The 56,993-nt window shown below is 52.1% G+C and carries 53 protein-coding genes and 5 tRNA genes (2 of these 58 running past the window's edge); 27 read left to right on the forward strand and 31 right to left on the reverse strand.

What is annotated here, in order from left to right; all coding sequences use genetic code 11:
• The 9 genes in view from ACGHM3_RS16490 to ACGHM3_RS16530 are tightly spaced (at most 57 nt apart) and all read left to right on the forward strand, a layout consistent with a single transcriptional unit that may run on beyond the window.
• Window positions 1-1,326, forward strand: the 3' portion of a protein-coding gene (locus tag ACGHM3_RS16490) for a PEGA domain-containing protein (protein ID WP_345425189.1). Its footprint begins 783 nt before the window's first position; the window shows 1,326 of its 2,109 coding nt (coding positions 784-2,109); its start codon lies off the left edge, out of view; its stop codon occupies window positions 1,324-1,326.
• Window positions 1,327-1,383: 57 nt separating this feature from the next.
• A complete protein-coding gene (locus tag ACGHM3_RS16495; protein WP_345425192.1) occupies window positions 1,384-1,581 on the forward strand; it encodes a hypothetical protein in 198 nt (65 codons plus the stop codon).
• 46 nt (window positions 1,582-1,627) lie between these two features.
• The gene (locus ACGHM3_RS16500; RefSeq protein WP_345425195.1) at window positions 1,628-2,428 is read left to right on the forward strand and encodes a MotA/TolQ/ExbB proton channel family protein; all 801 of its coding nucleotides are present in this window, start codon (window positions 1,628-1,630) and stop codon (window positions 2,426-2,428) included.
• Window positions 2,429-2,436: 8 nt separating this feature from the next.
• Window positions 2,437-3,780 (forward strand): hypothetical protein, encoded by a 1,344-nt coding sequence (locus tag ACGHM3_RS16505; RefSeq protein ID WP_345425198.1) that lies wholly within the window; start codon window positions 2,437-2,439, stop codon window positions 3,778-3,780.
• Window positions 3,773-4,846, forward strand: coding sequence for a hypothetical protein (locus ACGHM3_RS16510; protein WP_345425201.1), 1,074 nt, complete (start codon window positions 3,773-3,775; stop codon window positions 4,844-4,846). The genes ACGHM3_RS16505 and ACGHM3_RS16510 overlap by 8 nt, the downstream gene beginning before the upstream one ends.
• 2 nt (window positions 4,847-4,848) lie before the next feature.
• On the forward strand, window positions 4,849-5,859 hold the full coding sequence (locus ACGHM3_RS16515; RefSeq protein WP_345425204.1) for a hypothetical protein: 1,011 nt from the start codon (window positions 4,849-4,851) through the stop codon (window positions 5,857-5,859).
• A 5-nt stretch (window positions 5,860-5,864) separates the two neighbouring features.
• A complete protein-coding gene (locus tag ACGHM3_RS16520) occupies window positions 5,865-6,515 on the forward strand; it encodes a hypothetical protein (RefSeq protein WP_345425207.1) in 651 nt (216 codons plus the stop codon).
• Window positions 6,516-6,571: 56 nt separating this feature from the next.
• The gene (locus ACGHM3_RS16525; RefSeq protein ID WP_345425210.1) at window positions 6,572-7,297 is read left to right on the forward strand and encodes a hypothetical protein; all 726 of its coding nucleotides are present in this window, start codon (window positions 6,572-6,574) and stop codon (window positions 7,295-7,297) included.
• A gap of 12 nt (window positions 7,298-7,309) precedes the next feature.
• The gene (locus tag ACGHM3_RS16530; RefSeq protein ID WP_345425213.1) at window positions 7,310-8,845 is read left to right on the forward strand and encodes a M48 family metalloprotease; all 1,536 of its coding nucleotides are present in this window, start codon (window positions 7,310-7,312) and stop codon (window positions 8,843-8,845) included.
• 5 nt (window positions 8,846-8,850) lie between these two features.
• Here ACGHM3_RS16530 and ACGHM3_RS16535 read toward each other — a convergent pair whose 3' ends face one another.
• A complete protein-coding gene (locus ACGHM3_RS16535) occupies window positions 8,851-9,468 on the reverse strand; it encodes a DUF4329 domain-containing protein (protein ID WP_345425216.1) in 618 nt (205 codons plus the stop codon).
• A gap of 232 nt (window positions 9,469-9,700) precedes the next feature.
• Here ACGHM3_RS16535 and ACGHM3_RS16540 point away from each other — a divergent pair, with 232 nt between their 5' ends.
• Both ACGHM3_RS16540 and ACGHM3_RS16545 read left to right on the forward strand, forming a co-directional pair.
• A complete protein-coding gene (locus ACGHM3_RS16540) occupies window positions 9,701-12,190 on the forward strand; it encodes a winged helix-turn-helix domain-containing protein (RefSeq protein WP_345425219.1) in 2,490 nt (829 codons plus the stop codon).
• A 206-nt stretch (window positions 12,191-12,396) separates the two neighbouring features.
• Entirely contained in the window at window positions 12,397-13,023 is a 627-nt protein-coding gene (locus ACGHM3_RS16545; RefSeq protein ID WP_345425222.1) for a TetR/AcrR family transcriptional regulator, read from the forward strand.
• A gap of 42 nt (window positions 13,024-13,065) precedes the next feature.
• Here the strand turns inward: ACGHM3_RS16545 and ACGHM3_RS16550 are convergent, their stop codons facing one another.
• Window positions 13,066-13,683 (reverse strand): TetR/AcrR family transcriptional regulator, encoded by a 618-nt coding sequence (locus ACGHM3_RS16550; RefSeq protein ID WP_345425225.1) that lies wholly within the window; start codon window positions 13,681-13,683, stop codon window positions 13,066-13,068.
• Between the two features lie 436 nt (window positions 13,684-14,119).
• Between ACGHM3_RS16550 and ACGHM3_RS16555 the strand changes: the two genes are divergently transcribed.
• On the forward strand, window positions 14,120-15,271 hold the full coding sequence (locus ACGHM3_RS16555; RefSeq protein ID WP_345425228.1) for a response regulator: 1,152 nt from the start codon (window positions 14,120-14,122) through the stop codon (window positions 15,269-15,271).
• 21 nt (window positions 15,272-15,292) lie between these two features.
• Here the strand turns inward: ACGHM3_RS16555 and ACGHM3_RS16560 are convergent, their stop codons facing one another.
• From ACGHM3_RS16560 to ACGHM3_RS16610, 11 genes are all read right to left on the reverse strand, one after another.
• On the reverse strand, window positions 15,293-15,913 hold the full coding sequence (locus tag ACGHM3_RS16560; protein WP_345425231.1) for a nucleotidyltransferase family protein: 621 nt from the start codon (window positions 15,911-15,913) through the stop codon (window positions 15,293-15,295).
• Window positions 15,903-16,883, reverse strand: a complete 981-nt coding sequence (locus ACGHM3_RS16565; RefSeq protein WP_345425234.1) for an XdhC family protein — start codon at window positions 16,881-16,883, stop codon at window positions 15,903-15,905. The genes ACGHM3_RS16560 and ACGHM3_RS16565 overlap by 11 nt, the downstream gene beginning before the upstream one ends.
• Window positions 16,884-17,088: 205 nt before the next feature.
• The gene (locus ACGHM3_RS16570) at window positions 17,089-19,440 is read right to left on the reverse strand and encodes a response regulator (RefSeq protein WP_345425236.1); all 2,352 of its coding nucleotides are present in this window, start codon (window positions 19,438-19,440) and stop codon (window positions 17,089-17,091) included.
• Window positions 19,437-19,982, reverse strand: coding sequence for a heme NO-binding domain-containing protein (locus ACGHM3_RS16575; protein WP_345425239.1), 546 nt, complete (start codon window positions 19,980-19,982; stop codon window positions 19,437-19,439). The genes ACGHM3_RS16570 and ACGHM3_RS16575 overlap by 4 nt, the downstream gene beginning before the upstream one ends.
• 271 nt (window positions 19,983-20,253) lie before the next feature.
• Window positions 20,254-21,537, reverse strand: a complete 1,284-nt coding sequence (locus ACGHM3_RS16580) for an allantoate amidohydrolase (RefSeq protein WP_345425242.1) — start codon at window positions 21,535-21,537, stop codon at window positions 20,254-20,256.
• A 9-nt stretch (window positions 21,538-21,546) separates the two neighbouring features.
• Window positions 21,547-22,728 (reverse strand): alanine--glyoxylate aminotransferase family protein, encoded by a 1,182-nt coding sequence (locus ACGHM3_RS16585; RefSeq protein WP_345426108.1) that lies wholly within the window; start codon window positions 22,726-22,728, stop codon window positions 21,547-21,549.
• Between the two features lie 273 nt (window positions 22,729-23,001).
• A complete protein-coding gene (locus tag ACGHM3_RS16590; RefSeq protein WP_345425245.1) occupies window positions 23,002-23,838 on the reverse strand; it encodes a sulfite exporter TauE/SafE family protein in 837 nt (278 codons plus the stop codon).
• Window positions 23,839-23,908: 70 nt separating this feature from the next.
• Window positions 23,909-25,474 (reverse strand): gamma-glutamyltransferase, encoded by a 1,566-nt coding sequence (locus ACGHM3_RS16595; protein WP_345425248.1) that lies wholly within the window; start codon window positions 25,472-25,474, stop codon window positions 23,909-23,911.
• Between the two features lie 3 nt (window positions 25,475-25,477).
• Entirely contained in the window at window positions 25,478-26,695 is a 1,218-nt protein-coding gene (locus ACGHM3_RS16600; RefSeq protein WP_345425251.1) for an amidase family protein, read from the reverse strand.
• 151 nt (window positions 26,696-26,846) lie between these two features.
• Entirely contained in the window at window positions 26,847-27,860 is a 1,014-nt protein-coding gene (locus ACGHM3_RS16605) for an adenosine deaminase (RefSeq protein ID WP_345425254.1), read from the reverse strand.
• Entirely contained in the window at window positions 27,853-28,977 is a 1,125-nt protein-coding gene (locus ACGHM3_RS16610; RefSeq protein WP_345425257.1) for a purine nucleoside permease, read from the reverse strand. Before ACGHM3_RS16610 ends, ACGHM3_RS16605 begins: the two co-directional genes overlap by 8 nt.
• Before the next feature lie 227 nt (window positions 28,978-29,204).
• Between ACGHM3_RS16610 and puuE the strand changes: the two genes are divergently transcribed.
• From puuE to ACGHM3_RS16625, 3 genes are all read left to right on the forward strand, one after another.
• Complete coding sequence (gene puuE / locus ACGHM3_RS16615; RefSeq protein WP_345425260.1) at window positions 29,205-30,113, forward strand: allantoinase PuuE; 909 nt, start codon at window positions 29,205-29,207, stop codon at window positions 30,111-30,113.
• Between the two features lie 18 nt (window positions 30,114-30,131).
• A complete protein-coding gene (locus ACGHM3_RS16620) occupies window positions 30,132-30,755 on the forward strand; it encodes a cupin domain-containing protein (protein WP_345425263.1) in 624 nt (207 codons plus the stop codon).
• A 402-nt stretch (window positions 30,756-31,157) separates the two neighbouring features.
• Window positions 31,158-32,567 carry an amidohydrolase gene (locus tag ACGHM3_RS16625; protein WP_345425266.1) on the forward strand — a complete coding sequence of 470 codons (1,410 nt, stop codon included), beginning with the start codon at window positions 31,158-31,160 and terminating at the stop codon, window positions 32,565-32,567.
• A 6-nt stretch (window positions 32,568-32,573) separates the two neighbouring features.
• On the opposite strand, the gene ACGHM3_RS16630 is transcribed toward ACGHM3_RS16625, so the two are convergent.
• Window positions 32,574-32,723 (reverse strand): hypothetical protein, encoded by a 150-nt coding sequence (locus ACGHM3_RS16630; RefSeq protein WP_345425269.1) that lies wholly within the window; start codon window positions 32,721-32,723, stop codon window positions 32,574-32,576.
• 415 nt (window positions 32,724-33,138) lie between these two features.
• On the opposite strand from ACGHM3_RS16630, the gene ACGHM3_RS16635 reads away from it, so the two are divergent.
• The 4 genes from ACGHM3_RS16635 to ACGHM3_RS16650 all read left to right on the forward strand — a co-directional run bounded on the left by ACGHM3_RS16635 (window position 33,139) and on the right by ACGHM3_RS16650 (window position 37,825).
• Complete coding sequence (locus tag ACGHM3_RS16635) at window positions 33,139-34,488, forward strand: radical SAM protein (RefSeq protein WP_345425272.1); 1,350 nt, start codon at window positions 33,139-33,141, stop codon at window positions 34,486-34,488.
• 202 nt (window positions 34,489-34,690) lie between these two features.
• Window positions 34,691-35,431, forward strand: coding sequence for a fumarate/nitrate reduction transcriptional regulator Fnr (gene fnr, locus ACGHM3_RS16640; protein ID WP_345425275.1), 741 nt, complete (start codon window positions 34,691-34,693; stop codon window positions 35,429-35,431).
• A 353-nt stretch (window positions 35,432-35,784) separates the two neighbouring features.
• Window positions 35,785-36,513: a LuxR C-terminal-related transcriptional regulator gene (locus tag ACGHM3_RS16645; protein WP_345425278.1), complete on the forward strand. Its 729-nt coding sequence runs from the start codon at window positions 35,785-35,787 to the stop codon at window positions 36,511-36,513.
• Window positions 36,514-36,889: 376 nt separating this feature from the next.
• Window positions 36,890-37,825: a fasciclin domain-containing protein gene (locus tag ACGHM3_RS16650; RefSeq protein WP_345425281.1), complete on the forward strand. Its 936-nt coding sequence runs from the start codon at window positions 36,890-36,892 to the stop codon at window positions 37,823-37,825.
• A 764-nt stretch (window positions 37,826-38,589) separates the two neighbouring features.
• Here ACGHM3_RS16650 and ACGHM3_RS16655 read toward each other — a convergent pair.
• Window positions 38,590-38,677, reverse strand: a tRNA-Ser gene (locus ACGHM3_RS16655).
• A gap of 355 nt (window positions 38,678-39,032) precedes the next feature.
• Between ACGHM3_RS16655 and ACGHM3_RS16660 the strand changes: the two genes are divergently transcribed.
• The gene (locus ACGHM3_RS16660; RefSeq protein ID WP_345425284.1) at window positions 39,033-39,797 is read left to right on the forward strand and encodes a hypothetical protein; all 765 of its coding nucleotides are present in this window, start codon (window positions 39,033-39,035) and stop codon (window positions 39,795-39,797) included.
• Between the two features lie 240 nt (window positions 39,798-40,037).
• On the forward strand, window positions 40,038-41,411 hold the full coding sequence (locus ACGHM3_RS16665; protein ID WP_345425286.1) for an adenylate/guanylate cyclase domain-containing protein: 1,374 nt from the start codon (window positions 40,038-40,040) through the stop codon (window positions 41,409-41,411).
• Between the two features lie 65 nt (window positions 41,412-41,476).
• Here ACGHM3_RS16665 and queF read toward each other — a convergent pair whose 3' ends face one another.
• From queF to ACGHM3_RS16680, 3 genes are read right to left on the reverse strand one after another with little or no spacing between them, the layout of a single operon-like run.
• A complete protein-coding gene (gene queF / locus ACGHM3_RS16670; protein WP_345425289.1) occupies window positions 41,477-42,322 on the reverse strand; it encodes an NADPH-dependent 7-cyano-7-deazaguanine reductase QueF in 846 nt (281 codons plus the stop codon).
• Between the two features lie 3 nt (window positions 42,323-42,325).
• A complete protein-coding gene (locus tag ACGHM3_RS16675) occupies window positions 42,326-43,099 on the reverse strand; it encodes an ABC transporter permease (RefSeq protein ID WP_345425291.1) in 774 nt (257 codons plus the stop codon).
• Window positions 43,096-44,037, reverse strand: coding sequence for an ABC transporter ATP-binding protein (locus tag ACGHM3_RS16680; protein ID WP_345425294.1), 942 nt, complete (start codon window positions 44,035-44,037; stop codon window positions 43,096-43,098). Before ACGHM3_RS16680 ends, ACGHM3_RS16675 begins: the two co-directional genes overlap by 4 nt.
• 462 nt (window positions 44,038-44,499) lie before the next feature.
• Between ACGHM3_RS16680 and ACGHM3_RS16685 the strand changes: the two genes are divergently transcribed.
• Window positions 44,500-45,366, forward strand: coding sequence for a LysR family transcriptional regulator (locus tag ACGHM3_RS16685; RefSeq protein ID WP_390517276.1), 867 nt, complete (start codon window positions 44,500-44,502; stop codon window positions 45,364-45,366).
• Window positions 45,367-45,839: 473 nt separating this feature from the next.
• Here ACGHM3_RS16685 and ACGHM3_RS16690 read toward each other — a convergent pair.
• The 4 genes from ACGHM3_RS16690 to ACGHM3_RS16705 form a co-directional block, all read right to left on the reverse strand.
• A tRNA-Gly gene (locus ACGHM3_RS16690) sits at window positions 45,840-45,915 on the reverse strand.
• 2 nt (window positions 45,916-45,917) lie between these two features.
• A tRNA-Glu gene (locus tag ACGHM3_RS16695) sits at window positions 45,918-45,993 on the reverse strand.
• Between the two features lie 178 nt (window positions 45,994-46,171).
• Window positions 46,172-46,247: transfer RNA gene (locus ACGHM3_RS16700), tRNA-Gly, on the reverse strand.
• A 1-nt stretch (window position 46,248) separates the two neighbouring features.
• Window positions 46,249-46,324: transfer RNA gene (locus tag ACGHM3_RS16705), tRNA-Glu, on the reverse strand.
• 370 nt (window positions 46,325-46,694) lie between these two features.
• Here ACGHM3_RS16705 and ACGHM3_RS16710 point away from each other — a divergent pair.
• Window positions 46,695-47,468: a hypothetical protein gene (locus ACGHM3_RS16710; protein WP_345425300.1), complete on the forward strand. Its 774-nt coding sequence runs from the start codon at window positions 46,695-46,697 to the stop codon at window positions 47,466-47,468.
• A 62-nt stretch (window positions 47,469-47,530) separates the two neighbouring features.
• Here ACGHM3_RS16710 and ACGHM3_RS16715 read toward each other — a convergent pair whose 3' ends face one another.
• Entirely contained in the window at window positions 47,531-48,208 is a 678-nt protein-coding gene (locus tag ACGHM3_RS16715; protein WP_345425303.1) for a DNA-3-methyladenine glycosylase I, read from the reverse strand.
• On the reverse strand, window positions 48,205-48,645 hold the full coding sequence (gene msrB / locus ACGHM3_RS16720; RefSeq protein ID WP_345425306.1) for a peptide-methionine (R)-S-oxide reductase MsrB: 441 nt from the start codon (window positions 48,643-48,645) through the stop codon (window positions 48,205-48,207). Before msrB ends, ACGHM3_RS16715 begins: the two co-directional genes overlap by 4 nt.
• A gap of 102 nt (window positions 48,646-48,747) precedes the next feature.
• On the opposite strand from msrB, the gene ACGHM3_RS16725 reads away from it, so the two are divergent.
• Both ACGHM3_RS16725 and ACGHM3_RS16730 read left to right on the forward strand, forming a co-directional pair.
• Window positions 48,748-49,962: a pyridoxal phosphate-dependent aminotransferase gene (locus ACGHM3_RS16725; RefSeq protein WP_345425308.1), complete on the forward strand. Its 1,215-nt coding sequence runs from the start codon at window positions 48,748-48,750 to the stop codon at window positions 49,960-49,962.
• 36 nt (window positions 49,963-49,998) lie between these two features.
• Window positions 49,999-50,415 carry a hypothetical protein gene (locus ACGHM3_RS16730; protein WP_345425311.1) on the forward strand — a complete coding sequence of 139 codons (417 nt, stop codon included), beginning with the start codon at window positions 49,999-50,001 and terminating at the stop codon, window positions 50,413-50,415.
• Window positions 50,416-50,417: 2 nt separating this feature from the next.
• Here the strand turns inward: ACGHM3_RS16730 and ACGHM3_RS16735 are convergent, their stop codons facing one another.
• Genes ACGHM3_RS16735 through ACGHM3_RS16755 form a run of 5 tightly spaced genes read right to left on the reverse strand, consistent with a single transcriptional unit; the run spans window position 50,418 to window position 54,482 of the window.
• Window positions 50,418-51,353 (reverse strand): class I SAM-dependent methyltransferase, encoded by a 936-nt coding sequence (locus tag ACGHM3_RS16735; RefSeq protein ID WP_345425314.1) that lies wholly within the window; start codon window positions 51,351-51,353, stop codon window positions 50,418-50,420.
• Between the two features lie 9 nt (window positions 51,354-51,362).
• Complete coding sequence (locus ACGHM3_RS16740) at window positions 51,363-52,490, reverse strand: 4-phosphoerythronate dehydrogenase (protein ID WP_345425317.1); 1,128 nt, start codon at window positions 52,488-52,490, stop codon at window positions 51,363-51,365.
• Window positions 52,487-53,410: a 5'-3' exonuclease H3TH domain-containing protein gene (locus tag ACGHM3_RS16745; RefSeq protein ID WP_345425320.1), complete on the reverse strand. Its 924-nt coding sequence runs from the start codon at window positions 53,408-53,410 to the stop codon at window positions 52,487-52,489. Before ACGHM3_RS16745 ends, ACGHM3_RS16740 begins: the two co-directional genes overlap by 4 nt.
• A gap of 2 nt (window positions 53,411-53,412) precedes the next feature.
• Window positions 53,413-53,976, reverse strand: coding sequence for an elongation factor P hydroxylase (locus ACGHM3_RS16750; protein ID WP_345425323.1), 564 nt, complete (start codon window positions 53,974-53,976; stop codon window positions 53,413-53,415).
• A 26-nt stretch (window positions 53,977-54,002) separates the two neighbouring features.
• The gene (locus tag ACGHM3_RS16755; RefSeq protein ID WP_345425326.1) at window positions 54,003-54,482 is read right to left on the reverse strand and encodes a gamma-glutamylcyclotransferase family protein; all 480 of its coding nucleotides are present in this window, start codon (window positions 54,480-54,482) and stop codon (window positions 54,003-54,005) included.
• Window positions 54,483-54,659: 177 nt separating this feature from the next.
• Between ACGHM3_RS16755 and ACGHM3_RS16760 the strand changes: the two genes are divergently transcribed.
• Window positions 54,660-55,358: a hypothetical protein gene (locus ACGHM3_RS16760; protein WP_345425329.1), complete on the forward strand. Its 699-nt coding sequence runs from the start codon at window positions 54,660-54,662 to the stop codon at window positions 55,356-55,358.
• 67 nt (window positions 55,359-55,425) lie between these two features.
• On the opposite strand, the gene tusA is transcribed toward ACGHM3_RS16760, so the two are convergent.
• Window positions 55,426-55,680: a sulfurtransferase TusA gene (tusA, locus tag ACGHM3_RS16765; RefSeq protein WP_345425331.1), complete on the reverse strand. Its 255-nt coding sequence runs from the start codon at window positions 55,678-55,680 to the stop codon at window positions 55,426-55,428.
• Window positions 55,681-55,979: 299 nt separating this feature from the next.
• On the opposite strand from tusA, the gene ACGHM3_RS16770 reads away from it, so the two are divergent.
• Complete coding sequence (locus ACGHM3_RS16770; RefSeq protein ID WP_345425334.1) at window positions 55,980-56,348, forward strand: hypothetical protein; 369 nt, start codon at window positions 55,980-55,982, stop codon at window positions 56,346-56,348.
• A 75-nt stretch (window positions 56,349-56,423) separates the two neighbouring features.
• Here the strand turns inward: ACGHM3_RS16770 and ACGHM3_RS16775 are convergent, their stop codons facing one another.
• On the reverse strand, window positions 56,424-56,993 hold the 3' portion of the coding sequence (locus ACGHM3_RS16775; RefSeq protein ID WP_345425337.1) for an alpha/beta family hydrolase. The gene runs 75 nt beyond the window's last position; only the last 570 of its 645 coding nucleotides appear in the window; its start codon lies off the right edge, out of view; it ends in the stop codon at window positions 56,424-56,426.

The following is a 56,993-nucleotide window of genomic DNA, read 5'->3' on the forward strand; positions in this document are numbered from 1 at the left end:
AGTATTGAACCCCAAAAGCCTCAAGACCTGGGCGAGCTGACCCTGGAAAAAATCGACGGATTATTGAAAGTTACCTCTACGCCCAGCGCCGCAGGGGTTACCGTGAATGGTCAATACGTTGGCCAAACACCGTTAGAAACCGCCGTCACACCGGGGGATCAGGTATCTATTTCGCTGTTTAAAGACGGTTACCAATCCAGTCAGCAAACCGTTTCGTTGGCCAGCGGCGAAACTCGTGCCCTTCAGCTCAACCTAGCCGCAGAAATTGGCGAAATCAGCATTAAAGCTAAGCCCAACGATGCCCTGTTATACATCGATGGCCGACTCAGTGGCCGGGCTGATCAAATTCTAAAACTGCCTTCCAAGCAACACCGGGTTACCATTCGCAAGGAAGGTTACGCCGATTTCAATACCACCGTGCTACCTCGCCCGGGCTTAACTCTAAGCCTGGCGCCGAGCTTAAAAACCACCGAACAAGCGCTGTGGGAAAACATCAAACCCACCATTACCACCGCGGCCACCGATCAAACGCTGAAATTATTCCGGCCGGAAGTCACTTTTGAAATGGGTTCGTCGCGTCGAGAACAAGGCCGCCGCGCCAACGAAGCCCAGCGCAAAATTGAACTCACACGGGCGTTCTACCTGGCGCCACTGGAAACCACCAACGAGCAGTTCCGGCGCTTTAGACGCAGCCATACCTCCAGCCATGTATCCGGCAACAGTTTGGATAACGACGGCAACCCAGTGGTTAACGTGAGCTGGCAAGATGCGGCACTGTTTTGCAATTGGTTATCGGAACAAGAAAAACTGCCCGCGTTTTACCAAGTGGAAGGCGGCAAGGTCACTGGGTTTAACCCAGAGGCCACCGGTTACCGGCTTCCCACCGAAGCCGAGTGGGCTTGGGTGGCTCGCTACCAAAACGGCAACATGCTGAAGTACAGCTGGGGCCCCACCTTGCCACCACCGGCGAAAAACGAAAATATCGGCGACCGCAGCGCCGCCGCTCTACTGGGCACCATCCAAGCCAGCTACGACGACGGCTTTGCCGTCACCGCTCCAGTGGGCAGTATGAAGCCAAACCACAACGGCCTTTACGATATCAGCGGCAATGTCGCCGAATGGATCAACGATTTTTATATGATTAAAACCGGGCTCACTCAAACTGCAGAAGTGGATCCGCTAGGCCCATTGCAGGGCGACTACCACGTTATCCGTGGTGCGAGCTGGGCCAATGGCGGCATCAGCGATTTGCGATTATCGTTCCGCGATTACGGCCAGGACGCTAAAAACACCCTGGGCTTTCGCATAGCTCGCTATGTGCAATGATCAACGACACGAGGGACTTTAAATGGTTAAAACACCCTATACAGCGTTGGAGTCACTATGCGCCTAAGTAACGTTAGTTTCGTGTTTGTTTTGGTGTCCCTGGCCGCCGGTTGGGCCTTTGCTCAGCAAGAAGAAAGCGATGCCGCCAGCAGCACCCAACAAAGCACTACCGCCGCGGGCAGCAGCGATCAAGAATTTACTCCCACCGAAGAAATCTCAGAAGATTTATCGGTGTCGTTTCCCATTGATATTTAACCCAACCGGTGCGCTGCTAGGCAGGCACGGTTAGAAAGGAAAAGCTATGAAGCGCAACGGCTCCGCCGAATTTTTGTACCAATTGTTTGCTCTGATTATTGCGGCGATTTTAGTGCACGGTGTCTATGTCACCGTCATTCGGCCTCAGGCCAACGCCTTAGTGCAACAGCAATTAGAGCAACAAGCCGAGGGCGGCGTCTATGTACAGCAGCGCTCGTTATTTGTGGTATTAAAAGACTACGAACAAGAAGCGTGTTTTATTTTGCTGTTTTGGGCCCTGGCCATCATGGGCTACAAAGCACGTGAGATCTTGCTGGAGCGCAAGTCATTACAAGGATCGTTACTGAATCTGCGCGACGGAACCAGCATCCTACCGGAGGACGCCAGAGACCTTTCTCGCCCCCTGCAAGCTTTGCCAGAAAGCCAGCAAAGTTTGTTATTACCGCGTTCGCTGATTAAAGCACTGCAACGCTTTGATAGCTCCAAAAGCGTTACCGATGCCGCCAATGCCGTGCGCGAAACCTGCGCCACGGAATCCGATCGTCTAGACAGCGAATTAGCCATGGTGCGCTACATCGCCTGGGCCATTCCCTCCATTGGGTTTATTGGTACCGTACGCGGTATCGGAGAGGCTTTGGGCCAAGCCCATAAAGCAGTGGAAGGCGATATCGCCGGCGTTACCGTTAGCCTGGGCGTGGCATTTAACTCTACTTTTATCGCCTTGGTGATCAGTATAGTGGTGATGTTTTTTTCCCACCAACTGCAACTGATGCAAGAGCGACTAGTGCTGGATACCGAAAACTATTGCGACCGTAATTTGCTGCGCTTTCTAACCGTACGAGACTAACCCCAAGCATGACTGACCTGCCAACCATTTTAGAAATCAACGACTGTGCGGTACGCCTGACCCAGGCCGAGCAGGTGCTCGCAAGCCCCGGCTTTGCCTTGTTTGAAGACAATTGGGTGGCCACCGGTGATGAAGCTCAAACCCGGTATCGACTGCGGCCTCTCAATGGCAACAATAATTTTTGGCAGCAACTCAATTTAGATCCACTGGGCAACGCCAGCGGTTTGATTCAACACAGCGGCGATTTGGTCTATCACCACCTCAGCCAATTACTGGCAGATGCCGGCGAAAACGGCAGTGATGTTCGGCCACTGTTGATCGCCTATCCCGGCTTTTACAGCGACGAGCAGTTATCGCTTTTACTGGGAATTTGCCAAAGCCTTAACCGCCCGGTAGCGGGCTTAGTGAACAGCGCCTTGCTATTCGCCGCCAACCAACCGCCCGGAAACTACCTTGTTATTGATCAATACCTGCACCATACCTTGATTAGCCAAGTTGCTATTAGCGCGCAACAGGTGAGCATTGAAGCCAGCCAGCTGTTATCCAATACCGGCTGGGTATCCCTAAGTGACGCCCTGGCGCGTGCCATCAGCGACGAGTTTATTCGCCATACTCGTTTTAACCCTCGGCACGACGCGGAACACGAACAGACACTGTACAACCAGCTACCTCAGTGGCTGGAGCAAGTCAGCGCCGGCGATTGCAGTGTGCAAGTCGCCGATAAAAGTGTCACCCTGGGTTTCAATGTGCTGGCCGATGCAGGCCGCAATGTATTGCAGCCGATAATGGACGGCGTAGCCGAAATGCAGCAACGCTCGGCGGCTCAGGTATTGCTCTGCCCCAGCGCCGCGGCGTTACCGTACTGGTATCAAGATTTGGCAAAAGCCCAACTAGAACCCCAACACCTAGCCACCCAGGCGCAACGCTTTGCTGCGCGGCTGATAGATACCAGCGAGCAAGAAGGCGTACTGCTCACCGAAGAATTGGCATTGAAGGATGCGGCATCACCTCAGGCTGAGGCCGCCGCAGCATCATCGGCAACGCCGCCGAGCGCTAAAGCCAGCCGAACAATCACCGCGCAACCCACCCATATTTTAACCGGCGCCCACGCCCATGCCATTGCCGGCGAAAATTGGTTGGCGGCAGAAGAACCCGCCCTCTGTGCCACCGAACCCTCAGCCTGCTTTGGCAAACTCAGCCGCACTGCCCAGGGTAAGGTTATCTTTACCCCCACAGCCAGCTGCCTGCTCAACGACCAAACCATCACAGAGCCTACAGAACTGCAAGCGCAAGATGTGTTGGCTAACGACCAGGTTCGCTATCAGCTGATCCAGGTGATAGCGAATGGCTAGAAAACGCCGCTTTAGCACCTTCAGCTTGTCCTTTCTCGACATTATGTCCTGCGGTTTTGGCGCCGTAGCGTTGATATTTTTAATCATTAAACACGATGTCGATAACCAAACCGAAAGTCTGCATCCAGAATTACAGGCAGAGGTTTCTCTACTCGAAGAGGAAATACTCGACGGCGAAGCCAATCTTGTCCGCGCCAAGAATACCGTCTCTGAAGTTGACCAACGCATTGCCGAGGCCCAGGGGTTGGCGCGTATCATCAACGAAGATCTGAATACCGTGCAGGCCGCAATCAAAAATACCGATGATCCCAATTTGGATATCACCGCGCTGAAACAAAAATTGGAAGAGCTGGAATCCGAAAAACAGAAACTGGAGCAAGATAACCAAGAACTGGGCAACAAAGCGCGGCGTTTTGTGGGACAGGGTAACCGCCAGTATTTAACCGGCTTAAACCTGGGTGGCGCCCACGTGTTGATATTGCTGGACAGCTCCGCCAGCATGCTGGACGAAACCATCGTCAATATTGTGCGACGTCGCAATATGGATAAACAGGCCAAAATCGCCAGCCAAAAGTGGCAGCGCGCTCTGGGCACCGTGGAATGGCTAACCGCACAATTACCGGAGGCCGCCAACTACCAAATTTTTAATTTTAACAGCCAGGCCAAGCCCGCTATTAGCGGCAGCGAGCGTACCTGGCTAAAGGTTAGCGACAAAGCCCAACTGGAGCGGGTTGTAGACAACCTACGCCAACTCACCCCGGAGAACGGCACCAACCTGTACCAATCACTTACCGCACTGGCCGGCCTGGATCCAATACCGGACAACATTTTTATCATCACCGATGGCCTGCCGACCCTGGGCCGAAAAGCCCCGAAAAAGAACACCATCACCGGCCCAGACCGACTAAAATTATTCAATGAGGCGGTGGACTTGTTTCCCAAGGGCGTGCCGGTGAACACCATACTGCTGCCGTTAGAGGGCGACGTCATGGCTGCTCCGGCTTATTGGCAATTAGCACAACTCACCCAAGGCGCCTTTTTAACGCCCTCTAAGGATTGGCCCTAGTTATGACCATACGGCGCCGAGAACGACGCAGCAGTGAAGAAGCCAGCATGTCCTTTCTGGACGTGGTGTGCTGTGGTTTTGGCGCTATTGTGCTGTTGTTGATGATCACCAAAAATGTGCAGCCAACCTCGCTGGAACAATCTGAAGTGCAACTGGATGGCCAGGTGGCGGATTTGCAGCAAAAGCTGTTTGCCATCCGAGGTGAGACCCAAGTCTTTAACCGCGCAATGACCGCCAAGCACGAGCAGCTGGACGACATAGAAAAACGAATCGCCATTTTACGGGCGCAGCTGGAAGACGAGCAGCAAAGCTACGCCTTACTGCAGGCGAATGCCAGCTCCAGCAACGACGAACAAGGCCGACTGGAACGAGCGCTGCAAGCCCTTACCGCTGAAATGCAGCGCCTGTTGGGCGAAAACCACACAAGCCAAAACAGTTTGATAGGCGGCATTCCGGTGGACAGCGAATACATCGTTTTTATTATTGATACCTCGGGCAGTATGTACAACTATGCCTGGGGTCGAATGATTAACGAAATGATCAATATTTTGGATATCTACCCCAGCGTAAAGGGCATCCAGGTAATGAACGACATGGGCGACTACATGTTTACCAATTACCGCGGCAAATGGATACCGGATACTCCCGGCCGCCGCGATGTGATTATTAAACGGTTAGCCACTTGGAATCCGTTCAGTAACTCCAGCCCAGTGGAGGGCATTCAAAAAGCCATTCGCACCTATTACGACCCGGATAAAAAAATCAGCTTGTACGTGCTGGGCGACGAATTCACCGGCAAATCCATTGGCGATGTCATCGACACCGTCAATCGTATTAATCGCCAGCGTGACGACGGCGAAAACCTCGTGCGCATCCATGCGGTGGGCTTTCCCGTGCAGTTTTCACGACCCAGTAACTTACAAACCACGGGCATACGATTCGCAGCCCTTATGCGCGAACTCACCCGACAAAACGGCGGTACTTTTGTTGGCCTTAATGACTTTAGGCAATAACCAAAATGAACGTTCTCTTACCGATTATCCAATCCACCAGCGCCACGCTCATAGCCCCACTGCGCCGCGCTTGGCTGTTATTCAGCGCAGTCATTGTGCTGTCTGGTTGCACTAATTCCCTGGTGGTGGTTGGCGACTTCCCCCAGCCCCTGGCCGCCAAAACCGATATCACCATGGCGGTGGTCTACGACAAAGCGCTGACCGAATATGTGTATAAAGAGGAGTCGGAATCCCGCGCCCGCTGGTTGATTGACGTGGGCAATATTCACAAGAAATTCTTCGGCCAAGTTTTCCAGCCCCTGTTCGCTCAAAGCCAAGCGCTTAAATCTCTGCAAGCGGCCGAGGGTAACAGCGAAATCGACTTGATTCTGGTGCCTAAAATAAATGAATTTCAGTACTCTTCGCCCAAAGAAACCCGCATCAATGTTTATGAAGTTTGGATTAAATACAACATGCAGGTGTACAACACCGACGGAGAACTCATCGCCGATTGGATAATGAGTGCCTATGGCAAGACGCCCACGGCGTTTTTAAAGTCGAAAGAAGAAGCAATGAACCAAGCGGTAATTGTGGCTCTGAGAGATCTGGGCGCGAGTCTGACCTCGGGCTTTACCAAAGTGCCAGAGATTCGCGCTTTTCTTGAAGGCGGCAATTAAGTCCGCAGACCACACGTTCACTCGGTTAAACCAAAACCCACTAGAGGTTAATTAACATGGGCAAGCTCAATCACCACACCACTCAACCGGATAGCCTCCACCTGGCGCACCACTGGCGCAGTGTTGCAGTGGGGCTACTGGCGCTGCTGGCCAGTGCATGCACTACTGTGACTATCGATGAACACAGAACTTCCAGCCAGCGGGCGGAGATCGGCGCAGAGCAATCAGTGGTGGTATTGGGTCGGCGCCACTCCAGCGACTATGAAACCGAACCCAACCTCGTGGACTGCGTGGGCAATGTGTTGCAAAGCGGCAGTGATGGTTTAAACGTTATTGCGGAGCGCGCTTTTTTAGATGCGCTCTACCCCTGGTTCGAACCGCGCACGGCACCCATGCATGTGCGCGATTTGGACCGCTACCTAAAGCACCCTGAAATTGCAGCCGCCATGAATGACTACCAGGTGCGTTATATCATTTGGATTGACGGCAACACCGAGAAAACCGACAGCGCGGGCTCCATTGGCTGCTCCATCAGCGTTGGCGGTGCCGGCTGTTTTGGTTTTGGCACCTGGGAAAACCAATCCGACTACGAAGCCAGCGTTTGGGATTATGAAAAGCTCGAAACCCAGGGGCAAATCAGTGCCGATGCCAGCGGCACCTCCTACATGCCGGCGGTGGTGATTCCGATTCCCATTATTGCCCGTGTGCAAAACAGTGCCTGCAAGGGCATGGGTGAGCAACTCAAGCAGTTTTTTTCCAGCCAACCTCAACCACAACAATAAAGGCCCATGGTGATGTTTAACTTTGGCGTGCTACCAAACTCTACTGTAACCGCACTGTTGTTAAGTGCCGCCTTGGCCTTGCCAGGCTGCGCGATTAACCCGGCCACCGGCAAACTCGACACAGTTACCATGAGTGAGTCCCGTGAGATCTCCATGGGCAAAGAGCTGCACGAAGAAATGATCAAGACTGTGCCGCTGTACGAAGACGAGGCCATTAACGAATACGTGCGGGCAGTGGGCAAAAAAGTGGCGGCCGCCAGCGATCGACCAGACATCGAATACCACTTTTTTATCATCGACAGCCCCGACATTAACGCCTTCGCCCTACCCGGCGGCTATATCTACGTAAACCGAGGTCTGCTCAATTATTTACAGAACGAAGCGCAACTGGCCGCGGTGTTGGGCCACGAAATCGCCCACGTTACGGCGCGCCACCATGTGCGTCAAAAATCGGCCAGCACCGGGCGCAACGTGGGTGCCGTGTTCGCCGGTATCCTCACCGGCAGCTACACCGTGGCCTCTGCGGCGGCAGAATGGGGCAGTGCCGCAGCCGCCGGCTACGGCCGAGAAATGGAACTGGAAGCCGACGGCTTTGGTGCCCAGTATATGAAAGACGCGGGTTACTCACCCGATGCCATGATCGATGTTCTAGCTATCCTCAAGGCACATGAACGGTTTAGCAAACAACAGGCGCGGGATGCCGGCCGCAAAGTGCCTTCCTACCACGGTGTCTTCACCAGCCACCCCAGTAGCGACCAGCGCTTGCTACAAGCGGTGGCCGATGCCAAAGAAGGTGAAAGCCAAAGTACCGGAGCCAAGGGCGAGCTCAAAGCCGAGGAATTTAGAGACAACACCGACGGCATCATTTGGGGCGACAACCACGACCGCATCGCCCAGGCCGCCGAAGCCGCAGCCAAAGCCTCGGAAGAAAAACAAGACAAAGAGAACCGCTATATTCACAACCGGCTGGGCTTTACCATTGTCTTCCCACAGCAGTGGCAGGTGGCCAACCAGGGCGCGGTGTTAACCAGCGCACCAGACGATAACAGTGCCGAAATGCAACTGCGTTTGGCTCGGGTGGACCCCAAAACCGATTTTGAAACCGTTCTGCGCGATCAATTCGACGTTAAACTGCTGAAGCAATCCGAGCCGTTAAGCCAATTTGGCCTGCGCGGCCACACCGGCATCAAACCCGGCAAAGCCCGAGACGGCAGCGAGGATCAACGAGTCGCCATTTTGGTCCACGGCAACCGAGCCTACCTACTGGAGGGCTCGGTCAATAAACCAGAACCCGGCGTCGACTACGACCAACTGTTTCTCGCCAGCATCCGCACCTTACAGCCGGTGGCACCACGGGCGCCCAGCAGGCTCACTACCAAACACTCCAAAACCATCAAATACGTGGTGGCCAACGACAACACCACATTTGCGCGGCTGGCCAATGAGCTGAAAATAGGGAACTATGGCGAAGAGTACCTACGCTTGATCAACGGCTATTACCCCCGTGGCGAACCCTACCCCGGCGAAATCATCAAAATCATCCAGTAGCCCTGTTAGTGGTTCAACGCCACGGCCTGTTGACCGTGGCTGTGGGTGGCTACAGCTAGAGTCTCACCCGCTTGGTCGGTAACTAAACTGCCGCGAGCGTATTGGTTAGAACTGCCCAAGCCCAACCGACGAGCCTCGGAGTAGGTCATGGTACGATCGCCGGGCTCAAATACCCTCAGGCTACCGGTGTAGTCCGCCATATAAAACGGTAAACCCACCTGCTCAACCAGGCGGGTGTCGATATCAGAGAAATACTTGTGGCTGCGGTGCTCAGCGCCGTGGGTGTGCCAAAGGGCGACGGTTTTGCACCCCTGTGGCGTTCTCAACGTCACGGTGACATTACCTGCCCCCACCTTACCCGCCCCCACACTGTATCGGTGGCCTTCTTCACACTGATAAACTGCACCCATATATTCTTTATCTTGGGCAATAGACTGGGGGTTGTAGCGATTGGCGGCCGCGGTTACCGCTGCGGTTTCTGACACAAACACTTCATTAGCCAGCTCGGCTACAGTGGCCGCTTGGCCTGCCGAGGCGAAGGACAACCCGATGGTCAACGCCACCAGGGCTTTACCCAAAGTGCGCTTAAATTCTGAGTTTACAAACGTTGCCAGAGGTCTCATTGCGGTGCTCCTGAAGGTGCATGGGAATGAGTCCTAGCTTGGCGACTGAGCCGTTTGTAAACCTTTTGGCTTTATAAAGTATCCGAATGCAAAGCGAAAAAATGCTAAAAAAACCTTCGGAAAACCTTCGGATCGTCTTTTCTAAGGTAATATCACCGAATTTACTGCGTTCAGCAGCTTAAAATGCACCAAAAAGGGTCGCATTTGAAATATAGGGCAACGGGAGGATGGAGTGGCCATCGCAGACGTCAGCGAGCTAAAACAAGGTTTTCAATTGGGGGAATGGTTGATCGACCCAGCCCACGGTTGTTTTGAAACCAAGGGCCACCGCATCCATATTGAACCCAAGGTAATGGATGTGCTGCTGTGCTTGGCACAAAACCATGGCGAAGTGGTGTCGCGTGGCGATCTGCTAGACGCGGTGTGGCAGGACGTTGTCGTCAGCGAGGAGGTGTTAACCCGGTGCATTTCAGAGCTACGTACTGCCCTCAACGACACCCACCGCGAACGTAAATTTATCCGCACAGTGCCCAAACGCGGTTACTGCCTGATCGTTACGCCTATGCCACCAGCCGGTGCCGCAGCCCAGGCCGAACCTGAGCCCAAGGAAGCACAACCCCCTACTGCCGCTGACAGCAGGGTTGATAACGCTAGTGAGAGCACAATAGATAGCCCAATGGATAGCGCCATTGACAAGGCCTATGCCACGCCACCACCACGCCAAGGCAAACAAAAACGCACTTTTTTTAACCGCTGGATCGGCCAGGAAACGCTGTTCGCATTGGCCTTTTTGGCCATTTTTCTGGGCTACAAGTGGGGTGCCGATAAACTGCAATCTGACCAGCCCCCGGGACCACAGGCGTTACTGTCCCAGGAGGTGGTAAGCGCCGGTATCGGCGGCGTAGATCAGACCTCTCAGGCCTTGGATGTTGTGGTGTTGCCGTTTGTAAACATCAGCGCTGAAGACGATTACTTCAGCATCGGTTTGGCCGAAGATATTCGCAATAAACTGATCCGCACCAAAGGCCTGCGGGTTGCAGCACGCACCTCCTCCGAGGTATTTATGGGCCAAGCCCAGGATGTGCGCGACATCGGCAAGGCCCTCAACGCCCGCACCGTGGTTGAGGGCACGGTAAGAATGGACGACTCCCGGATACGCTTGACGGTGCAGTTATCGGAAACGGAAAACGGTCATCCTCTGTGGGCAGAAACCTACGAGCGCAACCGGGTAGACGTATTTGCCCTACAAGAAGAAATCGCCACGGATGTGGTTAAACAGCTGGCCCCGGCGCTATCCGAAACCGAGGAAAACGCGCCTAAATCGGCAGAGCTGACCGACAGCGTACAGGCCTACGATAATTATCTGCTGGGCCGTTTCCACTGGAACAAACGCACGCCGGAGTCTATCCAAAGAGCCCAAAGTTACTTTGAGCGCGCCATTGAATTGGACCCCAATTACGCCGCCGCCTACGCCGGAATGGCCGATAGTATCTTGGTTTTGCCCAAGTACAACAAAGGGGTGCTTCCCGACAACGTCACCACCGAAGTGGAATCGTTGATTAACAAAGCGTTGAGCCTCAATCCATCGGACCCAGACGCCAACGCCTCCAGAGGCCTGTTGGCACAGTTGCAAGAAGACCCAGATACCGCCGAAGCCTATTTCCAACGAGCACTAGAGTTAAACCCGAACAACTCCATGGCACTAATGTGGTACGGAAATCTCAAATCCGCTCAAGGCCTACCCCAGCAGGCCTACGACCTGTTTAAATCGGCACTTAAGAGCGACCCGCTGCACCCATCCATACAGATCAATTACCTCGCCGCGTTGCTGATGCTGGGGGAAAATCAAGAGCTGCTGGCTACTGCGCCCTACTTCCACCGGGTAACGGGTAAACAGTCGGCGTTAAAATTCCAACTGGCGGCACTGATGCAAATGGGCAACTTCGAAGCGGCATTGGAGCTGGTGCAAACAGAGGAATTTAGCGGCCATTTAAAACGGGTGATGCAGCTTGAGGCCGCTTCCGCCCTGATTAATTTAGAGCAGTTTAGCCATGCCAAGCAAATCCTGGATGCTTTACCCAAAGCCGAGCAAACTCAACCGCAGGTTTTGGATCTGAGAGCCAAAATGGCAGCGGCAGCGCAGGATATTGACGGCTTAGTCGCCGTGGGAGAGCAAGCCCGACCACTGTTTAAAGGTCAACCGCCCAGTTGCGACCTGGCCTACTACGACCGCTACATGGGTATAACGGCTTGGCTACAAAATCGAATCCCGGCGGCGCAAAGCGCATTTGAAAGTTCACTGGTGGTGTATCAACAACAGTGCCACGACGCCCTGCCACCGCACGCCGAGACCCATGCCTATCTGATACTCACTGCAAAACGACAGGGCCAGGAGCAGGCAGCCGAACAGCATTATCGAGACGGTTTAGCCGCAGTGGAGGACGCCAAGCGTCGTGGTATTGGCCACGCCAGCATGTGGCTAGCAGAGGTCAAACTGCGCGCCGTATTCGGTGAACTGGATCAAGCCAGAGCGATACTGGCTAGCCAGCGCAGTGTGGGCCATAACCTGTACGGCCCGTTACTTAATGACCCAATGCTAGCACCTTTGCTAAATCAGCTTTACCCAACGGCCACAGGACAAGCTATGCACCCAGATATCGCCGATTACCAACGTCAACAGATAGCCAGCCAAAGCCTAAACATGGCCAAATTAGGGCAGTAGCCCTACGGTTTTTATTAGTAATTGTAATTCCCTGCCATTATTTAGGGACTTTGTCGTCCCCCTGTCTTGCAATTCAACAACCATTTGGTACGATTTTGCACTTGCGAGATCAAAAATCTGACTAATTGTCAATAAATTGAAACCATCGCTCGCGGTACCAGTGTTGGTTTCTAGGGAATTTTACATTAACGCCAGGAAGCCAAGTGATGACAAGCTCCCGCCCTGATACACGCACCCATCTGGTCAACACCGCAACCAGCCTGTTTTTAAACAAGAGTTACGGCACAATCAGTACCAGTAAAATCTGTACCTCAGCAGAGGTTAATAAGGGTACCTTTTACCACTTTTTCCCATCGAAAGCGGCACTGCTAATAGCGGCTTTGGAGAAGTACACAGCCGAGGCCGTTGCCCAGCTGCATCAGATTCAGCACTGCAGTTTATCTCCAGAACAAAAGTTAAAAGCCTTGTTTGATGTGCCAGCCAACACCAACGCGGTTTGGCTAGAAGAAAACGCGCCCTACTACGGCTGCTTAATTAGTAACATCGCGCATGAACTGAGTACCGTAGACGAGCAAATCAGAGTTGCCGCCGCACGCTGTTTGCACGATCTCATCGAAGCCGCCAAACCCGTGGTTAAGGAATATTGCGACAGCAATAACGTCAGCTTAGATGTCGGTACGGCCACCGAGCGCGTTGTGGCGCTGCTGCAAGGCGGGCTGACCATGGCCAAATTATTCAAAGCTAACCAGCATCTGCAGCGGCTAGCTGAGCAAGCCGGGCCAGCTTTGTTGGCGTTGAATAATCAGGAAGATCGGGAAGTGGTGCAAGGTTAGGCCACCGCCGCTGGACGGCAGTGGTAATAAGAAGCAGGCTATTTAGTAACTGGCTGCTGAAGACGTGGCGAGGGTTGCGCTATCGCTATCTACGGAATCCCAAGGCAACCACGGCAGATTACCGCGCAGGTTGGCGATTAGTTCCTCTTGCGAGGTTTGCATCAGACCGTAAACGTATAACCCCATACGCGCCATCATGAGTTGTGTCGCTTTTTCGCGAGCGGCTTGGGCATCAAAGGCTTCGGCCAATACCGATTCATAGACCGCGGTAATTGCCGAAACTTGATCGTTAACCACTTGAGCCAAACGCTCGTTGCCCATGGAATTCAGCTCTAACAAGCTTTTGACCAGCATGCAGCTTTTAAACTCTGGCTCCAAAGATGTCTTGGCCTCAGCCAAAACCATGGTGGCAATGGCTTCCAATTTGTTGCCAACGCCTGCCAGAGAATCCTCGGTCTTTTTTACCGCCTGAGTGCCGTAATAACGCACCGACTCCTCGTACAACCCCTCTTTGTTACCGAAGGCATTATACAAGCTGCCAGGCTGTAGCCCGGTGGCACGAAATACATCTTGCATTGAAGCGCAATTATAACCTTTGCGCCAAAATAGTTCGGTAGCCGCGGCGACCACATCAGACCGATCGAACTTTGCCTTGGCCATAAAAAGTGTTTCCTTGGGGGTTGTTGTAACTAAATAATAGCAAAAATCAAAAATTGTCCTATAAAAACGATATAAGACCAGCGTATTCTAATTTAGGCGCAGGCCACAGCGCAAATATCGTTCATCGAGAGCGTTTAATTTCTCGTTATGTCGTCAAATTCATTACGTTGATTTTGACGACGGTTAATTATAGTTAAGTTGGCGTACAAATCTACTACTTTTGTAAAATGATATACTATTTTTCTATAGATTCCTTAAAAAATTGATAACTAAATGGCACAAAAAAATGGCTTTTGTAGTGCCCGAAAGTTTCTTCTTTATAAGCCCCACCTCGGTAGCGATTGCCTAGGACCGGTCTATACTCATCCTAATAGCTAGACGCAATTGCCATTCTCACGCAGCAAGATCGATTACGAACTACCGGCTGAGGGTTTCTATGCCAGAAACGAAGAACCGCATTTTAGTTGTTGACGACTCCACCTCTGACATTCAATTGATGGTTGAAAACCTCAAACCGTATTTCAATTTGTCAGTGGCTAAATCTGGAGCCAAGGCACTGGAGGTAGCGGCCAGCCCCACGCCACCGGATGTCATCTTGCTGGATGGCTCAATGCCCGATATGGACGGTTACGAAACCTGCCAACAACTCAAGTCCAACGAAGCCACCAAAGACATTGACGTTATCTTTGTCAGCGCTAATGACACCACCGAGGAAAAACTCAGAGGCTATGACGTTGGAGCCTGCGATTACCTGATAAAACCGCTGCAACCAGAAGAGCTCCTACAGAAAGTACGGCTAACACTGAGCAATAGGCAGTACCGCGTTGCCAAGGGCGGCAATCAGCAGATCGCCCTCGATGCCGCCATGGATGCCATACAAGAGGCCAGCGAGCAATCCATCATCATCGACTTTTTACGCCAAAGCTTCGCAGCCGCCGACGTGCTCGAACTGGCAGAACTTATTTGCGAAACCACCCATAGTTTCGGCCTAAACAGCTTGGTGCAGATCCGGTTGGACAGCGAAAATGTCAACGCCTCCAGCACCGGCGATATGACGGAATTGGAAAAAGAGCTGCTCTACAAGCTAAAAGATGGAGGGAGAATTATTCAGCGAGGTAACCGCCTGGTTTTGAATTTCGATAACCTCACGCAAATCATCAAAGATCTACCAGAGGACGAAGAAAAAGCCGGCCGCCTGCGCGACCATCTAATGCTTATATTAGAGAGTGCCGATAATCACTGTAACTCCCTGGCACTGACCACCGATATTCGCCGCCTAATCAGCGAATTTAAAAACTCCCTGATCACAATCACGGAATTACAGCGCACACAGAAGCTGGAAAACATTCAGATTTTGGACAACATGGTGGAAGAAGTTAATGTGGAGTTTTTGTCTTGCGGTCTCACCGACCAGCAGGAATCCGCCATTCTTAGCATCATCAGCCAAGCCGTAGAAGCAGGCCTAGCTAACTTCGAGCGCGGCGTCAAAATGGATGAGGACCTACACCAATTAGCCGAGCAGATTGCCGAGAAAATTTACCAATCGGTGGAAAGCAAAGAGAAGGTTGAAAGCATCGAGCTGTTTTAACCGGGGGCTCTACCTCCACCCTCAGCTATTTTTCGCAACCTGCTTCTCAGCCTGCTGTAGCGCCTCTGGTGTGTCGATATCCCAACACACGGCCGCATCCTCTAGGGCGATCTCCTGCACAGACTGTGGGTTAGCCTGTAAAACTCCAACACCACCCTGATCGCCCTGAAGCTGCCTTAACTGCGGCCAGAATTGCCGGCCAAATAAAACCGGATGCCCTGGCCTACCCTGCCAACTGGGCCGGACGATTTTATCGACTGCGCCTGCCGCCGCCAGCGTCTCTAAAGTCGCCACTTTGATCAATGGCATGTCCGCCAACACCACCGCCAAAAAATCAAAGCTGTCGGCAGCAAAGTGCTGGTGAATATAATCCACAGCTTGTGCAATGTTAGAACCCAGCCCAAGCTGCGGCTGTTGGCAGTAATACACGGACTCTGGGGTGATGTTATCGAGGTCTAACAGGCCGAGGTCGTCACCGGGTTTAGCCGCCAAAAGTGCCTGGCCAAACCCAGCCGCGGCATTGCGCCAGCTACGGGCCAGAAGACTCATCCCGCCTACCTTCGCCATACGCTTGTCTTCGTGGCCAAACCGGCGTGAGGCGCCGGCGGCCATGACCAGGGCTAGGCCGTGCTTACAAGCCATCCCGAGGCCTTCCGCGCAACACCCTCACAACATCAGCCATGACCGCCAGTGCGATTTCCGCCGGGGTTTTGCTGCCCAACGCCAAACCAATAGGCATTTGAATGCGAGCAACTTGCTCATCGTTTAGCCCACCGGAACGGCGCAGGCGCTCGGCACGGTTGGCGGAGGTACGTTGGGACCCCATCACGCCGATATAGAAAGCCGGGGTTCTCACTGCCTCTATCATGGCTAAATCGTCAATGCGCGGGTCGTGGGTTAGTGCCACCACCGCTGTGGCTGTATGGCTGTTGTCCGCCTGGGCAATAAACAAGGAAGGCAAAATCGGCTCAAAGGTTACTTCTGGGTTGACGATACTACCTGCCACCTCAGCTCGAGGATCACATACAATCACCTCAAAGCCTAGGGCCACAGCGAAGTCGGCGCAGGCCACCGCCACCGGCGATACACCGGCGATAATTAAGCGGGCCACCGGGCTGATTTTTATGGCGATGGTGCCATTGTCAGCCTGATATTCAACTTTTGGCCCGGTAGCCCTGCCTGCAATAAATGTGGCATTACCCGTTGCAGTATCCACCCGCCGGGTTTGCGCGGTTTCCCCACGCAGTGCGCGTTGAAATATTTGCAAATGGTCAATGGCCTCGGGTGACGGGGTTAGCTGCTCCACCAACACTTGCAACACGCCATCACAGGGCAATTGCACCCCAGTGCGGGCGTTATCAGCGCCACCGTATTGCAACACAGTACAACGTTGGGAAAACTCACCTTGTTTAATTCGCTCAATAAAATCTTCCTCTACGCAACCGCCGGACAAAGAACCAACCACTTCGCCAGCTTGGTTGGCGACCATCAGTGAGCCCGGCGCACGGGGCGAGGAGCCAAAAGTAGATGCCACGGAGCACAACCAAACGGTTTGCTGTTGATTGAGCCATTTGATGGCCGTTTGTACTACAGAGAGGTCTAGCGGTTGCATGTAGCCTTTATCCAGTGTTGCGTAAGCGGGACGAGAATGGAATTAGATGCATTACTCAAGTGGACGTTCGCCTGCTGAACAAAAAAGGCAATACCTTTTCGCTTTATAGATTTCGCCGTGGTGGTGCCATCTGCGGGTGGCCACCAGTGGAAATTAAACGAATACGCAAGAGAATTGGAGCGCGAATCGCACCAAACGGAGCGGGCTAGGAGTGAGTTTCAATAAATTCACTGATGACGTTTTCTAATTCTTCGTATTCAAAATCAGCAAACAAGGTTTCGACTTGCTGGGCCAATGCATCAAAGTCTGAACCTTTGCACAAACGACAAAAACTTGCCACCAAATTTTCGCTTTCTGTGTAATCCAAATTCAGCTTTTTCTGAATACCAGACAGCATCTCTATGACTTGTTCCGGCTCTACGTTGGCGGCTTTTTCAGCTGCCGGCCGCGCTGGGCTGGTAGTATCGGTTAGATCAAGAATGGCTTTATTCAACTTGGGCAGAGAGTCCAAACAACGACTCATCTGTTGAAGTAATGATGGCAATGAATCATGCTCATCATTCTTTAAGGCTCGCTCCAGGGCACCAGCAGCGGCCGAGATTTCCGTCGCGCCTAAATTACCACCTGCGCCTTTGATCTGGTGCGCCAGTGCCTGCACATCGTTTAAAGCACCGTCGTCGTATTTAGCTTGCAGCGTATCACCGGCAGATTCATACATTTTGCAGAAATTCAGTAGCAGTTTTTTCAGTAGTTGACGATTGCCACTAAGACGTTCCAACGCCTCGATTAGCTTGAAGCCGTCGATGTTTGGCAAGCCGCTCGCCGATGAACCCTCCTGTACCTGGGAATCGGCTGTTTCATAGTGATCAACGTCAAAATAGTGGATCAGTAACTTTTCGATCACCGCCGGGTCCAGTGGTTTGGTAATGTGATCGTTCATGCCCGCCGCCAAACTCTTTACCCGATCCTCTCGAGAGGCGTGAGCAGTCATAGCAATAATGGGCAGATCCTCTAAACTTTTACCGGAAAAACGCAACTCCTTCGCCGCGGTAATGCCGTCTTTAACAGGCATTTGCACGTCTAGAAATACCAGATCGAACTGTGTAGTTTTTATAAAATCAACGGCCTCTTGACCATTTTTCGCCAATTCCACACTTAGTCCGAAATCTTTCAGTAGATTTTCAGCCACCTGCAGGTTGACTAGGTTATCGTCTACTACCAACACTTGCTTATTATTGAAACGGGCCACCTGACGAGAGTCTTGACCGTTGATTTTTAGTAAAAACTGAGGCTGATATACAGCATCGTATATTTCTTGGTTGCGCAACGGTTTAAGCAACTCCAAATGATCATCCACCCCAGCCTCGCCCAGTTGGTCATAATGCAACAAACGCGTGACCCGGGTATTGGGGACGTCCAATGCGGATTCGTCTTTTTTAATTTCTGCCATAACCTTGCCCTGAAAATCCACAAACACTACCTCTGGTGAGCGAACCGCAAAACCCAAGGATTTTAGACTGGCAATGGTTTCAAAAAATTGCATATCAACATTGGACTGGCTTTCAAACAAGCGTTTAAAAACATCAACGGTAAGCGGGTTATCGCTCACCACGGCAATCACCTTTCGAGATTCCTGCTGGCGTATCTCCTGGCTGATGGAAGTTGTATCGACCTCTTTCAACTTAACTAAAAAAGAAAACTCAGACCCCTGCCCGGGCTTGCTATCCAATCGAATTTCACAGCCCATGGCTTTGGCGATACCACTACAAATCGATAACCCCAAACCCGTGCCGCCAAACTTCCGAGTGACCGAGCTATCCGCTTGGTTAAAGGCCGAGAAAATACGCGAGACCTGTTCAGTGGCAATGCCAATGCCGGTATCTTTTACCGTAATCAGCACCCGCTGGGCACCAAGGTAACCGACCTTTACAATAATGCAGCCCGAATCGGTAAACTTAATCGCATTGGAGATAAAATTACTTAAAATTTGCTGTATGCGGAAGCCATCCGCACGGAACAGACGCGGCGTATTAGGATCTATCAACGTGACCAAATCCAGTTGTTTGGATCGAGCACTGACCGAAAAACTGTGGGCTATGGATTCAACGCATTCTCGTAGATCCACATCTATTTGTTCTAATTCCACACCGACCGACTCTATTTTAGAGAATTCTAGAATGTCGTTGATGACGGTTATCAACAACTTACTGGAATCCATTGCTGTTTTTATTATGGCCTTCTGTTGCGTAACGCTGTCGCAATTACGCAATGAATACAGCATGCCAAGCACACCGTTTAAAGGTGTTCTCAACTCATGACTCATATTGGCCAAAAATTCACTCTTGGCCTTGGCATTGGCCAATGCTTGGTCGCGGGCCTGCTGTAGGTCTTCCGTCCGCTGTCGAACTTCATCTTCCAAATTACGTGTCAGCTCTAACAATCTCTGGTTAGTATTGTAGAGCTCGATACTTTTGGTCTCTAGTAACTCCTCCGCTTGCAAGCGCGCCTTACGCTCTCGCTCCAATCGTTTTTTCAGGCGTTCAACTGAATCCGTCATGAAACGATTCGTACGTTAAACTTTTCTTTAAACAAAGGACCACCATCTAGTGATTGGCGATCAATTTCAATATCTTTCTGAAAGTGTTTAGCACTGGCTGATATTAGTCCAACCGCCAAATCCGCCAAGGGGCGTTCCGATTGATAATGAAACACCAAGTGATCGTCGGACAACTGCTCGTACCGAAATTTCGGCAAGCTGGCATCGGGATACAGCTTTAGCACCTCCACATGAATATGCTCATCGACGCTTTTCAAAAAATCAAATAGGTTGTCGTGTTCGTCGAAAAAGGCCGGAAATTTTTTATAAAACACATCCGCCAAATGCCCCCCAAACGCCAGCAGCAAATCGGCTTCGGGCACATCAACTCGGCGGCTCAGCTCGGCAAGCAGTTCAGCCAACTCGGAAAACTCGTAGCTGGCAACACTGCAGTAAGCACCGCCGGAGGCTGGCTCTACAGCATCAATAATATCGTCCATCATATCCGCCCCCCAATTAGCCTCAACCAATTGAGCAAACTCGGTAAAGACAACACCTTTCATTGGCACCCCTTGTTTACTTTTTACGAATAAAAGCCTGAATTAAACAACCCAGGGCGAATAAATAATTTATACGCCAAGTGGTTTATTTAATAAAAAGTATAGAAGAGTTTTTACTACAAGCGCGCAATGCTTTGGTAAAGAGACTTGTTAAGAATTTTAAAGTCTAAACTGGGTGGAATGACGACGATCACAGTAATGATACGATGATCTATGTGCCAACTGTTTTGGTTTGACGCCCTAAAAAAGCCATCGTAACTTTTCAGGAAAACTATTAATGGCCAAGGAACTCAGAAAACTCAGCCGTTGCAGCGTAGGATTCCAACGCCTGCATCATTACTGACAGCGACAAAGACACGTCTTGGGGAATGACGCCCTCGTCAGGGTGATGACTGATACCGCCAGGGCTACGTACAAACAACATCGCCACCGGGCATAGGTCCGCCATGGCCATAGCATCGTGGCCGGCACCCGAGGGCAAGAATTTCGACGCCAACCGTGCGTGGGTTGTGGCAGCAATGGCGTCGGCAAAGATGGCTTGAAACTTACCGTCACATAAAACTGCTGGCGCACTGTGCGTGTGCGCCCAAGAAAACGTTAAGCCACGTAGGGCGACAATGGCTTCTACGGAATCATTAATGGCCAACAAAACTTGATCACGAACAGTGTCATTTTGGCTACGCACATCCAAAGACAAAATAACATCGCCGGCGATCACATTAACCGCGCCAGGGCGGGCGAATACCTGCCCTACAGTTGCGACAACATCACCGCCAAATTTTTTGGCCGTATTTTCTATGGCTAAAATAATGTCAGCGGCACCAGCCAGTGCATCTTTTCTTAAATGCATAGGCGTTGTGCCAGAGTGCCCGGCTTGGCCAGACACTCGAATATTACTGCGCCGAGCACCGGCGATTCCGGTCACCACCCCCAGTGGTAGATCCTCGGCCTCAAGCACTGGCCCCTGCTCAATATGCACTTCCCAATAGCCAATCACTTCATCGCAATGACGTCCGGCAGTGGCACAGCGATTGGGGTCTAAACCAAAATTGTGCAACGCTTTCGCAAGCGTTATGCCATGGTCATCTTCCAATGCTAACCAGTCGTCTTGCCAGTGGCCGGCGACGGATTTCGAGCCAATTAATGTCGAACCAAAGCGCGTGCCTTCTTCATCGCAAAAGCCCACCACCTCAATGGCGAAAGGTAGGTGTCGGCCCTGTTCGTGCAGCATGTGCACCAGCTCAATGGCGTTTAGTACCCCAAGGATGCCGTCATAGCGGCCGGCGTAGGGTACGGTATCCAAATGCGACCCCAGAATTAACGCAGGCGCATTTTCTTTCTTTCCCTCGTAACGGCCCCAGATATTACCAACCGCATCCAGCCAGGTGGACATACCCGCTTCGGTCAGCCACTGGCCAACTTGGGCATTAGCCTGCTTTTGCTCCGGCGTAAGATAGGCTCTCAAAATGCCGTCTGGTAAGGCGCTTAAAGCTGCCAACCGCTCACAGCGCTCTAACACACGACGCGCTGCTTGTTCGTAAATTTCTGCAATAACCAAATGAGTAACCTACGCTCCGTAAACGGTGAGTGCCGCATCCACTGCACGGCCTGGTGAAGTGTTAAATCCGGCCCGGCGCAACACGTTTTCTAGGGCTGCCAGGGTAGTTAATACCGCGTCTTTGCGTGCGTTGTAGCCCATGGTGCCGATGCGCCAAATTTTGCCCTGCAGCGGGCCAAAGGAAGTACCGATTTCAATACAAAAGTCGTGGAGCATGGAGCTGCGAACCGCTTCGCCGGCAACACCGGCAGGAATGACCACGCCCACCACATTGTTCATTCGGTTGCTCTGGTCACCGTAAAGCTCCAATCCCATGCCTGTTAATCCCGCCGCTAACGCCTCGCCATTAAGCTGATGCCGGGCAATGCACTTGTCCAATCCCTCTTGCAGCACAATACGTGCACATTCCCGCGCGCCGTACAGCATGGTGGTGGCTTCGGTGTGATGGTTTAGTCGTTCTTCTCCCCAATAATCTAGGATCATCGGCAAATCAAAATAATTGGAACGAATGATAGCGCCCTGGCTGTCGGTGTGATGCTCCGCCTTGATGCCCGCTTCTACATGGCGGCGATTACGAACGTGCTCAACAAAAGCTGGGCTCAGCGTGATTGGGCCGCTGCCAGACGGGCCACCCAAGCATTTTTGCAAGCCGCAGGATACGGCGTCTAAATGCCAAGCATCGGTGAGTAGTTCATTACCTACGATGGAAGCCGTGGCATCCACATAGAGTAATACTCCGTGCTTTTGGCAGACTTCGCCCAGCTCGGCCAATGGTTGCAGCACCGTGGTGGAGGTATCGCCTTGCACCGTGGCGACCAGTTTCGGTTTCACTTTTACGATGGCGTCTTCCAACTGTTTGGCGGTCACTACCTGGCCCCAGGGTATTTCCAGTGTGTGCACCTCGGCGCCGCAACGCTGGGATATTTCCACCAATAAATGGCCAAAACGACCAAACACTGGCACCAACACTTTATCTCCGGGGCTTAATGCCGAAACCAAACAGGCTTCAATGGCGGCGCGAGAGGTACCATCGATCAGTAGCGTCCATTGATTCTGGGTTTGAAATATCTCTCGATACAAAGCCATGGTCTCGTTCATGTAACCGGTCATGGCGGGGTCGTACTGGCCCACCAACTGCGCCGACATAGCACGCAGTACTCGAGGGTCCGCATTAATAGGTCCCGGCCCCATGAGCAGCCTTGCCGGCGGATTGATTTGGTCGAAGCGATCGATAGACACGGTATTACTCCAAGGACGGAAACAGCCCAAACCATGGCTGGGCGGAGAAAAATTAGAAATCTGACTGCGGTTCAATGATCATCAGTGGCGAAGACCCAATCCTTTAAGAATTAAAAAACCGAAACAAAAAGTCGAAATTAAAACCCATCAAAAGTGCTTTATTTCGCAATGGCGTTCGGCGCTGAATTCTTAGGACACTAGTGCGAGCCGTCTATTGCAAGCCCACTATTGCATGGCCACTTGAATCAACATGCGCACACCGGTAATGCCTAATACCACGGCAAACACTTTTTTCAACATAGCTCCATTAAGCTTTGCGCCCAGGCTTGCACCGATGGGGGCAAAGAAAACGGTCAGCGGCACAATGGCAATTAAACCCGGCAGGTTTACCAAGCCGTAGGTACCCGCCGGCGCATCCGCCGGCGTGGAGCCTTGCAATAACATCATTAGGGCGCCCGGCAGAGCGATCAATAAACCAAAAGCTGCTGCGGTACCCACTGCCTTGTGCGCTGGGTAGTTGCAGGAAGTCAACGTTGGCACGCCCAAGGTACCACCGCCAATACCACACATTACCGAGAAAAACCCAATTAAACTGCCCATAATGCCTTGGCCAAACATTCCCGGCAGGCTTTGCGCTAAAGGAGCGGCGTTGGCTCGCAATAACATATTCAAGGATACTAGTACCGCTAACACCCCAAACAGCAGACTGAAGAAGTTACCGTTAACCACAGTGACTAAGTAACTGCCGATCAACACGCCTAATATCATAAAAACAGCCCACCGTTTTAGCAAAGGCCAATCGACATTGCCTTTGCCGTGATGAGCGCGAATGGACGAAATGGAGGTTGGAATAATAGTGGCCAGAGAAGTACCGGTGGCGACCAACATGGCACTGGCAGCATCCACCCCAAGGCCCTGAAATACAAAATACAGCACCGGCACAATAACAATACCGCCGCCCACGCCTAACAAGCCTGCCAACAGTCCAGCAAACACACCGGTAACAATAAGCGCTACAATCACCGGGATAAATTGGGTTAATTCTTGCGATAATTCGGGCAAGGGTTACTCCTTAGCAAAACACAATAAAACTTTGTTGAAACGTCGTTCTTCCCTTACAGGATTAAACCCATTAGGCCATAAGAGCTGCGCCATCACTTCTCGGGTCGGTGGCAACTTGCACGTCGCCGTTACTGGATACAATAATTCCGCCGGCATGCCCCATGGATTCACTGCCGCTGGGCAGGGCTTCGATATCATGCCCCTGTTTACTCAGCGCCGGGCCAATATCTTCGTATAAAGTCTGTTCCAGTTTTAAATTATTACTGGACTCACCCCAGGTTCGGCCCAACAGCCAACGGTCTTGAGCGATGGCATCGGCCAGCGGTATTTGCTGGTAAATATGCCGGGTAAATAAAGCCGCCTGGGTTTGCGGTTGGCCTTCGCCGCCCATGGTGCCATAACTAAAACGGCGGCCATCGTTTAGCAAAGCCAAAGCCGGGTTTAACGTGTGTAACGGTTTTTTACCAGGGGCCAATGCGTTGTGATGACCGGCCTCCAGAGCAAAACTGATGCCGCGGTTATTCCACACCAACCCCAAATCCGGAATCACCAAGCCACTGCCAAATTCCCAGTAAACACTTTGTATAAACGACACCAATGTGCCGTCTCTATCCAAAGCGCCTAGCCAAACCGTGTCGCCTGGTAAGGCTTGCTTGGGCCAGGGCGCGGCGCGCTGGGCGTCAACTTGCAGCGCCATTTGATCCAATCTGGTGGGCTCTAAGTATTCCTGAGCCGGGGTGGTCATGGCCCGGCGATCGCAGACTTCACGGTCCCGAATTTCAAACGCCAGCTTGGTGCACTCCACCAGATGATGGACTCGCTGGGCCTCGCTCCAATGGCTTTGATAAAGCCGATCGTAAAGCGCTAGAATCATGAGCGAGGCCACGCCCTGGGTGGGCGCAACCATATTAAATAATTGCCCTTTGCTGGTGGTGGCACTCAGAGGCGTTACCATCTCGGCCTGATACTGCTGCAGATCGGCATGGGTTATGGGGCTGTCAGCGGCGCGCAGTCCAGAGGCAATACTGCTGCTGATATCCCCCTGATAAAAGTCTCGTAGGCCAAGATCAGAGCGGTGCAGGTGCTCTAGCATGTCGGCTAAGCCCGGGTTTTTTACCGTATCGCCTACTACCAAGGTTTTGCCCGCGGGCAAAAAAATCGACGCAAAGTGGTTTAACTCTTTGAGTTCAGCAAAGGTCTTTTCACTGGCGCGCTGTAGGCTTTCAGTTGCTTTAATTCCCTGCGCCGCTAGCTCTTGGGCAGGGCCCAACAAGCGCGCTAGGGGAAAGCCGTTCTTTATGCCAGCCCACTCACGAGCCAGCTGCCAACCGGCTACCGTGCCCGCCATGGTAATGCACGCGCGGCCGCCCCGGTTACTCAAGCCTTGTGCCTGGTATTCAGAAATCTTCGCCAAACTGCCGGCGTTGCCACAGGCATCGATGGCAACCGGCGCTTTGCCAGGCTTCTGGATAAGCCAAAAACCATCCCCACCTAAACTGTTCATGTGTGGGTAAACCACGGCGATGGCGGCAGCGGCAGCCACCATGGCGTCCACGGCAGTACCGCCCTCTTTTAATATTTCGAATCCGATTTCTGCCGCTCTACGGTGCGGCGCGGTAAACGCAACTTTTGCCATAAATTAATCGCCTTTTAAACCATCTAACGCCGGCAACAAAGACTGGACTTTTGCTAACAGTGCCTGGTCTCGGCCTTTGCCAGCCATAAAAGACAGGCCCCAGGGAGCTTGCTGATCTTGCAGCAGGGGTAATGAAATTTGCGGCGCACCCAACACTCCGGCCGGTGCGGTTAAACCCATTAACTGATTGCGATAATCAGCCAAGTCGTCGGCCGAACAATCGAGCAAGGGTGCCGCTCCTGGGGTTGTGGGCAAAGCCACCAGGGTATCCCCGGTGATACCACATTGCTGTTGCCAAAATTTGCCAAATTCCTGCACCTCATGCTCAGCCTGTTGCTCGTCAGCTTCGGTGAGGGTGGCGCTCCAAGCAAAGCGACTGGCAATGTCCGGCGCAATGGAGGGCTGACAATCCTTTAGCCACTGGCCGTGTTGCTGTGCAATTTGCCGGCCTTGGAGCACACGAAAAGCCTCGCTCACACCGGCCATGACCGATTGCGGTAAAGCGTGCAGGCAAACATCATTAAAATAGGGTGCTGCCGCTTCCACCAAGCCCTGGGCCACTTGCGACCAACCCGAACCAATGCCCTCTGGGCTGAATACAACCAGTTGTTTGAAGTCGGATTTTTGCCCCGGCGCTAACAACACCTGGGCGACCTTGTGGAGGGTGGCGAAATCTCTGCTCATCCACCCCACGGTGTCGAAGCGAGGCGCCAGAGCAACCAAACCCTCCACAGCCACGGCACCGTGGCTGGGGCGCAAACCAAACAAACCGTTGTAACTGGCCGGCACACGAATAGAGCCACCGGTATCAGTGCCCAAGCCAATCGCCACCGATCCGTTGGCCGCAGCCACGGCGGAACCACTGCTAGAGCCACCGGGCAAACGCTGGGGGGCGGCTGGATTAATCGGCGTTGGGTAATTGTGATTAAGGCCGTTTAAGCTGTAGGCCAGCTCATCGGTTTGCGTCTTTGCCAGTACCTGAGCACCAGCCGCGACTAGGCGCAGTACACATTGCGCAGTGATCGTTGGCTGCTTATGGCTGGCAGCCCAATCCGGGCTGCCTGCGGCGGTGGGCAGGCCTGCGATGTCCAACAAGTCTTTTACGCCAACGCTTAGCCCTTGCAATATTGCAGACTGCTCGAAGCCTTGGGATTCCACAGCCAGAGCACGACGAACTTGGTCATCGACCAGACAGACATATTCCGGTGCTGTAGCACTCATAAGGGGCGGCCTTCGTTAATCGTTGCGGATGGCCTGCACAAACAGCGTGCAGGTTAGGGCTGGGGTTTCCCAAAATTGTCGCGGGGTGCGATCAAAGAATAAACAGGATTCTTTCATATCCTGTCCATATGGTCAACTTTGCAAATAATGTTTACAGCAATGCGTCTATCTCCTGTAAGCGTGCCAGTTTTTCTACCTCCGGCATAAAGCTGGCTGCAAAACTGTTTTTCACCAACTGCACTATCTGTGCCTGATTCGGCGCCAGCGCGTCAATCACGGCATCGTAGTTGGCGCATAGGTAACCCCCAAAATAGGCTGGGTCGTCGCTGTTAATCATGACCTGTAGGCCATCGTCGAGCAGCGACAGCAGAGGGTGATCGGCGAGCTGGTCATAGACGCACAGGCGTACATTGGACAAGGGGCACACCGTTAACGCGATACCCTCAATGGCCACCCTACGCATTAACGTGTCGCTTTCGGTGATGCGCACGCCGTGGTCTATGCGATCCACCGCCAGTAAATCCAGCGCCTGTTCAATGTAGTCGGCTGGCCCCTCTTCGCCGGCGTGGGCCACGCACTTTAAACCGGCGGCGCGAGCCTGGGCGAAGACCCGCTGAAATAGCTCTGGCGGAAAGCCGCTCTCGGAAGAATCTAGGCCCACGCCGTGGATAAGGTGCAACCAAGGTTGCGCCTGTTGCCAGGTTTCCAGGGCAGAGTCTTCCGGCAGGTGACGCAGAAAACACATAATCAACTGGCTGCTAATGGCTAATTCCGATTGCGCCTGTTGTAACGCTCTATCAATGCCTTGCACCACCTCAGCAAATGGAATGCCTCGATCGGTATGGCTTTGTGGGTCGAAGAAGATTTCAACATGCACCACGTTTTCAGCGGCACAGCGTTGCAGGTAGGCCCAGGTTAAATCAAAAAAATCCTCCTCGGTTTGCAGCACATCCGTGGCTTGGTAGTACAAATCTAAAAACGACTGGAGATTTTCAAAATCGTATTTTTGCGCCAGCTCCGCCGCCGAGGCGTAGGGTAAGCTAATGCCATTACGCTCGGCCAAGGCGAACACCATGTCGGGCTCCAAAGAGCCCTCAATGTGTAAATGCAATTCGGTTTTAGGAAGCCTGCGCACCAACTGTTTTAATTCGGCGCTGCTACTCATCACTGCTGCCTTCTGTGCTAGGGATAGCCGTTTTATAGGTGTCCCAATTGCTAGTGATTTCTTCAACCACGGTACTGCCCACCTGGTAGGCCACCTCTAGGGCCAAGCCCAAGCCGGCGTAATCCTCGCCTTCGCCGGTGAGGCTCTCGGCCGCAGTCTGGCCCTCTTCCACCGGCATAGTGAAGTTACTGGCGGTACGCAGCACCATCAATCGGTCGTAGTCGGCAAAACCTGCGCGATCCAGATAAAACAGCGCTTGGGCGGTGCCGGTATCTTCCATGCCGGAGGAGACAAACTCGCCCTCGCCTTCGGACCAATAATCAACCCATTTGTTGGCCCAGTCGTTCATCAACTCACCGTGCCAGAAGGTCATCCCCGCAAGGTTATCCCCTAACATGACAAAGGGCGGCTTTTGCGCGTTGGGAAAAGCACTGTACTCGGAGCGCATTTCGGCAATCTTGTCGTCATCCGGCAGCGGCAAATCTTTGGTCAGATCAAACGCCCACTGCGCCAAATCGCCATTAATATGGAACATTTCGCCCTGATTCATGGGGTTGGGTTTTTGGTAGGGCTCTTTAGTAAAGAGCGGAATAAAACCGGTCTCCCAATCCTCTGGCATTTCCCGGGCATCGATTTCGTGGCCAAAATCACCATCCACCAAATATTCCGCCCAGGCGGCGGAGCCGATTGAGCCATCCGCTGGGTCAAAGCCCGCAATGCCTGCCACCAGCCAGTAGGCGTTGGACAGGTCGAACCGAGGGTCTAGGCCGAGCGCCATAATGGCCGCGGTGGATTTCGCGGTACCCATCCCAGTAACCATGCCCAACACGCCGGTTTCGCTGTTTATATACAAATCGTGGAATGACTGGGGAAAGTCGTAGTGTGTGTTCAGGCCGGCGCGCTCCTTCCAGAGCTGAAACTCGCCGGCGGTATCACCCATGTCTTCACCGATTTCAAACATGGTCACAACAACCACTTTAACCTCTACCGGCGCTTCGGCTGTTACCTCCACCACGGCTGCCGCCTCATTTTCAACGACAGGGTCAGAGGCTTTTTCGCCGCAACCTGCAAGGGTTGCCAGCGCCAAAACACCAAGGCCGGTACGAAACTGTTTCACTGTTTGCTCCTTCACGATACTGTATTAATTTATTGTGCTGGCCCTAAACAAGCAGACACAATGCCAATATTGTCTAGTTGGTCAATTTTTTGAATAACCCCATTCATCGGTGCCGTCTTGCCAACGTTACGCAATAAGACGCACCAAGCTCGGGCAAACGCAAAGGTTATTCACTCTTAAAGCACCATTATTTGCCCGCCCATCATCAGGCAACCTAAGGACCTTCTGTGAGCTTCTACCCCAGAGATTTCATTGGCTACGGCAACCAACCTCCGCAACCCAATTGGCCGGGCAACGCACGCCTAGCATTGCAGTTTGTTATTAACTACGAAGAAGGCGGCGAAAACTGCGTGTTAGACGGTGACCCGGCATCGGAGAAATTTCTGTCCGAGATTGTCGGCGCCGAAGCCTATGCCGGTCAACGTCATATGAGTATGGAGTCCATTTACGAATACGGCAGTAGAGCAGGCTTTTGGCGATTGCACCGATTGTTTACCGAACGCAGACTGCCGGTAACGGTGTTTGGGGTGGCTCAGGCATTGGCTAAAAACCCCGACGCTGTGGACGCTATGCTGGCGGCCGACTGGGAAATTGCCAGCCACGGATTGAAATGGACTCACTATCAGGATATGCCCATAGAGCAAGAGCGTAAGATGATGGCCGATGCCGTGGCCCTGCACACTGACCTAACGGGTAGCCGGCCCCTGGGTTGGTACACCGGCCGAGATAGCCCAAACACACGTCTGCTGGTGGCCGAAGACGGCGGGTTTGAATATCACTCGGACTCCTACGCCGACGACCTACCCTATTGGTGCTACGATTTCGACCAGCCATTACTGACCCTACCCTACACCCTGGACAGCAACGACATGCGCTTTGCTACCCCCCAGGGCTTTAACAGCGGTGAGCAATTTTTTAACTACCTCAAGGACAGTGTTGATTTTTTATACGCCGAAGGTGAGCAGGCACCGAAAATGCTCAACATTGGCTTACACTGCCGCCTGGCCGGGCGCCCCGGCCGAGCCATGGCGTTGCAACGGTTTCTGGATTACATCACGGGCTTTGACGATATCTGGGTGGCCACGCGCCTGGATATCGCCCGCCACTGGCGATCAACCCACCCGCCCCAAAGCTAGCGCGGTAGAGGCCTCTCAATGACACAACTCGTAGCTTTTATAATTAGAGGCGGTAGATACAGGGCCAGCAATTGGCGCCACGCCCTCGCCGTGGCACTGCTGGCCGTTGCGGCCAACCACAGTTTCGGAGATTCCTCGGCAATGCCACACAGCCCCAGCGCAGAACAATTGATTGAAACCTTGGAATTAGAACAACACGTCGAGGGCGGATACTTTAAACGGACCTTTCAAGCCGATCATCGCTCCATGATTAAAACCGAACAGGGTGAACGCTTCACCCTGACCTCGATTTATTATCTGCTAACCGCGCAATCGCCCATTGGCCACTGGCATTTAAACCGCTCGGATATTATCCATTTTTTCCATCTGGGCGATCCCATCGACTATTTTCTCATCGCCCCGGATGGCGCATTAAGCACGGTGACCCTAGGGCCCAATCCCCCGCTCGGCCATCAACTGCAAATGACGGTCACCGGCGGCACTTGGAAAGCCTCAAGATTAACGGGTAGCCGCTACGGATTAATCAGCGAAGCAGTAGCGCCTGGATTCGACTACAAAGATATGGCACTGGGTAAAAGAGATGAACTAACCCGGCAGTTTCCACAACACAAAGCATTGATAGAAACCTTTACCCGAGATTAACGTTAAACGGTTTTCTAAAGGCATACTTAAGCCCCAAATAAAAGGGCCGGATAAATCATCCGGCCCAGCGAGCCAACGGGGTTCAGTGCTCTAAATTTAATGACCTGCTTCACTTACTTCAAACATAGGGCTTAAAAACTAAGACCCAAAAACTAGGAGCTAAAAACTAGGAGCCAAAATCGTATTCAACCGAAAGCCCCATTTGCCGTGACGGGCCGTAGCTGAATAGGCCGATAAAACCGGGCGCGTCGAAAATTGCATCGATTTTTCAATGCCCACAGCCCGGAATTTAAAACTAAAGCCTACACAATGGCTGCCGCTTATTTGGGCTTGGCACCACCGGTTGCGGATTAAACCTATTGGACTCAAAATGGCACCTCGCCTAGAAAGAGAGACTTGCTTGTGAAAACCTACCTCCCCCGCATTGCACTATTGGCCCGTTGTCTACCACTGGTGGCCTTGTGCAGCCTTGGGCTTAGCGCATGCCGGGATGGCGTCGATACAATTGTGGCCGGGGACTACGTGGTAACCATGGACGAATCCTTAGGCGTCATTGAAGACGGCGCGGTGGTAGTAGATAACGGAGAAATCGTTGCCGTTGGCCCGGCCAAGGACATTTATCGAGATTATCAATCTACCCACGTCATTCCCGGTGATGGGCGTGTGGTTATGCCAGGCCTGATTAACGGCCACACCCATACGGCCATGACGCTATTCCGCGGCATTGCCGATGACACCGAATTAATGACGTGGCTGCAGAACACCATCTTCCCGCTGGAAGCTGAATTTGTTACACCAGAATTTATAGCCGTTGGCGCCGAGTTGGCCTGCTATGAAATGATCAGCAGCGGTACAACCACCTTCGTGGATATGTACTTCTACCCTGAAGTTATTGCCCAGGTGGTAGACAGTTGTGGGCTGAGGGCTATTCTGGCCGCACCGATGATCGATTATCCCAGCCCAGGTTTTGAAGGCTGGCAAGATTCCCACGCCGCCGGTGTTGCTTTTGTGCGGCAGTGGCAAGGCAAAAATGACCGGATAACCCCAGCACTAGCGCCCCACGCTCCCTACACCGTGGCCCCTCAACATTTGCAGGAAGTGGGCGACAGCGCACGTGAGCTTAAGGCTCCTATTTCAATCCACTTGGCGGAAACCTATACCGAACTTGAGCAAATTTCCGAGCAAGAAGGCATCCCTCCCATTGCCCACGCGCTGAACAGATTGGGCAATGTGCGGGTGATTGGCGCCCACGCGGTATTTGCCCAGCCCGACGAATTCCCCCTTATGGCCAGCGCGCAATTTGGCGCCATTCACAACCCAACCTCTAATGCCAAGTTGGCCTCCGGCATTGCTCCGGTAACCGACATGCTAGCGGCCGGCGTGGCCGTGGGCTTGGGTACCGATGGCGCGGCCAGCAACAACGACCTCAATATGTTTGAGGAAATAAAACTGGCAGCGCTGATCCACAAACTACGCGATAACAGCCCCACAGCCCTGCCCGCTGCTACGGCGCTGAGTTTGGCTACCCGATCTGGCGCAAAAGCCATTGGCCTAGAAGACCGTATCGGCCAACTGGCGCCGGGTATGGCAGCCGATCTCATTCAGCTGTCCATTAATGAGACGCGGTCTCTACCGGTACACGATATAGAATCGCACTTAGTCTATACCGCCGATGCACGGGACCTAATCAATTCCATGGTAGCCGGCAAACTGGTTTTTCATAACGGCGAGGTATTGACCATTGATGAAAAACAATTGCGCCGGCGAGTGGCCCAAGTGACCGAATCGATCCAACAGGCCTTGGAAGACTAACACGCCTTAGGAATGTTTATGTTCTACCAACTCTTCTGGATGTTTACGGATGTCTTCGCGCATATGGCTGAACATAAACTTCAGCGCGTAAGTCACCACACCAGCAGTTAATAAAACCACAATAATACTGAATAAAATTACGCCATCGAAATACATTTTTCTTTCCTCATTTTTATTTAACAACAGCCTTATTTAACAACGGCATCGTCACTTCATTCACCGGCAGGCCGCCGGGGCTCGGCCCTAGCGGTTATGGACCGCTTAGGCCGTGTATTTAGCCTAGTCCTTTAGGCGTCGTTAACCTTGACGCACATCAAGCTGTGAGAGCGAGGGACAACGGGCCATGATTTCGTTTGATCTAAAGCAGATCGAAGGGCAATTCCCCGCCTCAGCAATTGCCAAATAGCCATTCCACGACCAAGATAACCGAAGGCTTATCCGCAAAACGAAGAGAGTAAAAACACTTGCGGATATCGACGCCAGTAGAAGCAGCCATTCGATAATAAAATCCAGACCAACCCAATCGTTGCGCAATTGGCAATGTTTTCAGGTTAAGAGCAAGGTGAGAAAAATGGCAGGGTCGGCACAGTTGAATTCAAATAAAGACCAAATCGATAGTACGAGTCAGTCTCAGTTATCTAAGAATCCATTGCTTTGGTATGCAGCGTCATTTGATGATATTTCTTCGCGTACTGCAGATATTCAGCATGCCGCTGAAAACTGCCCTGCGCTGGCGCTTTCCATGCATATTCCATTTGCCAGCAATAGCCATTCGTTTTTTAATGCTAATACTGTTGTTACCCGCCAGTACAGTTTGGCATCGCACTTTATCGATAACCTGTGCTGCGAAATAGCCCACTATGGCGAGATGATTTATCGAAGCAGCACCAATGCTGGTAAAAAGCCCGTTGTTGACTCTTTGACTATTACCGGGGGCAACCCAACGTTTTTAATTGCCAGTGATTTAGCTCGCACCCTGGAATGCTTAAACCGCCATTTTCACTTGGCGGAGGCCACGCAAAGAGATTTCTGCATAACCGTAGAAGCCAAAACGTTTGACGACGACCTTGCCAAGCTTGTAAAGCAACTGGGCTTTAACCGTATTCGACTATGCCTGGAGGATTTCAGCCCGGAGGTACAGTTTTCTATTCAACGAAAATACAGCGTTTACCGAATTGAAAGCGCCATTGAGGCCGCCAAAGCCGCCGAAATTCCAGATGTAAGTATCGACCTAATCTACGGTTTGCCCACGCAGAGTGCAGCATCGTTTTTAGCGACACTACAACATTTAATTCGCTTTAAACCAGACGACATTACGCTGCACTTGTTGCAACACCAAAGTGGTAGTTATGGCTTATCTAATACACCAGCCTTGCTGCCAAAACCACAAGCCATAACCGATTTACAGAACATTGCTACCACCTATTTGCTAAACCAAGGCTACTCGGTATCAGGCGCTGGTTGCTTTGCTATTGAGCCAGAGGTCGCCAGGCCTAATCAGCGTGGCGCGTATAACAGCAATCAGCTGGCGCTAGGTTTGGGCACGGCCAGCCTTATAAAACCGTTTGTCTGGCAGAATTGTACCTCACTGCGGGAGTACACCCGTCGAATAAGTCAGCTTGGCCACGCCCGTGACGCGGGGTTAGAGTTGTCATCCGATCAAGCAATACGAGCGGAGGTTGCGGCAGGGCTGTTGGCCACTGGAACCCTGCTTAAAGACGGCTTTGAAGCAAAATGGCAACGCCGATTTGACGACTACTTTGAGCAGGGGCTAGCACTTCTCGCGCCGTTCATAGAACGCCACGAAATTGATAACAATAGTGATTTTCGTTTAACACCGACCGGCCTCTGGCAAGCCGCCGCCGTGGCTAAAGCCATTCTTTGGCCCAATGCATCCCCGCCATGCCCAATAAAAGATTAACCATTATGTGACCGGCCAATCAGAGACAGCCAAACACAAAATTTACCCCTTCTGGCAAACTAGTCAGCAATTCCCCCTTGCCCATTAGAAAAATACGATTTACTCTGATGGCAATACAACCCTACCTTTATTAGAGTCTGCGCCAGCGCGCATCACAATGGGTTTAAAAACACCGCTGAGCCCTACCTGAGGTGAATAGACCATGAGCACCCACAACTTTGTCCGCTGTAGTAATTGCGCTGTGAGCAAGTTTTGCTTACCACACACCTTATCTGGTGAAGATATTGGCCAGCTCGAAGGCATTGTGCAGCAAAAGCGGGTCTTACACCCAGGGGAAGCCTTGTATCAATCCGGTGATCAATTTGAGGGGCTTTACGCCATTAGCTCTGGTAGTTTCAAATCGGTGGTCATTGCCAGCAACGGCGATAGCCAAATCACCCAGTTCGCCTTCCCTGGCGAAATTTTGGGCTTCGACGCCTATCACGGTAAATCTCACAACACCTTTGCCGAGGCGTTAGAAACCAGCAGCGTGTGTTTCTTGCCCCATTCTCAGCTAGAGACTTTGGCGCAAAAGGTACCGGCGCTGCAAAATCAGCTTTACAATCTCTTCTCAGCAGAGATTCAAGAAAACAACGAGTTTCTGCTAATGATGGGCAAACGTTCGGCCGAGGATCGGCTGGCGGCTCTGCTAATGAACGTATCCAGCCGCTACTCTCAACGCGGCTATTCCGCCACGCATTTTCGTTTGTCCATGTCCCGCACCGATATAGCAAACTATCTCGGACTCACCATAGAAACCGTGAGCCGATTGATAAGGCGTTTCCAAAAAGAAGCGCTTATTGAGGTCAATCAGCGAGACATTACCATTACCGATTTAGTGGGTTTGAGTGAATTGGCCGGCACCCACTGCTCACATGTAGAGCAACCCTCCAACGCGGGCTAGCCTCCACCCTAACTCCGGCTCACCCCAGTGAGCCTTCCCTACGCAAACTGCATCGGCGACTTGTGTTCACAGCCCACTTTGCGCATTCGACCTGCCCTAGGTGCAAGCCACCGTTGACTAACGCCGCCCCCTTAGCATTGGCCACCCCTTCCGTTTTTGTTGCCTTATCCGAGTGAAGCCGCACTAAACCGAGTGCTACCTGACCAATCTTTCCCAAGATAGTCGTTACTTATTGGCAAATAGACTACGAAATATCCTAAATACCCTTAAATATCGATAACTCTCGATTACAAAACTACGCGATTTCACTAGATTTTGGTTGGGGACACCAACATCGCTGAGGGGAAGGAACCATGACCATTGATCAATTTATCTTCGAATGTGAAGAAGCGTCAAACGAACAGACACTGTTTAACCTATTGCACAATGAGGTCAAAAGCCTTGGCTTTGACTACTGCGTGTTCAGCTTGCTTACCAATCATCCAGACCTAAACCTACCAACCTCTAGGGGGCTATTTGTTAGCTCTATGTCTAGTTGGGTGCAGGAACTTAACCAAGGACAGTTTGATGACGTGGACCCGTTTCGCAGCCATTGCTTTTACGGCCACGGCGTTCTGACTTTATCTGCCTTGAAAACATCAGACCAGCTCAGCGCAGCTCAGATAAAGTTTATTCAATCCACTGAATCGAGAGGTTTCCACGACCGGGTTACCGTAGCCTTAAAGGGGGCCGCCGGGGCGGTGGCCAGTGTCGACCTGGGCCGAGACTTGAAAGGCCGGCCGCCAACGCGACAGACACTGCACAAGCTTAACGCGCTGTGCCAACACTTTTATCTGGCCTATTGCCAGTTAAAAAGCAGTGCCAAAGCCTTCGCCTATATGACGCTCACAGGCAAGGAGAGAGAGGTATTGGAGTGGTCTGCCAAAGGTTTTACCAAGGCAGAGATTGGCGTACAACTGCACATCTCATCACACACCGTGGACTATCACTCTCGCAAATTGGCGCGCAAGCTTGGCGCAAGAAACATCACCGCAGCGGCGGTGAATGCCCTGAACCGGGGGTTGATTCACGTATCGTATTGACCGAGCCACATTTAGCGTCGGCGGTGGCCTGCTCACCGCTGACTCAGCAACAGGTGCCTGAAGCTCGTAAAACAATGATCTCAAATTAACTTTAGCGAACGAGTTCTGGTATTTATCGAGTCTTAATTTATCTTAAACATTGGCTCCGTGTTAACTTCATTGCCACGGCAAACCAATCTTATACGTTATATAATTGCCTGGCGACTCATTAACTTCTACAGCTTTGCAAAAATTAATGGTATGCAGCAGGCACTTTTTTCAGATTTAAAAAAGCGCAAATAGTTTGACGTTAAAATATAATAAAGTTGGCATTAAAAATTAAACCGTAATTATTTCGCCGTCGTAATTGGCACTACCATAACGGGAGATAATTACCATGAGACAATTAATAAATACTTTTCTGATTGCATTTCTAGCCCTGCTTGTTACCGCCTGCGACGGCGATGATGACAATAATTTACCGGACACCGTAGTAGACGCCGCCGTTGCAGAAGACGATTTAACGACGCTGGTCACTGCCTTAGAAGCAACCGGGCTAGATCAGGTGCTAGCCGATAGCGAATCTGAGTTTACCGTATTTGCCCCTACCGACGGTGCCTTCGCATTGTTAGGAGAGGACACTATAAACGCGCTGTTATCTGATACGGATACGCTGGCGTCCATACTGACTTACCATGTTCTAGGCGAGGAAGTGAGTAGCCAACAAGCCATCGATTCCGCCGGCAGCACAACCGCCACGGTCAATGGTGAGCTTATTGCGCTTTCGCTGGATGGCGACGAGTTGCTGGTGAATACCGCTACGGTCATTCGCACCGATATCCGTGCAAAAAACGGCGTTATTCATGTGCTAGACGCAGTGCTTATCCCACCAGCCCCCGTCAATGCTGAAGAACTGACCATTGTTGAGGTAGCCGCAGACGCGGGCACTTTCAATACGTTAATTGCCGCTGTGCAAGCCGCCGAGTTAGATGCTGCCCTGGCAGACCCAGAGGCTGAATTCACGGTGTTTGCGCCAACCGACGATGCCTTCGCCGCGCTGCCACAAGGTACCGTAGAAGCCCTGTTGTCGGACATCCCTGCACTCACCGCCATCCTGACGCAACACGTCATCAGCGGCCAAGTCGACTCAATAACGGCCTACAGCCTCAATGGCCAGACAGCACCCACTCTGAACGAAGCCGTATCACTGCCGATTGAGATAGATAGCGTTACCGATGAATTGATCGTAGGCGGAGCCGTGGTAACCATGGCAGACATCCAAACTGCCAATGGAATTATCCACGTCATTGATGCTGTAATTGTTGATCCATAAACCCTCATTGATTGGCTTAGCAGTAAAAGATCGATAAAGATCTAGCGCCCAGCATTCGCTGGGCGTTGTTTTGTGGTGGGGATGGGTAAAAGCCGGTCGAAACGCGATTCGAAACGTGTTTCGAAAGGCTTTTACGCTGGGCCAAGGACGGCCCGGCCGGCATCAATCACCAGGGACGGTTGCTTGGCGCAATGTCCGATCGAACAAACGAAATAAGCCCAATCAACCGAACCAACGGGAGGGAGGTACCAGGGCACGTCCGTGTGCCCTGCCCTTCGGGTGCTCTTCGAGCGGTGCAAATCGCTCAAGCCACATGGACGGCTAGGCGCCCCCGAGGCGAATGCCGATTATGCAGGAGCAATAATCGGCCCGGCAATTGCTCGAACCGGCGAGGGTAAAAGCCGGTCGCTACGCGATTCGAAACATGTTTCGAAAGGCTTTTACGCCGGGCCAAGGGCCTGCTCCTTTGCATCCATGCAATCGCGGCATTAGTGCATCCCTGCACGTCATGGCCCGGCCGGAACACATCACCAGGGAAGGTTGCTTGGCACAATTTTCGATCGAACAAACGAAAAAAAGCCCAGCTCTCGCTGGGCTTTGTTTATGGCGGTGAGGGAGGGATTCACCAGGGCACGTCCTTGTGCCCTGCCCTTCGGGCGCTCTTCGAGCGGTGCAAATCGCTCCCGGCGATTTGTCGAACCGGCGAGGGTTCTCACCCGCCCTCATACGCATAAAAAAGCCCAGCATTCGCTGGGCTTTGTTTATGGCGGTGAGGGAGGGATTCGAACCCTCGAAGCCTTTCGACTTACACACTTTCCAGGCGTGCTCCTTCGACCACTCGGACACCTCACCTAATTCTTTCTATTCGTATTCGTCGCAAGTAACGTCCCTGTCACTCACCCAGCTCGGTGTCCTACCTCGCGCTTGCCGGGAAAAAGCAGTGCTTTTTCTATTCCGGCAAGCCCACTCGGACACCTCACCAAATTCTGTCTTTCACCGGTGACTTTTGTCGCCTAACACGCCCTCGCTGCGGGGGTGTGCTCGAAAGAGGCCGGAACTATACGCAAAGACTCCACCAGAATCAACGACTTGGCGGCATGAATATTCATTACGCCTTTTATCGGGAAATCTGGCCCAGGTGCTTATCTAGTTTTTGGCCTTGCCGACATAAGTCATTGTCGATACGGAAATTACCTATGGATTACATATGAATGAACCACTTTGGCCCTTTGTTGTGACCTTCAGCGCAGGATTGCTGACGGTGGCATTGGGTGCATTCTCATCGCTAAGCTGCCAACGGCAGACGAGAATCAAACAACTTATAAAGCAGCGTTTAACGCCAGCCTTTGTGGGCCGCACTAGCGATTGCGCCACCAGTAGCACCAACCCTGGCAGTTCGGCACGGGCGAACTATGCCCAGAACCTGGAAAAACAACTGGAACTGACTGCCACCCTACAGAGGGTGATGGCGAAAACAGCGCACTTCCCGGGTAATGCACCGGCCGCGCGAGGCCAGCTTCAGCGAGCGCTGTTGTTGCGCCAAGCAATCCTCACAGCGGAATTGGCCGCACAGGAAAACCCCAACCTGGCCAATGGCCAACCCGACTGGAAAACGCTGCAAAAAGGCTACAGCCGGATCATATCGCTGCACCAGCAATTACTTGGCGCACAAGACGCTGAGAATGCTAATCAAGAGACCACTGAATCGCTCAAATCACACACGTCAAACACCGAGCCCACTGCAGAAAAGGCCAACAACATCACATCGCTATCGCAGGTAAATCAGAATCTTGAGCACCTTCACGAAGAGCTACAACAGCGCGTGCGGGTGCTTAGCGCCTCTGACAACCGGGTTAAGCTGCTCGAGGCCAAACTCAATCTGGCTCAAAGCCAAATTGCCAGCCTGCAAACAAAGCTCAATCACGGTGCCCCTATCGCCTCAGTTCCCCAGCTGTTGAATCGAGTGAAGTAGCGCACCCCCCTCACCACAGGCGTGGCATTCAGTGCCGCCTGTTGGTGGTATCTCACCACAAACCTTTGTAGAATCGCCGTCTGGTTGCGCCACGCTGTGGCAGTGGCGCCTATTTGAAAACAGAATGTCGTTTTTTTTGTTTGACGTGGTCCCCGTTCATTAACAATTTTAAATAGGGGCTCTGTATGCGAAAACTATTCTACAAACAGCGACAAGATTGCTGTGGATCACTCCCGCTTTATGAGTAAACCTGGTAACACTGACCTTTGGTTTCTGCCCCAACGCCAGTTCTATTTCCGCACGCTGGTTATATTTTCTGCGGCTGGCACATTAGTATCCTACCGCGGTTGGCCGGATATCGACTGGTTAGCCATTGGTTTTGCCATTTTTATGCTGCTCTACTTGGTGGTGTCCGGCTACATGGCGAAAATTCGGTTCCCGGGCCAAGAAGCCGCCCTGGACCGCTACATCGGCTGGGCAGATGCAGCGCTTATCGGCGTTAGCCTATGTTTAGCGGATTTTCAGACGCTGCCCACAGTTCTTTTTGCCATCCTTATTCAATTTAATGCCGCCGTTACTGGTGGTAGCCGCAAATGGCTGGAAGATAACATCTCTTTCATCATAGGCTGCGTTAGCTGTGGTTTGATTGCCCCTCCCGAATGGAAAGCCAGCAGTGAAGTGAACACCTCGGCCACGGCCCTAATCGGCGTTGGGGCTTATGTCACTTTGAGCGGTTTGTTTATGAACAAACGCAATAGAGCGCTGAATACCAAGGTCGGCGAATTAGAAGAAGACCTAGACCGTACGAAATCTCGGGCATTCCGCCTATCTCGCTATTTGTCGCCCACGGTGTGGAATGCCATTACCACCGAAAATGACAAAATGCTGCAAACCGATCGCAAGCGCTTAACGATTTTCTTTTCCGATATTCAGGGCTTTACCGCCCTATCTGAAGAGCTAGAAGCAGAAACCCTGGCCGCACTTTTGAACACCTACCTCACCGAAATGACCAAAATCGTGGCGCACTTTGGCGGCACGGTGGATAAGTTTATGGGCGATGGAATCATGGTGGTGTTTGGCGACGGCAAAACCCGTGGTGCCAAGGAAGATTGCCTGCGCTGTGTATCCATGGCCATAGCCATGCGTAAGCGCATGAAGGTGCTGCAAAACCATTGGTTTCGCCAGGGCATTAAGCGCAAACTCGAGATCCGAATGGGCATCAACACCGGCTTTTGTACGGTGGGTACCTTCGGCGCCAAAGCCCACCATTTGGACTTCACCGTACTGGGTACCCACGTTAACCTAGCCAGCCGCTTGGAATCTGCAGCAGACCCCGGTGAGATATTACTTTCCCACGAGTCCTGGTCACTGATCAAAGACACCATACTTTGCACCAACAAGGGCATGGTAGAGGCCAAAGGCTTCAGCTACCCCATTGAGGTCTATCAGGTGATCGATCTGCGCAAAAACCTCGGCGGCGCACAAACCTATTTAGAAACCAATACCGAAGGATTCACTATGCAATTGGACCTGGATAAAGTGCGTAATTACGAGCGCGATAAGGTGATTGGAGACTTAGAAAAAGCGCTAGATTCACTGCGCGAAAACGATTAGCGATTGTCGAAACGGCTTCCCTGCCATTACACCCTTTAAAACACCCTGCTGCCAAGCCTACCTGGCTACTGACGTACTAGCCGCCAGCTACCGGGCGCGGCGGCACCACTGGTACGGAAAGGGTTAATATCTAAACCGCCACGGCGGGTGTACCGCGCATACACGCTGAGTTGATCTGGCTTAAGCCGAGCTTGGATATCCAGAAAACAACGCTCAACACATTGCTCGTGGAAGTCTTGATGCTCGCGAAAGGACACCACGTAGGCCAAAAGAGAGGCGTGATTGATGGCCGGCCCGGTGTACTCCAGCCAAAGAGTGGCCCAGTCTGGCTGGCCTGTTACCGGGCAATTGGTCTTCAGAAGGTTGCTGTAGAGCTGTTCGCTGACTCGCAAACCCTGCCGGGAATCGTCCAGCTTAAGCAGCTCTGGAGCGGGCTCATAGTGTTCTATGGCCACCTCTATCTCATCTATGCAAAGCCCCGTGGGTGCACACAGTGGCATGCGCTCTTGTGCTTGAGCCAAGGTCATTAAACTCACCACCACCGGTGCTCCGGCAGCCTGGCTCAAATCCGCTTGCATGCGGGTTTCTACCTCTTGCCAGGAGCTAAAGCGGGTTTGATTAAATGAGTTTAGGTACAGCTTAAACGACTTAGATTCAATAATGCTATCACTGATGGCTGGCAGAGCGAACTCCGCCACAGCCACCTGGGGCAGACCATTAGCATTGAGCCAGGATAACTCCCACGCCGTCCAGTAATCCACGCCGTCAAAGGGCAACTTTCCCGCCACGCCCAGGTTATCCCGGGCCACCTTGCGGGCAATGGGGTACAACTGATTGGGGTCGTACTGGCTGATGTAATCCGTGTGTTTACCTAGGCCGCTGCCCTGGGCCGAGTGTTCATCGTGTGCCATGGGTTAACCCCGCAGTCGCTTGCCGGAATTGAGCAGATAAAGCGCGTAGGAAAATAGCGCAACAATAAAAACGCCGATGCCCAGGAAGGCAAACCGGATATCAATGTCGGACACACCCAAAAAGCCGTAGCGGAAGGCATTTACCATATACAGCACAGGGTTCAACAGGCTCACTTTCTGCCAAAACTCAGGCAGTAAGCTAATGGAGTAAAAAACACCCCCAAGATAGGTTAGCGGAGTTAACACAAAGGTAGGCACAATGCTGATATCGTCAAACGAGTTGGCGAACACCGCGTTTACAAAACCCGCCAAGGCAAACAACACCGAGGTTAAAAACACAATGGCCACGGTTACCGGCAGATTGTGGATTTCTAGGTCGGTAAAAAAACTGCTCACCACGGTTACAATAAAACCAATCATCAAACCGCGCACAACCCCGCCCAATACATAGCCCAATAAGAGCACGTAATTGGGCGTTGGAGACACCAGCAATTCTTCCACAAAGTGCTGAAATTTTGCACTAAAAAAGGAGCTCACCACGTTGGAATAGGAGTTGGTGATAACGCTCATCATAATTAGTCCAGGCACCACAAAGGCCATGTAATCAAAGCCTTCCATCTGTCCAATACGCGAGCCAATCAGGGCGCCAAAAATGACAAAGTACAAACTCATGGTAATCACCGGAGGCAATAAGGTTTGTACCCAAATGCGTATAAAACGTCGTATTTCTTTACTTAAAATGGTGCTAAAAGCAATCCACTGTTCTGTCCAATTCATGCGCCGGCCTCCTGCTGACGCGCCTTGGAAGACTCAACCAAATGCACAAACAATTCCTCAAGCCGGTTGGCTTTATTTCTCATACTAGTAACTTCGATGCCCTGGCTAGTCAGCTGGCTAAACACCCCGTTAAGGGAATGTTCTTTATCGATGTCCAACTCAAAACTGTGGTTATCCACGCGGGTGATGTCGTAATTGGGCAGGGTAAAATCGCCGGCCAAATCGTCGCGAGTATCGAACACAAACGTCTCTCGGTTCAATTGCTGCAACAGCGACTTAATACTAGTGTTTTCCACCAAATTACCCTGATCAATAATGGCCACGTTGCGGCAAAGACTCTCGGCCTCTTCCAGATAGTGGGTGGTCAGAATAATGGTGGTACCAGCCTCGTTGATCTCCTGCAAAAACGACCACATGGTGCGTCGCAGTTCAATATCCACACCGGCGGTGGGCTCGTCCAAGATCAACAACTTAGGCTCGTGCACCAGGGCTCGGGCTATCATTAGCCGGCGCTTCATGCCACCGGATAAATTGCGGCTGGCGGTGTCTTTTTTGTCCCACAGGCCCAATTTGACTAGGTATTTCTCAGCGGCTTTCTTTGCATCGTGACGGGGCATACCGTAATAACCCGCTTGATTGACCACGATATCAAACACCTTTTCAAACTGGCTGAAATTAAATTCCTGGGGCACAACGCCCAACATCTTTTTGGCCAGAGCAGGCTGCTGATCGATGTTGTAGTCAAAGATACCAACTCGACCTGCTGTTTTTTTAACCAGCGAGCAAATAATACCAATGGTGGTGGATTTGCCTGCGCCGTTAGGGCCAAGTAGCGCAAAAAAATCGCCTTCGGCAACATCCAAACTTATGCCTTTTAACGCTTCAAACCCGTTGCCATAGGTTTTGCGCAGGCCTTCAATCTTTAATGCAGACGTCATACTTTCTTTCGCTTTCCAAAAACAAGGTTAAGCGGCGCGAGGTAGAAACCCTACGCGTCGGGGTAGAGGATTCGCCGGAGGAACGTGGAGCTAATTGTATGCCACAATATTGCCCGGCCACAGTTAGACGCTGGCGGCCGGCTCGGTGCTGCTGCACAGAGCAGCCGCCATGATACCACGTTTGCTGCCAGATGCTGGCCAACGCGCCGATACCCAAAAGGCAGACATCGCCACGAAAGGTCATGCTTAACTGGGTCTACCGAGTTTATTTGAACAATTTCGTCAATTTTTTATGACAACAATCACAAGCTCTGTCATCCGGCGGCAAATTCTGACCAATGCGTGAGCTCCGACAAATTTCTATACCCCAGTTTGATTTAGTCTTCAGTGCGTAACCCATCACCCCTAATAATGAACAGGCCGCGCCCGCCAATGACGCTAGACTCGCTTGATATTAAACAAATGAAACTGCTACTCACTCTGCTTGAGGAGCGCAGCATCACCCGCGTTGCTACTAAGCTGTCCGTTAGCCAGCAAGCGGTGAGCGAGCAATTAAAGAAACTGCGCCAAGCATTCGATGACAAGCTCTTTGTGCGCGCCAAAAACGGCGTGGTCCCCACACCATTTGCCGATGAGCTGGGCACGGTATTAAAAACCGTTATCACACAGCTGGAAGGCGTGGGCGAACCTGCAGTCTTTAAACCGGAGCTGGCCGAGCGCAGCTACGTCATTGCCGCCAGCGAATACGCCCAGCTGGTTATTTTGTCGGACTTTGCCCAAGCCCTGCACCAACACTGCCCCAGGATGCAGCTGGTCATCAAATCCTTGTGCGAAGATTCCATCGAAAGCGCCCTTACCCAGGGCCAGATTGATCTAGCCATTGGCGAAGACCACCAACTACCGCCAATACTCGCCAAACGCAAATTACTGAGCGACGCCTACGTCTGCGTCGCCCGCAAACGGAAAGATTCGACAGAGGTTCAGCGCCGCCAACACCTGGTGCTCACACGCACACAATCGCATTTAGACCATATGGTAAGCCAGTGGGAAAACAGCCTAGACCTGAACCACTACACAACCCTGTCCGTCCCCTCCTACGCCCTAGCCCCCACCTTTATTAACGCTTACAACGCGGTAGCCTTGATGCCATCGCGCCTACTCGACAATAAAGAATTCGAGATACTACCCACCCGCCAGCAACCGCCCTACTTCGACATAGTTGCCGCCTGGCACAGCCGAGCCACCCAAGACCCACTCCACCGCTGGCTGATCGACAACCTATCCGAAGTCTGCGCCAACAAACGCCATCCCCTACCCCAATCAGCCTAAGGCCACTTAGCAAGCGCCTTGGAACGAGTTTGACCCATGAGGGCGTGAAAAATAACGCCGCTGAAAAAGCGGCTAAACCCGTTGTGGTAATCCTGACAATGGGCAATGAATACAATCCTGAATAACTACAGCCAGCCCGCTGGCCACACAGTCACAACAAAGACATGACGGAAAGCCCCCCCGCAGACGCTGAGACTCTACAAAGGCTTGGCTATTGGGCTGGCTGCTGGCTGCTGGCTGCTGGCTGCTGGCTGCTGGCTGCTCATCATTAGGCTCTTCGTCATTAACGATGGCACAGGAGCGGGACAAATCGGCAGGAAGCCTATTTGCACAGCGAAGCTGCCCGTAGGGCGAGCGCCATGGATGGCGCGAGTGAATCGAGACGTAGTCGAAGTTTCACGCAGCTATGCATCACTAAGACATTATCTTACGCAGTATAGGCCTTAAGAACACCCGGACCTATATTAAGAAACTGGAGCGGGAAACGAGACTCGAACTCGCGACCCCAACCTTGGCAAGGTTGTGCTCTACCAACTGAGCTATTCCCGCAATGGCGTCCCCTAGGGGAGTCGAACCCCTGTTACCGCCGTGAAAGGGCGGTGTCCTAGGCCTCTAGACGAAGGGGACTAAGAGCCACAAGATGTGGTGCGCAGAATTTAACACTCTGCAAGCGAATCACCCGAAGGCGAAGGCGAGATTCCAGATCATCACCAAACGATTTTGACCTAGACGACCGACGAGCACTTGGTGCTAGCAGCCATACTTATATATCCTACATTCCAATACTCTAAATTCCGTTAGAAATTGGAGCGGGAAACGAGACTCGAACTCGCGACCCCAACCTTGGCAAGGTTGTGCTCTACCAACTGAGCTATTCCCGCTTGGCGTCCCCTAGGGGAGTCGAACCCCTGTTACCGCCGTGAAAGGGCGGTGTCCTAGGCCTCTAGACGAAGGGGACTCAGGACACTGATCTAAGCAATTTGATGACTGCCTCGATCAGAAGTGGGGCGCATTCTATGTACCCATCAGGCACCTGTCAACACCTTCAAACCTTTTTATTTTTAATCACTTACAGAATGATCGTATTGGCTAATGGATGATCGACCACTGGTCAGCGTCAGTGCATTTCCATCGCCCTTGGCTCATATAGAAAAGCAATCACAAAGACTGCGTCTATACTGAGGGTAACAAAAAGTGTCTGGCTGGCGCACAGCCAACGACCAAAGGTGCGCGTTCGCTCATATGAAAGCAAGCTAATTAACGCGCCCGTTCTTTACCGGCCATTAGTAAGCGCTTCCAAAGCGAGAGATTCGGGGTACACCAACATTATGACTTCAGTTTATATCATCAGTGCTGTCATCGTATTGCTGATTGCAACCGTGTGTTATGCCTTTTTTGTTCAAACCGTGAACAAAAAACGTGAGCAACAGGAACGCATCGTAAGCAAGCTTGAGCAACGCATTAAGAATTTTCGCTACCTACTGAGTGGTTTCCCTGAGGGATATCTGCCAAAAGACCTATCCCTGCTGGTGCATCGCCAGTTAGTGGACGCCGCCCAACAGTTGAGTTCACTGAAGCCCAAAGAAAAACGCTACATCGACGAGCTGGCCAGTTTTACCCAAGAGTTATCGGAAGTACAACGCAAGCCCCCGCGCGGCAAACCCGTGCGCCTGGAATCGGCCCAGCAGGGCAAAGAAGTAAAGCAATACCTTACCGAGCTCAACCAGTTTATCCAGCGGCTAAACAAGCGCGGTAGAGTCTCCGGCAAGGAGATGGACGCCTACCAAGCCAGTATCCGCAGCTTGGTGTTAGGCATTTCAGTGGACGGTTACGTTGCCCAAGCAAAAGAGGCTGAGCTGGAGAAAAAACCCCGCATGGCCCTACACTATTACACACTGGCTCGCAATTTGATGAGCAAAGAGAAACTTAATGCCGACCACAAAGAGCTGCGCGGCGAACTGGACCGGATGATTATCAAGTACACTGAGTTAGCCTCTGAAGAACATGCACCGGCTGCCAACCCAGAAGCTAATCAAGATGGCACCGACTGGGGCAGCGTACCGGGTGAAGACAGCTGGAAGAAAAAGGCCATATACGACTAACCAGATCCTAAGCCCTGCTACCGACTATGCCCTTGCGTATTACTGGATATGCTTTACTCCCATTAAGGGGTATTCACCGTGTACGACGCAATCCTACTGATGTGACTAAGCGGCAAGCCACTCTGCGCTTGCCATTCATTAAAGACAGCCTGTACCTTGGCCAAATCTCGTTTCGCTGTGGGGGTTTTGTCTACCACCTCTAACGAACGTAACAGCGCCACGATATCCTCTGTGATGAGAAACGTATCTTTGCCGGCCATACGCAGAAATCGCGCGCCAGACATACCTCCCAGTTGATTGCCCCGCTTTTTCAGCCAACCCCACAAATCGACAATATCACTGCCGGGCCACTGTGCTAGAAACCGGCCAAAACTACCGTACTCCCTGGCAACCTCTAAAACCAAATTGGCATTGTGACGGATGGACTTCATTTTACCCAGGTGCCGAATAAGCTTAGTGTTGGCCATGTGGGCATCCATCTCATCATCACTCATCATAGCGTTGGTGTATGGGTCGAAGTTGGCAAAGGCCGCTTCAAAAGCGGGCCAACGGGCATTGATCACACTATGCTTTAGGCCTGCCTGAAAGATACGCCGAGTCATAGTGGACAAATAGAACGCATCCGATTGATCGATCAGCTTTTGATCTGTTTTCACCGCTGGGAGGTGGGCGGCTTGCACAGCCGAGCGGCCTTTAAAACCTATGGCTCGCTGTTTTATTTCTTCAAACGGTACAGTCATTCAGAGCTGCTATCCCTTTGCGGCTCGCCGGCATCCTGCGGCAACAAATTGAGCGATGCCGAGTTAACACAGTAACGCAGGCCAGTGGGCCGAGGACCATCAGGGAAAACGTGGCCTAGGTGGCTGCCACACTTTCGGCAACGAATTTCAGTGCGCACCATGCCGTAGCTTTTATCGACTGTTTCTTCTATAGCGCCCGCAGCAACCGGCTCATAAAAGCTCGGCCAACCGCTACCAGAATCGTATTTGGTAGCGGAATTAAACAGCGGCTCACCACAACACTTGCACTGGTAAACGCCCTGGGTTTTGGTATCCCAATACTCGCCTGAGAACGCGGGCTCCGTGCCGCATTGCCTGCAAACACGGTATTCCTCCGGGCTTAATTTACTGCGCCACTGTTCTTCCTGCGCATCGTCATTGGCTGCTTTCTCTGTCATAATCGCCTCCCTTTTTTGGCGGGCTGATGCTGTAATTTTTGGGCTTTAACCCGGTTTATCTAAACAAGTTACGCACAGCACAGAATTATTGGTTTAGTTGTTATGGTTACTATCGATAAATCACACAAACTCCACGGCGTCTGCTACGACATCCGGGGACCAGTACTGGACCACGCCCTGCGCCTAGAAGACGAAGGCCACCGCATATTGAAACTCAATATCGGTAACCCCGCCCCTTTTGGTTTTGATGCACCGGATGAAATTATTCACGACGTTATAACCAATCTGCGTGAGGCACAAGGCTACACCCAGTCCAAGGGCTTGTTCGCTGCGCGCAAAGCCATTATGCACGAATGCCAAACACTGAAAGTGGCCAACGTCGACACTAACGACATTATTTTGGGTAACGGTGTCAGCGAACTTATCATGATGGCCATGCAGGCGCTGTTGAATAACGGCGATGAAGTACTGATACCGGCGCCGGATTACCCGATTTGGACAGCCGCCACCAGCTTGGCAGGTGGCAACCCAGTGCACTACCGTTGTGACGAGCAGGCCGATTGGTTTCCAGACATTGAAGACATAAAAAGCAAAATCACTGACCGCACCCGGGGCATTGTCATCATCAACCCCAACAACCCTACCGGAGCGGTGTACAGCCAGGATCTTTTGCAACAGATCGTTGACCTAGCCAGCGCCAAAGGTCTGGTCATTTTTGCCGATGAAATTTACAGCAAAATACTCTACGACGACGCCGAATTTATTCCCATGGGCCGCTTGGTGCACGATACCCTGTGCATCAGCTTTAATGGCCTTTCTAAAAGCTATCGTTTGGCAGGGTTTCGCTCCGGCTGGATGGTAGTAAGCGGCAACAAAAAACGCGCTAAAGGCTATATCGAAGGCTTGGAAATGCTGTCTTCCATGCGCCTTTGCGCTAACGTGCCGGCCATGCTTGCCGTTCAAACCGCCCTGGGCGGTTATCAGAGTATCAACGATTTGGTCATCAACGGCGGCCGCTTATACGAGCAGCGCAACGTGGCAGTGGAAGGCATCAGTAACATTCCGGGGTTGTCCTGCGTTAAGCCCAAGGGCGCCATCTACGTGTTTCCCAAGCTCAACCTGGACATGCATAAAATCCAAGACGACGAAAAAATGGTTATGGACTTTCTGCTGGAAGAAAAAATACTGCTAGTGCAAGGCAGCGCTTTTAACTACCCCGAGCCGGATCATTTCCGCATTGTTACCCTGCCCCGCAAAGACGACCTAAAACACGCCATCGACCGTTTAGCTGCGTTTTTAGACCGCTATCAGAAATAACGCGCAGGCCGCTCAATTTGATTTAGGGTTTAGGCCATGGCTGATATTCATATTGCAGATTTTCATCGCGACAGCGCGGCTATTTTGGTCGCTCTGTTTCGCAACTTTCCGCGCAAGGTGCAGTTATTCGTTGACGACATCGCAGGTTCCGCCGAGCCCGATGAGTTCGGCTTACCCAGCCCACGGCATCAAGCCTGCTTTGCCACCATGGTGTGGTTGGCCGAGGCCGGTTACATCAGCTATTTATCGCCCATTCGCCAGGAGGCACTGGACCAAGCCACGCTTTCGCATATGGCGTTTACGCTGCTGTCTTCGCCCAGCCGAATCCCCAACCTAGAACACCCCGGAAAAACCCACATTGCCACCATCCGTGCTGCGTTGAAGTCAGGCTCATCCGATCACGTTCAATCGGCGGTACTGCATTTGTTTGAGCAATCCCAGCGCCTGCGATAACGCTATTGCGCAGCCGATCGGTAAGCACATGTGAACAATTTTAAGCTGCGCTCTGGGTCCACATCGGGGAAATCTGCGTGCGGAGGCAACCGCGTAATCTGGCAGGTGTTGGGCACTTCGGAGGCAAACAAATCTCGAATAAATCCTTCATCCAACTCCGGAGCGTTTAAGCACGCGAGTATTTCGCCGTCGGCGGCACATAATTGCGGGATTCTTCGAATTAATTTGCCGTAATCTCGGCTGGCGACAAAACTGCCTTTTTGAAACGACGGCGGGTCAAAAATAACGATATCAAAGGGGCCACGCTTACGAATTCGCCCCCAGCTCTTTAATATATTCTCTTTTAAATAACTCACATCGGTCTGGGCCAATTGGTTGCCAATATGGTTGCGGCGACCCACATTTAAGGCCGGGCTGCTCATATCCACATTTAACACACTGGCGGCACCGGCCTGGGCCGCTACCACCGAAAAAGCACAGGTGTAGGCAAATAAATTCAATACGCGTTTGCCTTTACAGCGCTGCTCCAGCCATTGCCGGCCGGGCTCCATATCGAGAAAAAAGCCTAAATTTTGCTGCTTAAAGGGCGCCAGCTCAAACGCCAAAGCGCCTCGTTTAGCGAACAGCTGCTCGGGTGCAACACCGTACACCAACTCTGTGGGGCATTCGGTTTGGTATCGATGCTGAACCAAAATCGCTTGCACACCTGGATATTGCTTCCCAACCGGCGCGAGCAAGTCCGACCAGGAATCGACCGCCACGGGCTCATAAACAGTAACAAACACCACCGGAGCAAACCAATCGACGTTAATCTGTTCACAGCCAGCGATGGTTTTGCCGCGCCCGTGCAGCAAACGTTTGCTGTCGTTACTGTGGCTTGCAAACAGGGCCTGCATCGCCTGAACCAGCGGTTCAATTAAACAATTAAAGTGCGTCATTCTATTTCGTTATTTAAACCCAAGTGTTGTCAAAACTTGGCTGAGACCGTCGGCAAGTTTGCCTGCGGGCTGCGTAAAGTGGTGCCATTCTCGTCGCTGTGGATAGTTCTTTCGCAGGGCATCAAATTCTGGGCCCAGGGGCCTACCCTGCTCGGCCGCTTGGCTCAGCGCAGTACGTAGGGTGTGGTCGTCATTTAAAATATTGTAGGCTTGGCCCAACAGCGCTGCCAGCGGGTAGGCATTGGTGGTTTCGATAGCGCACAATTGCACTGTGCTATTGGCCGGCAAAACCTGCTGCGCGGTTATCTGCGGCTCAATGCCCAAATGCGCACACAGGGCCTGGTAAATCATCTCCGTGCCGGCAATCTTGCCGTCGTAGCTGTAACCGGCAATATGTGGTGTGGCGATACTAACTCGCTGCATCAATGCTGTATCGATGTTGGGCTCGTTTTCCCATACATCCAAAACCGCGCTAAATTCTGGCTGGGCGTCCAAGTGTGCCGCCAGTGCAGCGCCGTCGATGACCTCTCCCCGGCCAGCATTGAGTAACACGGCATTTGTCTGCATAGTCGCTAGCTCCGCGGCACCCAATAACCCCAAGGTCGGATGAGGACCGCCCCGGGTGAGTGGTGTGTGCACGCACACAATATCAGCTTTTAGCACTTGCTCTAGGGTAGTGAGATCCGGCACATCATTGGCATTAAGAAAAGGGTCGTACACTCGTACCGTCACACCTAGCTGACGCAGCTTGCGGTAGAGGTGCCCGCCCACATTGCCGCAACCAATGATACCGACACTCAGGTTAAGCCAATTAGGACGGACATGCGCTAACGCGGTAAAAACGTATTCCACCACAGAGTTGGCGTTGCAGCCCTGAGCGGAAGCCCAGCTGATTTGACGTTGATTCAGATAGGGGATGTCCAAATGATCCGTACCAATGGTACAGGTACCGACAAATTTAACGGGGGAATTCGCCAGTAAGCTGGCATCCACCTGGGTTACCGAGCGTACAATTAAGGCATCTATATCGCTTACTTGCTCAGGCGTTAGATTTCTGCCCGGCGCTTGCACCACCTGCCCTAGCTGGCCAAAAAACGTTTCTGAGTGGGGAATATTTTGATCCGCTAAAATTTTCATGCCCGGTTTAAAACCTTCTGCATACGAGTGAACGCTCTAGGAAACCCCATGGTCTGACAAAACCGCTCCAGCGCCTGCCACTGGGGAGCTTGTGGTGTTAACCATTGCCGCGATAATTGCCCGTGAGCACAATTCTCCAGTGGCGCATCGCACACGATGGTGGCTAGCATTTTGGCCAAGGCGATTTGCTCTAGGTGGGTACTCAATTTGCCCGCCAGAGATTTAGCACCACGTATGGGCATGTTGGCCAGTGAATCCAAGTTAGCAAACACCGTTTCAATATCTGGGAATTCAGCCAATAAAGCAGCGGCGGTTTTTGGCCCAACTCCGGGCACCCCTGGAATGTTATCGACACTGTCACCCACCAAGGCAAGGTAATCGGTTAGCTGCTCAGGATTTACGCCGAACTTGTCGAAGATGTCCGGCCGATAGAAACGCGCGTCGGCAGCAAAATCCCACAAGTAGTCTTCTGGGTCGATGATTAACTGGCCTAGGTCTTTATCCCGCGTCACCACCGCCACAGGGCTAGCCCGCAGCAGGCGTTGACCTTTAATCCAAGCCAGCAGGCTGCCGATTAAATCATCGGCCTCGTATTCAGCACTGGCGTAACTGGGAATGCCTATTAAAGAAGACAGCTCACGGCAGGCCTTTAATTGAAAGGCCAAGTCTTGATCGGGCAATTCACGGTTGGCCTTATAGGCAGGATACACCTGATTGCGAAAGCATTGGGTAAGGCTCTCATCGTAACAACAAGCCAGCTGCGACGCGCCGGTTTTTTCCAATAAACTGAGCAGAAATTGGCAATAACCGTAAACCGCACCAGTACCAACCCCGTCTTCGCTGTGCCAGTGGTCAGGCATGGAAAAATAGGCTCTGAAAATATAAATACTGGCATCCACCAGCAACAGGGGCGTGGCCATGGCTAGCGCAGTGCCTCAAGATGGTATTGGTGGCGGCGTCGATAATCACCGCCATAATAATCGGCTAGGCTGTCACAAAACTGGCGGGCGCGCGGGGGGATTTCCTGGGCCAGGTATTGATGTACCTGGCCTACGATATTGGCCTTAAATGCCTCACTGGGGCCACAGCACAATGCCAAGTTGTCAGCGCTGACTCGAAACCGAAAGCCGCAGGCCGCGCTGAACAGCCATTCCAGCGCCTGGGGTTTTACTTCCACGCGTTCAAACTCATCTTGTTGCGACTGACTGCGGCCATCCGGTGCGTACCAATAGCCGTAGTCTTCTTGCTGGCGTCGAAGGCGGCCGGCAACACACCAATGGGCTATTTCGTGCAGGGCACTGGCAAAATAATCGTGGCTGTAAAAAATGGTGTGCAAACCACCATCTGCTGCCGGACGATACAAAGGCTCTATACACCCACCGACCAATTGCGTTAGCTGGCTAGCAGCAAAGCAGCGGTTGAAAAGCCGCTCTATGTCGCAGGCAAGATGCTCAGATTGGGTATCAAGGATTGAGGGACCGGGCATGCCAATTGTCATTACAGTAACGCTTCTTACAAATGCACCGGACGGTCGGGCGGGTCTATGTCGAGGCAAGGCGTCGTCTGCAACTGCTGGTAATACTTGGCCGATAAATATTGCTTGCCGGCCAACAGATGATTGAGATACCAGCGCTCGGGCACAAGATCTTCGGCTAAAGCGGCTTGGTTGCCGATATACACCCAGGCCGCCAGGGGTTTGCCCTCCACCGATAGCCAGAATATTTCCCGGCTGTAGGCTCTAGGGGCGCTTTCGAATTGATCTAGCGCGCGCATACAGGGCTCGCCGGAAACTCGATATACCACACCTTCAACACGGCTACCCGGCGCATACGCCACGTTGGCGTGGCCGCTTCCGGCCGACGGCGCGCGTTTGTTAAATTTTAACGCGGTATTGGGCAAGCTGCCGGCAAAACAGCGGTCAAATTGAACTTGGCGGGCCTTCATACGCTCTGAATTCATATTGGAGCCGTAGGCGAAATAGAACTCGGTCACGGGACTATCCTATCCATTGAGCAAAACGGAACCGCGCATAATGCAGAGCTGTCATTTTTTTGCAACTAGTTGTTGTGCTTTTTGGAAACACAATATACCTTATGTAGTGGTGGTGCCAATTCATCCATCCCCTACCGGTGTACATTCGTACATTCGATCACAGCATGGAGGTACATCATGAAGACCTCAATTAATGGCCGCAATACGGATAATGTGGTCGATCTCTTCAGCGGGAAGACCCTCTCGCAACTGCACGACGACCGTTTTATTCGGCTCGCCCCTGAGCTGGATGGTCTGGAAATCCTCTACTCTAACGATACCAGCGGTGACGTTCTCTACAGCCTACAGATTTTGGCATGGGGCCTGCGCGCCAATGGTGATGTTGTCGCATTGGTGCCCTGGCTTAACGATATCGTGCCATGCACTGACATTTGCGATCCACTCAATGGTACTTGGGAGGGATATTACGACCCTGGGATTGATGAAGTATTTTTTGAAGCCCCCATTCACAAGGTAGTGGAGCTAGAAACCGCAGCGGAGTACTACGAGCTGCAAAGTGAAGACGACCTTTCAGTAATTCAAGAAATCCCCGATACCATTGGCACCCACGCCGTTTTATCGGATAACGGGTTTCAAAGCCTTACTCTTACTCAAGTAATCAGCTGGCAATTGCTACAGGATGGCACCATATTAGCGATGTTAGCCGATGAGGATAAAGTGGTCAGCACCCCAATCTTACCTGGCGACGAATGCCTGTACCCGGCTCAGTCCAGTGACAGCTTCCGTTACTTTTTCCAACATCAAATCGCCAACAAAATTAAGGCACAAGATCCCGAAGCCATGGCCGCGATCTCGCTGCTAGTTGAACAAAGCTAACAGCAGCCTGCCAAACCACTTCACCCATGCAACCGTTAGCACCTTGGCATTTCGCCAAGGTGTTCACTCATACTTTTTTTAACCAAAACAAAAACTCGCCGCCCTGCTCTTCTTCCGATAGCAACTCGTGCCCCAAGAATTCGCAGAATCGATTGATATCGCGCTTGGTGGAAGGATCTGTGGAAAGCATCTTGATGACCTCGCCCGATTCAGCGTCGCGCACGGCATTGTGCAACAACATTATCGGCTCCGGGCAAAGCAACCCTGACGCGTCGATAAAGTGATCGTGGGAGAGATCCATGTGGGAAATTGCATTAGACATAACTTAAATATTGGCACCTTATTTTGCATGAAAATTTATCCTAATAAGTCGCCAATGAACGAGCGTTAGGCACAAATTTCTATTTTTACGGTAACGATTTTACTTTTCTAACTTGAAATCAAGATATTCTGCGACTCACTGCTAAACTCAAAACATGGATTGATTGATGCCAAAGGGCTCAAAGAAGAGCATTTTGTGGCAACAATGCCCTGTCAGCAAATTTATCTACACCGGGAGCGCTCATTAGTACTCACGGCAGACGAAGTTAGATGACAATGAAAAAGGAATAACAGCAGTTCATGATGGCTATGCAACCCGCTCTAGATTACAGCGCTACTCGAGTGGCACTCACCCCCATAAACCTGCGTGAGACGTACATTCTGCTTATGCAATCGTCTCCTGTCCTCGCTAAACGACTGCAAAACGAAATACAAGTTCAACGAAGAAGGCAAGGCGCGGTGGCGGAAGATTACCTGGGCCTTAATTTAAACATCGAAACCATCGGCCAAATCATTGTTGAACTGACCAAACTGGGTGAGCAGGTTTTACACAGCACCAACCCGCGCGCGCTGGAACGTGCACTCTTAAAAGAGCTGATCGAGTGCTGGCTGAGCCTGGCCGAGTGGATGCTCACCGACGTCGAAATCACTGACACGGTCGTCCACTAACAGCGGCGCCCATCAAAGCTACGCACATTAATAGCATCGCCAGACGGTAACACCGGCAGTCCAACTTGCCAGACGTTAGGCCAAGCAAAATTGTGCTATCGCCTGGGCCGCACTTACAATGTGTTGTTGTTGGCTAAAACCACTCTTTTTGCGCGGTTTTAAATCGTGGTCACCGTCCTCCAACCATAGCAGCTGCGTGCTAGCGGCCAACTTATAACCCGATACTTCCTCTTGGTTACCCAGGGCATCACGAGTTCCCTGGATTATTAAAATGGCTTTTTCGGCGTCTTGGAGAGGTTGCAAACGGGTGTCACTGTACTTTTTAGGCGGGTGAAATGGGTAACCAATACAAACCCCTGCCACTGCCCGACAGTCATTTAAAGCCATACTGGCGACTCTCCCCCCCATGGACTTGCCGCCTATGAACCAGGACAGCCCGGGCCAATGGCTTGCGGCGGCTTCCAGCTGGTGCTGAAACTCCGCCACGAGCACGGGCATTTTGGCGGGCGGCCTACGCTTGCCTGTGGCGGCGATCAGTGCCATATATTCAAAATTAAAGCGAACGACCAACAGGCTTTGCTGACAGAGGCTGTGTGCCATAGCAGACATAAAAGGGTGTTCCATCCCCGCCCCTGCGCCGTGAGC

It is taken from the genome of Halioxenophilus aromaticivorans, from assembly GCF_042850945.1.
In the GTDB taxonomy this organism is placed as follows: domain Bacteria; phylum Pseudomonadota; class Gammaproteobacteria; order Pseudomonadales; family Cellvibrionaceae; genus Halioxenophilus; species Halioxenophilus aromaticivorans.

What these genes read in the sequence shown, in the direction of transcription:
- ACGHM3_RS16495 (WP_345425192.1), top strand. Translation starts at nt 1,384, where the DNA reads ATGCGCCTAAGTAACGTTAGTTTCGTGTTTGTTTTGGTGTCCCTGGCC.
- ACGHM3_RS16500 (WP_345425195.1), top strand. Translation starts at nt 1,628, where the DNA reads ATGAAGCGCAACGGCTCCGCCGAATTTTTGTACCAATTGTTTGCTCTG.
- ACGHM3_RS16505 (WP_345425198.1), top strand. Translation starts at nt 2,437, where the DNA reads ATGACTGACCTGCCAACCATTTTAGAAATCAACGACTGTGCGGTACGC.
- ACGHM3_RS16510 (WP_345425201.1), top strand. Translation starts at nt 3,773, where the DNA reads ATGGCTAGAAAACGCCGCTTTAGCACCTTCAGCTTGTCCTTTCTCGAC.
- ACGHM3_RS16515 (WP_345425204.1), top strand. Translation starts at nt 4,849, where the DNA reads ATGACCATACGGCGCCGAGAACGACGCAGCAGTGAAGAAGCCAGCATG.
- ACGHM3_RS16520 (WP_345425207.1), top strand. Translation starts at nt 5,865, where the DNA reads ATGAACGTTCTCTTACCGATTATCCAATCCACCAGCGCCACGCTCATA.
- ACGHM3_RS16525 (WP_345425210.1), top strand. Translation starts at nt 6,572, where the DNA reads ATGGGCAAGCTCAATCACCACACCACTCAACCGGATAGCCTCCACCTG.
- ACGHM3_RS16530 (WP_345425213.1), top strand. Translation starts at nt 7,310, where the DNA reads ATGTTTAACTTTGGCGTGCTACCAAACTCTACTGTAACCGCACTGTTG.
- ACGHM3_RS16535 (WP_345425216.1), bottom strand. Translation starts at nt 9,468, where the DNA reads ATGAGACCTCTGGCAACGTTTGTAAACTCAGAATTTAAGCGCACTTTG.
- ACGHM3_RS16545 (WP_345425222.1), top strand. Translation starts at nt 12,397, where the DNA reads ATGACAAGCTCCCGCCCTGATACACGCACCCATCTGGTCAACACCGCA.
- ACGHM3_RS16550 (WP_345425225.1), bottom strand. Translation starts at nt 13,683, where the DNA reads ATGGCCAAGGCAAAGTTCGATCGGTCTGATGTGGTCGCCGCGGCTACC.
- ACGHM3_RS16555 (WP_345425228.1), top strand. Translation starts at nt 14,120, where the DNA reads ATGCCAGAAACGAAGAACCGCATTTTAGTTGTTGACGACTCCACCTCT.
- ACGHM3_RS16560 (WP_345425231.1), bottom strand. Translation starts at nt 15,913, where the DNA reads ATGGCTTGTAAGCACGGCCTAGCCCTGGTCATGGCCGCCGGCGCCTCA.
- ACGHM3_RS16565 (WP_345425234.1), bottom strand. Translation starts at nt 16,883, where the DNA reads ATGCAACCGCTAGACCTCTCTGTAGTACAAACGGCCATCAAATGGCTC.
- ACGHM3_RS16570 (WP_345425236.1), bottom strand. Translation starts at nt 19,440, where the DNA reads ATGACGGATTCAGTTGAACGCCTGAAAAAACGATTGGAGCGAGAGCGT.
- ACGHM3_RS16575 (WP_345425239.1), bottom strand. Translation starts at nt 19,982, where the DNA reads ATGAAAGGTGTTGTCTTTACCGAGTTTGCTCAATTGGTTGAGGCTAAT.
- ACGHM3_RS16585 (WP_345426108.1), bottom strand. Translation starts at nt 22,728, where the DNA reads ATGGGGCCGGGACCTATTAATGCGGACCCTCGAGTACTGCGTGCTATG.
- ACGHM3_RS16595 (WP_345425248.1), bottom strand. Translation starts at nt 25,474, where the DNA reads ATGGCAAAAGTTGCGTTTACCGCGCCGCACCGTAGAGCGGCAGAAATC.
- ACGHM3_RS16600 (WP_345425251.1), bottom strand. Translation starts at nt 26,695, where the DNA reads ATGAGTGCTACAGCACCGGAATATGTCTGTCTGGTCGATGACCAAGTT.
- ACGHM3_RS16605 (WP_345425254.1), bottom strand. Translation starts at nt 27,860, where the DNA reads ATGAGTAGCAGCGCCGAATTAAAACAGTTGGTGCGCAGGCTTCCTAAA.
- ACGHM3_RS16620 (WP_345425263.1), top strand. Translation starts at nt 30,132, where the DNA reads ATGACACAACTCGTAGCTTTTATAATTAGAGGCGGTAGATACAGGGCC.
- ACGHM3_RS16630 (WP_345425269.1), bottom strand. Translation starts at nt 32,723, where the DNA reads ATGTATTTCGATGGCGTAATTTTATTCAGTATTATTGTGGTTTTATTA.
- ACGHM3_RS16635 (WP_345425272.1), top strand. Translation starts at nt 33,139, where the DNA reads ATGGCAGGGTCGGCACAGTTGAATTCAAATAAAGACCAAATCGATAGT.
- fnr (WP_345425275.1), top strand. Translation starts at nt 34,691, where the DNA reads ATGAGCACCCACAACTTTGTCCGCTGTAGTAATTGCGCTGTGAGCAAG.
- ACGHM3_RS16645 (WP_345425278.1), top strand. Translation starts at nt 35,785, where the DNA reads ATGACCATTGATCAATTTATCTTCGAATGTGAAGAAGCGTCAAACGAA.
- ACGHM3_RS16650 (WP_345425281.1), top strand. Translation starts at nt 36,890, where the DNA reads ATGAGACAATTAATAAATACTTTTCTGATTGCATTTCTAGCCCTGCTT.
- ACGHM3_RS16660 (WP_345425284.1), top strand. Translation starts at nt 39,033, where the DNA reads ATGAATGAACCACTTTGGCCCTTTGTTGTGACCTTCAGCGCAGGATTG.
- ACGHM3_RS16665 (WP_345425286.1), top strand. Translation starts at nt 40,038, where the DNA reads ATGAGTAAACCTGGTAACACTGACCTTTGGTTTCTGCCCCAACGCCAG.
- queF (WP_345425289.1), bottom strand. Translation starts at nt 42,322, where the DNA reads ATGGCACACGATGAACACTCGGCCCAGGGCAGCGGCCTAGGTAAACAC.
- ACGHM3_RS16675 (WP_345425291.1), bottom strand. Translation starts at nt 43,099, where the DNA reads ATGAATTGGACAGAACAGTGGATTGCTTTTAGCACCATTTTAAGTAAA.
- ACGHM3_RS16680 (WP_345425294.1), bottom strand. Translation starts at nt 44,037, where the DNA reads ATGACGTCTGCATTAAAGATTGAAGGCCTGCGCAAAACCTATGGCAAC.
- ACGHM3_RS16685 (WP_390517276.1), top strand. Translation starts at nt 44,500, where the DNA reads ATGAAACTGCTACTCACTCTGCTTGAGGAGCGCAGCATCACCCGCGTT.
- ACGHM3_RS16710 (WP_345425300.1), top strand. Translation starts at nt 46,695, where the DNA reads ATGACTTCAGTTTATATCATCAGTGCTGTCATCGTATTGCTGATTGCA.
- ACGHM3_RS16715 (WP_345425303.1), bottom strand. Translation starts at nt 48,208, where the DNA reads ATGACTGTACCGTTTGAAGAAATAAAACAGCGAGCCATAGGTTTTAAA.
- msrB (WP_345425306.1), bottom strand. Translation starts at nt 48,645, where the DNA reads ATGACAGAGAAAGCAGCCAATGACGATGCGCAGGAAGAACAGTGGCGC.
- ACGHM3_RS16725 (WP_345425308.1), top strand. Translation starts at nt 48,748, where the DNA reads ATGGTTACTATCGATAAATCACACAAACTCCACGGCGTCTGCTACGAC.
- ACGHM3_RS16730 (WP_345425311.1), top strand. Translation starts at nt 49,999, where the DNA reads ATGGCTGATATTCATATTGCAGATTTTCATCGCGACAGCGCGGCTATT.
- ACGHM3_RS16735 (WP_345425314.1), bottom strand. Translation starts at nt 51,353, where the DNA reads ATGACGCACTTTAATTGTTTAATTGAACCGCTGGTTCAGGCGATGCAG.
- ACGHM3_RS16740 (WP_345425317.1), bottom strand. Translation starts at nt 52,490, where the DNA reads ATGAAAATTTTAGCGGATCAAAATATTCCCCACTCAGAAACGTTTTTT.
- ACGHM3_RS16745 (WP_345425320.1), bottom strand. Translation starts at nt 53,410, where the DNA reads ATGGCCACGCCCCTGTTGCTGGTGGATGCCAGTATTTATATTTTCAGA.
- ACGHM3_RS16750 (WP_345425323.1), bottom strand. Translation starts at nt 53,976, where the DNA reads ATGCCCGGTCCCTCAATCCTTGATACCCAATCTGAGCATCTTGCCTGC.
- ACGHM3_RS16760 (WP_345425329.1), top strand. Translation starts at nt 54,660, where the DNA reads ATGAAGACCTCAATTAATGGCCGCAATACGGATAATGTGGTCGATCTC.
- tusA (WP_345425331.1), bottom strand. Translation starts at nt 55,680, where the DNA reads ATGTCTAATGCAATTTCCCACATGGATCTCTCCCACGATCACTTTATC.
- ACGHM3_RS16770 (WP_345425334.1), top strand. Translation starts at nt 55,980, where the DNA reads ATGATGGCTATGCAACCCGCTCTAGATTACAGCGCTACTCGAGTGGCA.